49 protein-coding genes (2 of these 49 running past the window's edge) are annotated in these 56889 nt (G+C 65.6%); 12 read left to right on the top strand and 37 right to left on the bottom strand.

Going from position 1 to position 56889, the window contains the following annotated elements; translation table 11 throughout:
- From mlaE to ACSFA8_RS11710, 16 genes are all read right to left on the bottom strand, one after another.
- A protein-coding gene (gene mlaE / locus ACSFA8_RS11635) for a lipid asymmetry maintenance ABC transporter permease subunit MlaE (protein ID WP_286541883.1) crosses the window boundary here: on the bottom strand, positions 1-85 show its start. The gene continues 698 nt to the left of window position 1, outside the view; the window shows 85 of its 783 coding nt (coding positions 1-85); the start codon lies at positions 83-85; its stop codon lies beyond the left edge, outside the window.
- Positions 82-903, bottom strand: a complete 822-nt coding sequence (locus ACSFA8_RS11640) for an ABC transporter ATP-binding protein (RefSeq protein ID WP_435479654.1) — start codon at positions 901-903, stop codon at positions 82-84. Before ACSFA8_RS11640 ends, mlaE begins: the two co-directional genes overlap by 4 nt.
- Positions 904-999: 96 nt before the next feature.
- Positions 1000-2478 (bottom strand): glutamate synthase subunit beta, encoded by a 1479-nt coding sequence (locus ACSFA8_RS11645; protein WP_435479655.1) that lies wholly within the window; start codon positions 2476-2478, stop codon positions 1000-1002.
- A 36-nt stretch (positions 2479-2514) separates the two neighbouring features.
- The gene (locus ACSFA8_RS11650) at positions 2515-7254 is read right to left on the bottom strand and encodes a glutamate synthase-related protein (RefSeq protein WP_435479656.1); all 4740 of its coding nucleotides are present in this window, start codon (positions 7252-7254) and stop codon (positions 2515-2517) included.
- Positions 7255-7434: 180 nt separating this feature from the next.
- On the bottom strand, positions 7435-8130 hold the full coding sequence (locus ACSFA8_RS11655; RefSeq protein WP_435479657.1) for a transposase: 696 nt from the start codon (positions 8128-8130) through the stop codon (positions 7435-7437).
- Positions 8131-8145: 15 nt separating this feature from the next.
- Positions 8146-9018 (bottom strand): class I SAM-dependent methyltransferase, encoded by an 873-nt coding sequence (locus tag ACSFA8_RS11660; protein ID WP_435479658.1) that lies wholly within the window; start codon positions 9016-9018, stop codon positions 8146-8148.
- Positions 9015-9584: a DUF1415 domain-containing protein gene (locus ACSFA8_RS11665; protein WP_435479659.1), complete on the bottom strand. Its 570-nt coding sequence runs from the start codon at positions 9582-9584 to the stop codon at positions 9015-9017. Before ACSFA8_RS11665 ends, ACSFA8_RS11660 begins: the two co-directional genes overlap by 4 nt.
- Positions 9581-10825: an MFS transporter gene (locus ACSFA8_RS11670; RefSeq protein WP_435479660.1), complete on the bottom strand. Its 1245-nt coding sequence runs from the start codon at positions 10823-10825 to the stop codon at positions 9581-9583. The genes ACSFA8_RS11665 and ACSFA8_RS11670 overlap by 4 nt, the downstream gene beginning before the upstream one ends.
- Positions 10822-11955, bottom strand: a complete 1134-nt coding sequence (locus tag ACSFA8_RS11675) for a deoxyguanosinetriphosphate triphosphohydrolase (RefSeq protein WP_435479661.1) — start codon at positions 11953-11955, stop codon at positions 10822-10824. The genes ACSFA8_RS11670 and ACSFA8_RS11675 overlap by 4 nt, the downstream gene beginning before the upstream one ends.
- A gap of 67 nt (positions 11956-12022) precedes the next feature.
- The gene (aroB, locus tag ACSFA8_RS11680) at positions 12023-13123 is read right to left on the bottom strand and encodes a 3-dehydroquinate synthase (protein WP_435479662.1); all 1101 of its coding nucleotides are present in this window, start codon (positions 13121-13123) and stop codon (positions 12023-12025) included.
- A gap of 31 nt (positions 13124-13154) precedes the next feature.
- On the bottom strand, positions 13155-13703 hold the full coding sequence (locus ACSFA8_RS11685; protein ID WP_435479663.1) for a shikimate kinase: 549 nt from the start codon (positions 13701-13703) through the stop codon (positions 13155-13157).
- Between the two features lie 24 nt (positions 13704-13727).
- A complete protein-coding gene (locus tag ACSFA8_RS11690) occupies positions 13728-15878 on the bottom strand; it encodes a type IV pilus secretin PilQ (protein ID WP_435479664.1) in 2151 nt (716 codons plus the stop codon).
- A complete protein-coding gene (locus ACSFA8_RS11695) occupies positions 15875-16414 on the bottom strand; it encodes a pilus assembly protein PilP (RefSeq protein ID WP_435479665.1) in 540 nt (179 codons plus the stop codon). The genes ACSFA8_RS11690 and ACSFA8_RS11695 overlap by 4 nt, the downstream gene beginning before the upstream one ends.
- Positions 16411-17085, bottom strand: coding sequence for a type IV pilus inner membrane component PilO (locus ACSFA8_RS11700; protein ID WP_435479666.1), 675 nt, complete (start codon positions 17083-17085; stop codon positions 16411-16413). Before ACSFA8_RS11700 ends, ACSFA8_RS11695 begins: the two co-directional genes overlap by 4 nt.
- 8 nt (positions 17086-17093) lie before the next feature.
- A complete protein-coding gene (locus tag ACSFA8_RS11705; protein WP_435479667.1) occupies positions 17094-17714 on the bottom strand; it encodes a PilN domain-containing protein in 621 nt (206 codons plus the stop codon).
- Entirely contained in the window at positions 17711-18790 is a 1080-nt protein-coding gene (locus ACSFA8_RS11710) for a pilus assembly protein PilM (protein WP_435479768.1), read from the bottom strand. The genes ACSFA8_RS11705 and ACSFA8_RS11710 overlap by 4 nt, the downstream gene beginning before the upstream one ends.
- Before the next feature lie 240 nt (positions 18791-19030).
- On the opposite strand from ACSFA8_RS11710, the gene ACSFA8_RS11715 reads away from it, so the two are divergent.
- Positions 19031-21436 (top strand): penicillin-binding protein 1A, encoded by a 2406-nt coding sequence (locus tag ACSFA8_RS11715; RefSeq protein WP_435479668.1) that lies wholly within the window; start codon positions 19031-19033, stop codon positions 21434-21436.
- Between the two features lie 13 nt (positions 21437-21449).
- On the opposite strand, the gene cyaY is transcribed toward ACSFA8_RS11715, so the two are convergent.
- The gene (gene cyaY / locus ACSFA8_RS11720; RefSeq protein WP_435479669.1) at positions 21450-21782 is read right to left on the bottom strand and encodes an iron donor protein CyaY; all 333 of its coding nucleotides are present in this window, start codon (positions 21780-21782) and stop codon (positions 21450-21452) included.
- A gap of 12 nt (positions 21783-21794) precedes the next feature.
- Between cyaY and lptM the strand changes: the two genes are divergently transcribed.
- Positions 21795-22016 carry an LPS translocon maturation chaperone LptM gene (gene lptM, locus ACSFA8_RS11725; protein WP_435479670.1) on the top strand — a complete coding sequence of 74 codons (222 nt, stop codon included), beginning with the start codon at positions 21795-21797 and terminating at the stop codon, positions 22014-22016.
- A 5-nt stretch (positions 22017-22021) separates the two neighbouring features.
- Entirely contained in the window at positions 22022-23287 is a 1266-nt protein-coding gene (gene lysA / locus ACSFA8_RS11730; protein WP_435479769.1) for a diaminopimelate decarboxylase, read from the top strand.
- Between the two features lie 6 nt (positions 23288-23293).
- On the opposite strand, the gene ACSFA8_RS11735 is transcribed toward lysA, so the two are convergent.
- The 5 genes from ACSFA8_RS11735 to ACSFA8_RS11755 form a co-directional block, all read right to left on the bottom strand.
- Complete coding sequence (locus ACSFA8_RS11735; protein ID WP_435479671.1) at positions 23294-23935, bottom strand: protein-methionine-sulfoxide reductase heme-binding subunit MsrQ; 642 nt, start codon at positions 23933-23935, stop codon at positions 23294-23296.
- Between the two features lie 13 nt (positions 23936-23948).
- Positions 23949-24941 carry a protein-methionine-sulfoxide reductase catalytic subunit MsrP gene (gene msrP, locus ACSFA8_RS11740; RefSeq protein WP_435479672.1) on the bottom strand — a complete coding sequence of 331 codons (993 nt, stop codon included), beginning with the start codon at positions 24939-24941 and terminating at the stop codon, positions 23949-23951.
- 118 nt (positions 24942-25059) lie between these two features.
- Complete coding sequence (gene ccsB / locus ACSFA8_RS11745) at positions 25060-26376, bottom strand: c-type cytochrome biogenesis protein CcsB (RefSeq protein ID WP_435479673.1); 1317 nt, start codon at positions 26374-26376, stop codon at positions 25060-25062.
- A complete protein-coding gene (locus ACSFA8_RS11750) occupies positions 26373-28526 on the bottom strand; it encodes a cytochrome c biogenesis protein ResB (RefSeq protein WP_435479770.1) in 2154 nt (717 codons plus the stop codon). Before ACSFA8_RS11750 ends, ccsB begins: the two co-directional genes overlap by 4 nt.
- A gap of 118 nt (positions 28527-28644) precedes the next feature.
- On the bottom strand, positions 28645-29319 hold the full coding sequence (locus ACSFA8_RS11755; protein WP_435479674.1) for a c-type cytochrome: 675 nt from the start codon (positions 29317-29319) through the stop codon (positions 28645-28647).
- A gap of 71 nt (positions 29320-29390) precedes the next feature.
- Between ACSFA8_RS11755 and yihA the strand changes: the two genes are divergently transcribed.
- Positions 29391-30110, top strand: a complete 720-nt coding sequence (yihA, locus tag ACSFA8_RS11760; RefSeq protein ID WP_435479675.1) for a ribosome biogenesis GTP-binding protein YihA/YsxC — start codon at positions 29391-29393, stop codon at positions 30108-30110.
- Positions 30111-30183: 73 nt separating this feature from the next.
- Positions 30184-31095, top strand: a complete 912-nt coding sequence (locus tag ACSFA8_RS11765) for an alpha/beta fold hydrolase (RefSeq protein ID WP_435479676.1) — start codon at positions 30184-30186, stop codon at positions 31093-31095.
- A 16-nt stretch (positions 31096-31111) separates the two neighbouring features.
- Here the strand turns inward: ACSFA8_RS11765 and ACSFA8_RS11770 are convergent, their stop codons facing one another.
- Complete coding sequence (locus ACSFA8_RS11770) at positions 31112-31996, bottom strand: LpxL/LpxP family acyltransferase (protein WP_435479677.1); 885 nt, start codon at positions 31994-31996, stop codon at positions 31112-31114.
- Positions 31993-32868, bottom strand: a complete 876-nt coding sequence (locus tag ACSFA8_RS11775) for a lysophospholipid acyltransferase family protein (protein ID WP_435479678.1) — start codon at positions 32866-32868, stop codon at positions 31993-31995. Before ACSFA8_RS11775 ends, ACSFA8_RS11770 begins: the two co-directional genes overlap by 4 nt.
- Positions 32869-33051: 183 nt before the next feature.
- On the opposite strand from ACSFA8_RS11775, the gene metK reads away from it, so the two are divergent.
- Positions 33052-34233, top strand: coding sequence for a methionine adenosyltransferase (metK, locus tag ACSFA8_RS11780; protein WP_435479679.1), 1182 nt, complete (start codon positions 33052-33054; stop codon positions 34231-34233).
- Positions 34234-34457: 224 nt separating this feature from the next.
- Positions 34458-35402, top strand: a complete 945-nt coding sequence (locus tag ACSFA8_RS11785) for a Bug family tripartite tricarboxylate transporter substrate binding protein (RefSeq protein ID WP_435479680.1) — start codon at positions 34458-34460, stop codon at positions 35400-35402.
- 19 nt (positions 35403-35421) lie between these two features.
- On the opposite strand, the gene ACSFA8_RS11790 is transcribed toward ACSFA8_RS11785, so the two are convergent.
- Genes ACSFA8_RS11790 through ACSFA8_RS11805 form a run of 4 tightly spaced genes read right to left on the bottom strand, consistent with a single transcriptional unit; the run spans position 35422 to position 41002 of the window.
- A complete protein-coding gene (locus ACSFA8_RS11790) occupies positions 35422-37539 on the bottom strand; it encodes a TonB-dependent receptor family protein (RefSeq protein WP_435479681.1) in 2118 nt (705 codons plus the stop codon).
- Between the two features lie 44 nt (positions 37540-37583).
- The gene (locus tag ACSFA8_RS11795) at positions 37584-37769 is read right to left on the bottom strand and encodes a hypothetical protein (RefSeq protein WP_435479682.1); all 186 of its coding nucleotides are present in this window, start codon (positions 37767-37769) and stop codon (positions 37584-37586) included.
- A complete protein-coding gene (locus ACSFA8_RS11800) occupies positions 37766-38902 on the bottom strand; it encodes a PepSY-associated TM helix domain-containing protein (protein ID WP_435479683.1) in 1137 nt (378 codons plus the stop codon). The genes ACSFA8_RS11795 and ACSFA8_RS11800 overlap by 4 nt, the downstream gene beginning before the upstream one ends.
- Positions 38903-38905: 3 nt before the next feature.
- Positions 38906-41002, bottom strand: a complete 2097-nt coding sequence (locus ACSFA8_RS11805) for a TonB-dependent siderophore receptor (protein WP_435479684.1) — start codon at positions 41000-41002, stop codon at positions 38906-38908.
- Between the two features lie 170 nt (positions 41003-41172).
- On the opposite strand from ACSFA8_RS11805, the gene ACSFA8_RS11810 reads away from it, so the two are divergent.
- Complete coding sequence (locus ACSFA8_RS11810) at positions 41173-42753, top strand: phospholipase D family protein (protein ID WP_435479685.1); 1581 nt, start codon at positions 41173-41175, stop codon at positions 42751-42753.
- Between the two features lie 109 nt (positions 42754-42862).
- Positions 42863-44782 carry a PhoX family protein gene (locus ACSFA8_RS11815; RefSeq protein WP_435479686.1) on the top strand — a complete coding sequence of 640 codons (1920 nt, stop codon included), beginning with the start codon at positions 42863-42865 and terminating at the stop codon, positions 44780-44782.
- A gap of 108 nt (positions 44783-44890) precedes the next feature.
- Here the strand turns inward: ACSFA8_RS11815 and ACSFA8_RS11820 are convergent, their stop codons facing one another.
- Both ACSFA8_RS11820 and ACSFA8_RS11825 read right to left on the bottom strand, forming a co-directional pair.
- Positions 44891-45277 (bottom strand): hypothetical protein, encoded by a 387-nt coding sequence (locus tag ACSFA8_RS11820; RefSeq protein WP_435479687.1) that lies wholly within the window; start codon positions 45275-45277, stop codon positions 44891-44893.
- Positions 45270-46514, bottom strand: coding sequence for a glycerophosphodiester phosphodiesterase (locus ACSFA8_RS11825; protein ID WP_435479688.1), 1245 nt, complete (start codon positions 46512-46514; stop codon positions 45270-45272). Before ACSFA8_RS11825 ends, ACSFA8_RS11820 begins: the two co-directional genes overlap by 8 nt.
- Before the next feature lie 263 nt (positions 46515-46777).
- Here ACSFA8_RS11825 and groES point away from each other — a divergent pair, with 263 nt between their 5' ends.
- The 3 genes from groES (at position 46778) to msrA (ending at position 49708) form a co-directional block, all read left to right on the top strand.
- On the top strand, positions 46778-47068 hold the full coding sequence (gene groES / locus ACSFA8_RS11830) for a co-chaperone GroES (RefSeq protein ID WP_286541846.1): 291 nt from the start codon (positions 46778-46780) through the stop codon (positions 47066-47068).
- A gap of 53 nt (positions 47069-47121) precedes the next feature.
- Positions 47122-48774, top strand: a complete 1653-nt coding sequence (gene groL, locus ACSFA8_RS11835; RefSeq protein ID WP_286541845.1) for a chaperonin GroEL — start codon at positions 47122-47124, stop codon at positions 48772-48774.
- A gap of 205 nt (positions 48775-48979) precedes the next feature.
- On the top strand, positions 48980-49708 hold the full coding sequence (gene msrA / locus ACSFA8_RS11840) for a peptide-methionine (S)-S-oxide reductase MsrA (protein ID WP_435479689.1): 729 nt from the start codon (positions 48980-48982) through the stop codon (positions 49706-49708).
- Positions 49709-49722: 14 nt separating this feature from the next.
- On the opposite strand, the gene xylB is transcribed toward msrA, so the two are convergent.
- From xylB to ACSFA8_RS11875, 7 genes are all read right to left on the bottom strand, one after another.
- The gene (xylB, locus tag ACSFA8_RS11845; protein WP_435479690.1) at positions 49723-51180 is read right to left on the bottom strand and encodes a xylulokinase; all 1458 of its coding nucleotides are present in this window, start codon (positions 51178-51180) and stop codon (positions 49723-49725) included.
- Between the two features lie 7 nt (positions 51181-51187).
- Positions 51188-52126 carry an AraC family transcriptional regulator gene (locus tag ACSFA8_RS11850; RefSeq protein WP_435479691.1) on the bottom strand — a complete coding sequence of 313 codons (939 nt, stop codon included), beginning with the start codon at positions 52124-52126 and terminating at the stop codon, positions 51188-51190.
- Between the two features lie 20 nt (positions 52127-52146).
- On the bottom strand, positions 52147-52947 hold the full coding sequence (locus ACSFA8_RS11855; RefSeq protein ID WP_435479692.1) for an L-iditol 2-dehydrogenase: 801 nt from the start codon (positions 52945-52947) through the stop codon (positions 52147-52149).
- Positions 52944-54371 (bottom strand): D-arabinitol 4-dehydrogenase, encoded by a 1428-nt coding sequence (dalD, locus tag ACSFA8_RS11860; RefSeq protein WP_435479693.1) that lies wholly within the window; start codon positions 54369-54371, stop codon positions 52944-52946. Before dalD ends, ACSFA8_RS11855 begins: the two co-directional genes overlap by 4 nt.
- A complete protein-coding gene (locus ACSFA8_RS11865) occupies positions 54368-55399 on the bottom strand; it encodes an ABC transporter ATP-binding protein (RefSeq protein ID WP_435479694.1) in 1032 nt (343 codons plus the stop codon). The genes dalD and ACSFA8_RS11865 overlap by 4 nt, the downstream gene beginning before the upstream one ends.
- Before the next feature lie 156 nt (positions 55400-55555).
- Complete coding sequence (locus ACSFA8_RS11870) at positions 55556-56377, bottom strand: carbohydrate ABC transporter permease (protein WP_435479695.1); 822 nt, start codon at positions 56375-56377, stop codon at positions 55556-55558.
- A 16-nt stretch (positions 56378-56393) separates the two neighbouring features.
- Positions 56394-56889, bottom strand: the 3' portion of a protein-coding gene (locus ACSFA8_RS11875; protein ID WP_435479696.1) for a carbohydrate ABC transporter permease. It continues 362 nt past the right edge of the window; the window shows 496 of its 858 coding nt (coding positions 363-858); the start codon falls outside the window, past its right edge; it ends in the stop codon at positions 56394-56396.

The raw sequence follows: 56889 nt of genomic DNA on the forward strand, positions 1-56889 counted from the left end.
GCACGAACAGGCGCGCTGCGCTGCCGATATCGCCCAGCTTGCTGCGCACCGCGAATCCAACGTCGGCCGGACGCCACCAACTCATGCCCGGCCTCCGTCCGAATTGCCGAAATCGTTTTCCACGCTGACGCCCGGATAGTGAAAGTGCACGGGGCCCTCGGGCAGCGCATTGACGAACTGGTGCACCAGCGGGTCGACGCTTTCGCGCACCTCGCCCGGCGTGCCCTGGGCGGCGATGCCGCCGTTGGCCAGGATGATCACGTGGTCGGCGATGCGAAAGGTTTCTTCCAGATCGTGCGACACGATGATGCTGGTGAGGCCGAGCGTGTCATTGAGCCGGCGAATCAGCCGCGCCGCCGTTCCGAGCGAAATCGGGTCGAGGCCGGCGAAGGGCTCGTCGTACATCACCAGGTCGGGGTCGAGCGCAATCGCGCGCGCAAGCGCCACGCGCCGCGCCATGCCGCCCGACACCTCGCTCGGCATCAGGTCGCGGGCGCCGCGCAGGCCCACCGCGTCGAGTTTCATGAGCACGATGTCGCGCACCAGCGCCTCGGGCAACAGGGTGTGTTCGCGCAGCGGAAAGGCCACGTTGTCGAGCACGCTCATATCGGTGAACAAGGCACCGAACTGGAACAGCATGCCCATGCGCCGCCGTGCTGCATAGAGCGCCGGCTGCGCCATCTGGCCGACGTTCTGGCCATCGAACAGCACTTCGCCGCGCTGGGCGCGCAATTGCCCCCCGACCAGGCGCAACACCGTGGTCTTGCCGCCGCCCGAGGCGCCCATGAGCGCCGTGACCTTGCCGCGCGGCACGCTGAAAGAGACGTCGTCGAGAATGGCGCGCGCGCCGTAGCCGAACGTGACGTTCTTGAACTCGACCAGCGTTGGAGGTGCTTTGTCCATCAAATAAAAAAGCCGGGCACCTTCTCAGGCATCCCGGCTCAGGGGTTTCCCCAATAATAAGGGAAGCACGGGACGTGCCCGCGCGCCCCCGCTCCTTCAGCGCGGCAGGTCGCTGTATCCCATGAGGGATTCGTCCACGGCGCGTGCAGCCTGGCGGCCCTCGCGGATGGCCCAAACCACCAGCGACTGGCCGCGACGGATGTCGCCGGCAGCGAACACCTTGGGCACGCTGGTCGCATAGCCGCCGGTGAACTCCACCGTGGCTCTGGCGTTGCCGCGGGCATCCTTCTCGACGCCGAAGGCATCGAGCACGCTCGCCACCGGGCTCACGAAGCCCATGGCGAGCAGCACCAGGTCGGCCTTGAGGATTTGCTCGCTGCCCGCCACTTCGACCATCTTGCCGTCCTTCCATTCGACGCGGACGGTCTTCAGCCCGGTGACCTTCTTGCCGTCGCCGATGAATTCCTTGGTCGAGATCGCGAACTCGCGCTCGCAGCCTTCTTCATGGCTGGAACTGGTGCGCAGCTTGATAGGCCAGTAGGGCCAGGTCATCGGCCGGTTTTCTTCTTCCGGCGGCTGCGGCATGACTTCGAACTGCGTGACGCTGACCGCACCGTGGCGGTTGCTGGTGCCGACGCAGTCGGAGCCGGTGTCGCCACCGCCGATCACGATGACGTGCTTGCCGTCGGCGCGCAGTTGCCCCTTGACCTTGTCGCCCGCGTTGACCTTGTTCTGCAGCGGCAAAAACTCCATCGCGAAGTGGATGCCATCGAGCTCGCGGCCGGGCACCGGCAGGTCGCGCGACTGCTCGGCACCGCCAGTCAGCAACACTGCATCGAACTCCTTGTCGAGCTGCGCGGGGGTGACGGTTTCCTTGGCCCAGTTGGTGACCTTGGAGCCCTTGCCGAGTGGATCCTTCGCAGCACCGACCATCACGCCGAGGCGGAAGGTGACGCCTTCGGCCTTCATCTGCTCGACACGGCGGTCGATGTGCGTCTTTTCCATCTTGAAGTCGGGAATGCCGTAGCGCAGCAGGCCGCCGACGCGGTCGTTCTTTTCGAAAAGCGTCACGTCATGGCCGACCCGCGCCAGTTGCTGCGCCGCCGCCATGCCCGCCGGGCCGGAGCCGACCACTGCGACCTTCTTGCCGGTCTTGTGTTTCGCCACGCGCGGCGCGACCCAGCCTTCGTCCCACGCGCGGTCGATGATCGCGTGCTCGATCGACTTGATGCCGATCGCGTCGTCGTTCACGTTGAGCACGCATGCCGCCTCGCAGGGCGCGGGGCAGATGCGGCCGGTGAACTCCGGGAAGTTGTTGGTCGAATCGAGCACCGCGAAGGCGTTCTGCCAGTCGTCCCGATAAACCAGATCATTGAAATCCGGAATGATGTTGTTGACCGGGCAGCCGCTGTTGCAGAACGGCGTGCCGCAGTCCATGCAGCGCGCGCCCTGGATCCGCGCCTGCTCTGGCGTCAGGCCGACCACGAATTCCTTGTAGTGCTTGACGCGCTCGCCCACGGGCTTGTAGCCCTCCTCGATGCGCTCGTGCTCCATGAAGCCGGTGATTTTTCCCATCGTGCTGTCCTTTGTTTTTCGTTGTACCGCGGCGGATCAGACCTTGGCCGGCGTGCGCACTGCGTGCGGCTCAAGGCCGGCATGCGCGTCGTTGCCGCTGCTGGCGAGCTCGACCTTTCGGTCGTGGATCTCGCCGAGCGCGCGCTTGTATTCGTTCGGGAACACCTTCACGAACTTCGTGCGGGCGGTGGCCCAGTCGTCGAGCAACTCGCGCGCGCGCTTGCTGCCGGTCCAGCGGTGATGCTCTTCGAGCAGCTTCTTGAGCTGCGCCTCGTCAGTCTGGCCGCCATGCCAGTTCTTGCGGTGCATGCTCGCGGTCTGCTCGGCCGAGGTCAACACCTTCTCGAGCGACACCATCGACAGGTTGCAGCGCGAGGCGAAGCGGCCGTCTTCGTCGTAGACGAAGGCGACGCCACCGCTCATGCCGGCCGCAAAGTTGCGACCGGTCTTGCCGAGTACCGCGACGGTGCCGCCGGTCATGTATTCGCAGCCATGGTCGCCGGTGCCCTCGACCACCGCGGTCGCGCCCGACAGCCGCACCGCGAAGCGCTCGCCGGCCACGCCGCAGAAGTACGCCTCACCGGTGGTGGCGCCGTACATCACGGTGTTGCCGACGATGGTGTTGCGCACCGCCTCGCCGCGGAACTCGAGGCTGGGCCGCACCACGATACGACCGCCGGAGAGGCCCTTGCCGGTGTAGTCGTTGGCGTCGCCGATCAGGTACAGCGTGATGCCGCGTGCCAGGAAAGCGCCGAACGATTGCCCGCCGGTGCCTTCGAGCTGGATGCGGATCGAATCGTCCGGCAAGCCCTCGGGGTGCACCCGAGTGAGCGCGCCCGACAGCTTGGCGCCGACCGTGCGGTTCACGTTGCGCGCGATCTCGATGAACTGCACCTTCTCGCCCTTGTCGATCGCCGCGCGCGACTTCTCGATGAGCTTGGTATCGAGGTTGTGCTCAAGGCCGTGATCCTGGTTTTCGACGTGGTAGCGCGGCACGTCGGCCGGCACGTCGGGCAGCGCGAACAGGCGGCTGAAATCGAGGCCGCTCGCCTTCCAGTGCGAGATGCCCTTCTTCATGTCCAGCAGGTCGGCACGACCGATCATGTCGTCGAACTTGCGGATGCCGAGCTGGGCCATGATCTGGCGCACTTCTTCCGCGATGAAGAAGAAGTAGTTGACGACGTGCTCGGGCTTTCCCGAGAACTTCTTGCGCAGCACCGGGTCTTGCGTGGCCACGCCCACCGGGCAGGTGTTGAGGTGGCACTTGCGCATCATGATGCAGCCCTCGACGATCAGCGGCGCCGTGGCGAAGCCGAACTCGTCGGCGCCGAGCAGCGCGCCGATTGCGACGTCGCGGCCGGTCTTCATCTGGCCGTCGGCCTGCACGCGCACGCGACCACGCAGGCGGTTCAGCACCAGCGTCTGCTGGGTTTCGGCCAGGCCGATTTCCCAGGGACCACCGGCATGCTTGATCGATGACCAGGGCGAGGCGCCCGTGCCGCCGTCGTGGCCCGCGATCACGATGTGATCGCTCTTGCACTTGGTGACGCCGGTGGCGACCGTGCCCACGCCCACTTCGCTGACCAGCTTGGTGCTGATGCTGGCGTGCGGCGCGACGTTCTTGAGGTCGTGGATCAGCTGCGCCAGGTCTTCGATTGAGTAGATGTCGTGGTGCGGCGGCGGCGAGATCAGGCCCACGCCCGGCACCGAGTAACGCTGCTTGCCGATGTATTCGGTGACCTTGCCGCCGGGCAGCTGGCCGCCTTCGCCGGGCTTCGCACCCTGCGCCATCTTGATCTGGATCTGGTCGGCCGAGCTCAGGTATTCGGCCGTGACGCCAAAGCGGCCCGATGCCACCTGCTTGATCTTCGAACGCAGCGAATCACCGGCCTTCAGCGGCAGGTCGACCTCGACGTTGGCCTCGCCGATCACGCTCTTGAGCGTGTCGCCGAGCTTGACCGGAATGCCTTTGAGTTCGTTGCGGTAGCGCGCCGGATCCTCGCCGCCCTCGCCGGTGTTGCTCTTGCCGCCGATGCGGTTCATGGCCACGGCCAGCGTCGAGTGCGCTTCGGTCGAAATCGAGCCGAGCGACATGGCACCCGTGGCGAAGCGCTTGACGATTTCGGCCGCAGACTCGACCTCTTCGACGGGGATCGCCTTGGCCTGATCGATCTTGAACTCGAACAGGCCGCGCAGGGTCATGTGGCGGCGGCTCTGGTCGTTGATGATCTGGGCGTATTCCTTGTAGGTGCTCCAGTTGTTGGCACGCGTGCTGTGCTGCAGCTTGGCGATGGCATCGGGCGTCCACATGTGGTCTTCGCCGCGCGTGCGCCACGCGTACTCGCCGCCGGCGTCGAGCATGCTGGTAAGCACCGGATCGTCGCTGAACGCTGCCGCATGCATGCGCAGCGTTTCCTCGGCGATCTCGAACACGCCGATGCCTTCGACGCGGCTCGCGGTGCCCGTGAAATACTTGCCGATCGTGTCGTTGTTGAGGCCGATGGCTTCGAACAGCTGGGCGCCGCAATAGCTCATGTAGGTGCTCACGCCCATCTTGGACATGATCTTCGACAGGCCCTTGCCGATCGCCTTGACGTAGTTGTAGATTGCCTTCTCGGCCGACAGGTCGCCCGGCAGGTCGGCATGCATCGAGGCGAGCGTTTCCATCGCCAGGTACGGATGCACGGCTTCAGCGCCGTAGCCCGCGAGCACGCCGAAGTGATGCACTTCGCGCGCGCTGCCGGTTTCGACCACGAGGCCGGCGGTGGTGCGCAAACCTTCGCGCACCAGATGCTGGTGAATGGCGCTCGAGGCAAGCAAGGCCGGAATCGCCACCTGCGTGGCACTGATGGCACGGTCGCTCACGATCAGGATGTTGCTGCCGCCCTTGATCGCATCGACCGCCTCGGCACACAGCGACGCGAGCTTGGCTTCGATGCCCTCGCGGCCCCAGTCGACCGGGTAGGTGATGTCGAGCGTGGAGCTGCGGAACTTGCCCTGGGTGTGGCGCTCGATGTCACGCAACTTCGCCATGTCGGCGAAGTCGAGGATCGGCTGGCTCACTTCAAGCCGCATCGGCGGGTTGACCTGGTTGATGTCCAGCAGGTTCGGCTTCGGCCCGATGAAGCTGTTGAGCGACATCACGATCGCTTCGCGGATCGGATCGATCGGCGGGTTCGTCACCTGCGCGAACATCTGGCGGAAGTAGTTGTAGAGCGTCTTGTTCTTGCTCGAGAGCACCGCCAGCGGGCTGTCGTTGCCCATAGAGCCGATGCCCTCTTCGCCGGCCTGCGCCATCGGCGACATGAGGAACTTGATGTCTTCCTGCGTGTAGCCGAAAGCCTGCTGGCGGTCGAGCAGCGAGACCGCGCTGGCAGGCACTTCGGCGGCCGGCGCATCGACGCTGTCGAGCTTGATACGCAGGTTTTCGATCCACTGCTTGTAGGGCTTGGTGTTGACGACGTAGGCCTTGAGCTCGTCGTCGTCGATCATGCGGCCCTGCTCCAGGTCGATCAGGAACATCTTGCCGGGCTGCAGGCGCCACTTGCGCACGATCTTGTGCTCCGGCACCGGCAGCACGCCGGACTCCGAAGCCATGATGACCAGGTCGTCGTCGGTCACGCAGTAGCGCGAGGGGCGCAGGCCGTTGCGGTCGAGCGTGGCGCCGATCTGGCGGCCGTCGGTGAAGACGATCGACGCCGGGCCGTCCCACGGCTCCATCATGGCGGCGTGGTACTCGTAGAACGCGCGGCGGCGCTCGTCCATGGTGTCGTGCTGTTCCCACGGCTCGGGAATCATCATCATCACGGCCTGGCTGATCGGGTAGCCGGCCATGGTCATGAGTTCGAGGCAGTTGTCGAAGGTGGCGGTGTCGGATTGGCCGGCAAAGCTGATCGGATACAGCTTCTTGAGGTCGGCCGCGAGCACCGGCGAAGACATGACGCCTTCGCGCGCCTTCATCCAGTTGTAGTTGCCGCGCACCGTGTTGATTTCGCCGTTGTGCGCGACATAACGGTACGGGTGGGCCAGCGGCCACTTGGGGAAGGTGTTGGTCGAGAAGCGCTGGTGCACCAGGCCGATGGCCGAGACGCAACGCTCGTCGGAAAGGTCGAGGTAGTACACGCCCACCTGGTCGGCCAGCAGCAGCCCCTTGTAGACCACGGTGCGACTCGACATGCTCGGAACGTAATATTCCTTGCTGTGCTTGAGTTCCAGGTTCTGGATATTGGCGCTGGCGGTCTTGCGGATGACGTACAGCTTGCGCTCCAGCGCGTCCTGCACGATCACGTCGTTGCCGCGGCCGATGAATACCTGGCGCAGGATCGGCTCCGTCTTTTTCACCGCTGGCGACATCGGCATGTCGCGGTTGACCGGCACATCGCGCCAGCCCAGCAGCACCTGGCCTTCGGCCTTGATCGCCCGCTCCATCTCCTGCTCGCAGGCCATGCGCGATGCATGCTCTTTCGGCAGGAAGATCATGCCAACGCCATATTCACCGTAGGGCGGGAGGGCGACGCCCTGCCTGCCCATCTCCTCGCGGTACAGCGCGTCCGGAATCTGGATCAGGATGCCGGCGCCGTCGCCCATCAGTTTGTCAGCGCCCACTGCGCCCCGATGGTCGATGTTTTCAAGAATCTTGAGCGCCTGCGTCACGATGTCGTGCCGCTTTTCGCCCTTGATATGAGCCACGAAGCCCAAGCCGCAAGCGTCATGCTCGTTCGCGGACGAATACAGCCCGTGTTGTTCCAGGTGTTGGATCTCGGCATCCGTCGTCATAGGGCGCACTCCTTCATTTTTTTCGCAGGGAAACGGAGGATATTGCGTTGCACAAACAATGCCAAGAACTTTAATAGGGGTCAGATTCCAATTAAATCCCCAATCCACTGTTCAAGTATTAATTAGGGACATATTAAAATACTGACCGCTCACGCCTGACCAACGACCCTCGGGGTTCGTTCATGGTGAAGATTCTTTGGGTCGACGCCCGGCCCGGGCCTTGGCGACGCGGCGCGGCGTGGCCGCTTGCAATTTCTCGACAAAGCCGGCGTCGCCGGCGGCCCAGCCTTGAAGCGTGGCTTCCGTCAGCAGGGTCTGATCACGCAACGGAATGCCGGCGCGCACCAGATCCACGTAAGCCGCCTCGCGGGCAAACGGTGTGTTGCCCAGCGCCCAGTAAAGCGGATGCGGTGTGACAAGCCGGTCGGTGTTCAGGCCGATGTAGTGGTTGTGGCTCGACCACGGAAAGTCGCGTGGTTCCGCAACCAGGCCGGCGCGGACCGGATTGAGGTCGATGTAGGCCATGCACGCGAGCAGGTAGCGATCGGTCTGGATCAGCGTGGAGCGATAGCGCCCCTCCCACAGCGTGCCGGTGCGCTGGTGCCGGTCGTTGAACCAGCGCACATAGCTGCGCCCGACGGCCTGCATCAATTTCGGCAAGCCGTCCTGGGTGCCGGGCGTGGCCAGCAGATGGAAGTGGTTGCCCATGAGCACATAGGCATGCAGCGCCACGCCGAAGCGCGGCGCGTGTTCGGCCAGCAGGGCCAGCATGCGCTCGCGGTCGGTGGCGTCGAGAAAGATCGGCTGCCGGTTGTTGCCGCGCTGGATCACATGGTGCGGCTGATCCGCAAGCGTAAGGCGGGGCAGACGCGCCATGGCAAGTGCTCCGGCTCAGGCCGGCAGGCGGAAACGCGTCTCCAGCAGCGCGTCCAGCCCGAATTGCGACAGCAACTCGCGCAGCCGTTGCGCGGCGCCGGCTTTGCGCTGCCCGGTGTGGCGCGCGATGATCAACTCGTTCTTCATGCTGTGCTCCCAGCCGACAAGTTCGGTCACCGTGACCTGGTAGCCATGCGCTTCCAGCAGCAGGCAGCGCAGCACGTTGGTGAGCTGGCTGCCGATTTCGCGCGTGTGCAGCGGATGGCGCCACAGCTCGGCCAGCGGCGTGCGCGCCAGCGCCAACGCCTTCGTTTCCCGCAGGCAGGCCGCGACCTCGGCCTGGCAACATGGCACCAGCACCATGAAACGCGCCTGCTTGGCCAGGCCGAACGCGATCGCGTCGTCGGTCGCCGTGTCGCAGGCGTGCAACGCCGTAACCACGTCGATCTGCGCCGGTAATTCGGGCGAGTCGGCCGACTCGGCCACCGTCAGGTTCAAGAACGCCATGCGATCGAAGCCGAGCCGCGTCGCCAGCGCCTTCGATTGCACAACCAATTCGCTGCGCGTTTCGATGCCATAGACCCGGCCCCCGCCCAGCGCCTTGAAAAACAGGTCATAGATGATGAAGCCGAGGTACGACTTGCCGGCGCCATGATCGGCCAGCGTGGCCTGCGCGCCCTCTCCCGGCAACTCGCGCAGCAGCTTTTCGATGAACTGGAACAGGTGATAGACCTGCTTGAGCTTGCGCCGCGAGTCCTGGTTGAGCCGGCCCTCGCGCGTGAGGATGTGCAACGCCTTGAGCAACTCGACCGACTGGCCCGGGCGTACCGCCTCGGCCAGTTCGGCTTCGGCTCGGGCGGCCCGGGCGGGTTTCGCGAGCGTCTTCATGGCGTGGCCGCTCCGGGGCCGACATCGAGCGCGGCCCAGCCTGCGTGGCCCAGCGCCTGCAATGTATCGATATTGCGTTCGAAGATGGCTTCGGCTTCGGGGAACGCGTCGACTGCGCGGCTTACGCTGTCTTCGCGCAGCAGATGCAGCGTGGGATACGGTGCGCGATTTGTCGCATTGCCAATGTCGTCGAGCTCGGTGCCGCCGAACTGGAACCGCGGATGAAAACTGGCAAGCTGCAGCACGCCATCGAAGCCGGCGCGTGCCAGCTTGCGCTCGGCGCGCGCTGCAAAGTCGTTGAAATCGAGAAAGTCAGGCAAGGTGTTAGGTGCGATCAAAAGCGTAGTGTCGCGCACCGACGCATCGCATGCGACCAGGGCTTCGGCCTCGGCCACCAGCGCATCGATCAGTTGATGCTCATCCTCTGCCAGATAGACCGCCCAGTGGATCTGCCCCTTCACATGCACCGCCTTGGCGAACGGGCACAGGTTGAGCCCGATCACGGCGCGCGCCAGCCAGCGCTCGGTGTCGGCAAGCGCCTGCGCGGCAGTCACGGAGGGGGTCATGCCAAGGCACTCCGCGATGCCACTGGCAGGCGTGATGCCAGCGCGATACCGACCAGCGAACACGCCAGCGCGACGACCCAAGTCCACTGCCAGCCGCCAGCGCGATGCGCGATCCAGGCGACCAGCGGGGGCGCGATGAACTGCCCGAGCGCGGAGGCCTGCTGCATCATGCCAACGGTGGTCGACACGGTCGAAGGCCCCGGCGCCAGTCGAACCGACAGCATGAACAGCGTGGCGGGCACCATGCCGCCTGCCAGCGAAAACACACAGACTGCGACATAGCGCAAAGCCGCCGGCAACATCATTGCATCGGAGCCCTGCCCCCATTGGGCGAAAGCAGCCAGGCTGCCGAGCGCCATCGCAGAGAAGCCCCACCGCAACAGGCGGGCAGGCGCCGCACCTTGCTGCAGCCAGCGGCCGCCCGCGACGTTACCGACGATGTTCATGGCGGCGGCCACCGCCGTGAGCACCGCGCTCCAGTTGGAAGGCACGCCGGCCCCTGCATAGATCGCGGGCAGAAAACCGATCACCGCCATCCATTGCGCCGAATAGACCGCGAAGGCGAGCGAGACAATCCATGGTCCGGCCGCGCCGAGCGTGGTGCGCAAGCGGCCGGGCCAACCCGTGGTGGCCGTGGCGACCGCACGGAGGCGATCGGGCGGCACCACCACGGCCACCCATAGCGTGGCGGCAGCCGACAGCAGTGCCAACGCCCACCACCACCCCGGCCAGCCCGCCCAGGCGATCAAGGTCGGGCCGCACAGCAGTGCCAGTGCGACGCCGAGCGGCATGTAGGCACCCCAAAGGCCCATCGCGGCCTTCTCTGCGCCGGGTGGCGTCATCGCACGGATCAACCCTGGCGCCGGCATCACGGTCAGCAGGAAACCCATGCCCTCGAGTGCGCGCAGGGCCAGCAACCAGACCACCACCTGCGGCGCACCGATGTGTCCGACAAGACCGCCGAGCAGGCTGGCCAGCGTGACGATCGAAAGCCCGATCAGCATGCTGCGGCGCAGCCCGATGGTGTCGGCCGCGAGCCCGACCGCGAGGCCGAGCGTCATGCCGGCCAGTTGCACCAGCGACAGCATGAAGCCGGCCTCGACCAGGGTCAGGCCGAGGCTCGCCTGCAAGGCCGGCACGGCGGGTGGCAGCTTGCCGAGATGCAGGGCCACGGCGACACCGGCCGCAATGACGGCCAGCGCCGCGACCGGCACTCTCGATCGTTCGGCCGCTGCGTTCATAACACCCAGCGCCGCCCGGTGAGGCGCTCGTGCTCGCGCATCGCAAAACGATCCGTCATGCCGGCGATATAGTCGGCCACCGCGCGCTCCCGGTCGCTGCGATCGGCAAAAGAATCCGCCATTTCGTCGGGCGTGTCGCAGTAAGCCAAGAACAGTTCTTTCACAACCTCCTGCGCTCGTGTGGTGGTTTGCATGACCTGGGGGTGCCGGTACAGGTTGCGAAACAGGAACTGCTTCAGGGCCGTCGACTCGCCTCGCATGGCCGTGCTGAACAGCACGAGCGGGCCGGCCCGTCGCGCCACATCGGCATCGACGGGTGCGGCGGCATCGAGGGCGGCGCGCGTGGCGTCGATCACGTCGTACACCTGCGCGCTCAGCATGCGGCGGATGGCCTCGTACAGCACGCGGCGGCCCTGCAGTTGCGGGTGGTCGGCCATGGTCTCGGCGCGGTAGCGCTCGAACAGGTCGACCTCGGCTAGATCCTCGATGCGGATCAGCCCCGAGCGCACGCCGTCATCGATGTCGTGGGCGTTGTAGGCGATCTCGTCGGCCAGGTTGCAAAGCTGCGCTTCCAGCGAGGGTTGGATGCGATCGAGAAAACGGCGCGCAACACCATCGGGCTCGGCCGCTTCGAGCCGTTCGGCGTTGACACGCGAGCAGTGTTTCAGGATGCCCTCGCGCGTCTCGAAGCTCAGATTGAGGCCGTCGTACTGCGGATACCGGTGCTCGAGTTCGTCGACCATGCGCAGGCTTTGCAGGTTGTGCTCGAAGCCACCATGCCCGGCCATGCAGGCATCGAGCGCGTCCTGCCCCGCATGCCCGAACGGCGTGTGGCCGAGGTCGTGCGCCAGCGCGATCGCCTCCACGAGGTCCTCGTTGAGCTGCAGCGCGCGGGCGATCGAACGGCCCAATTGCGCGACCTCGAGCGAGTGCGTGAGACGCGTGCGAAAGAGGTCGCCTTCGTGGTTGAGGAAGACCTGTGTCTTGTAAACCAGCCGGCGAAACGCGGTCGAATGGACGATCCGATCGCGGTCGCGCTGGAACGCGTTGCGCGTCGGTGCAGGTGGCTCAGGATGGCGGCGGCCGCGCGAACGGGCGGGATCACAGGCGTAACAGGGAAGTGCTGTCATCTTGAGCCCGAAAGGCCGGAATCGCCCGGCCTGCGGGCACCGGCCGGTCTAATTTCGATGGCCCCCCTCAAACGGCGCAGCATTCCACCAGCACCTCGCGCACCAGTGCTTCGGGCGCAGGGCGCATCACGGCAGAACCGGGCCGCTCCAGCAGCACGAAACGGATCTCGCCGCCTTCGGATTTCTTGTCGATGCGCATGAGTTCGAGATAGCGCTCGGCCCCCAATGCGGGGCCCACCACCGGGAGGCCGGCGCGCTCGACCAGCGCGGTGAATCGCGTAACGAAAGCTTCGTCGACGCCGCCAAGGCGCTGCGACAGCCGGGCCGCCATCACCATGCCGCAGCCGACCGCCTCGCCGTGAAGCCATTCGCCGTAGCCCAGGCCCGACTCGATCGCATGGCCGAAGGTATGGCCGAAGTTGAGGATGGCGCGCAGGCCGGACTCGCGTTCGTCCTGGCCGACGACCTCTGCTTTGATCTCGCAACTGCGCTTCACCGCATGGGCTAGCGCCTCGGGATCGCGCGCGACCAGCGCATCGACATTCGCTTCGATCCAGTCGAAAAACGCCATGTCGTAGATCGGTCCGTACTTGATGATCTCGCCCAGGCCGGCGCTGAGTTCGCGCGCCGGCAACGTGGCCAGCGTGCCCAGGTCGCACAACACCAGTTGCGGCTGGTAGAAGGCGCCGATCATGTTCTTGCCGAGCGGGTGGTTGATGGCCGTCTTGCCGCCGACCGATGAGTCGACCTGCGCCAGCAAGGTGGTCGGCACCTGCACGAAAGGCACGCCGCGCATGTAGCTGGCGGCTGCAAAACCGGTCATGTCACCGACCACCCCGCCGCCGAGCGCGAACAGCACTGTTTTGCGGTCGCAGCCATGGCTGAGCAGCGCGTCGAAGATCAGGTTGAGCGTGGGCCAGTCCTTGTGGGCTTCGCCGTCGGGCAGCTCCAGCAGGTGCACGGAGCGGAAGCGCTTGCGCAGCACGGTGCACAGCCGCCGCGCATAGAGCGGCGAAACCGTGGTGTTGCTGACGACCATGGCGCTGGTCGCGGCGGGCAAGGCGTCGTAGCTGCCCGGATCGTCCATCAACCCGTTTCCGATCAGGATCTGATAGCTGCGATCGCCGAGTTCGATCTCGACACGTTCCAGGGTGGCGTTCAGGGGCATTCCCCGAGTTTAGGCGCAGCGCGCAACCCGGTCAGTCGTGCGGAAGCTCGGGCGGCGGCTCGGGCACGACAATCCCGGCCAGTTCAAGCTGCATCACGATGATGTTGACGAGCATGGCGACCGATGGCCGGCCCGTCTCCACCACGTCATGCGCGGTTTCGCGGTAAAGCGGATCGCGCGCGCTGTGCAGTTCGCGCAAGCGGCCCAGCGGGTCGGCCACCTGCAGCAGCGGGCGCTTGACGTCGTGGCGCAGGCGCCGGAACAGATCTTCCGGCGTGGAGCGCAGGTAGATGACATGGAAATGACCGCGCAGTTGTGTGCGGTTGCATTCGCGAAGCACCGAGCCACCGCCGGTTGCCACCACGCCCGAGGGGTTCGCCGACAAGTCGGCAATTACCTCCTGTTCGACATCCCGGAAACGAGTCTCGCCCTCGCGCTCGAAGTAGTCGCGAATCGAGCAGCCGACGCGCTGCTCGATGACCTGGTCACTGTCGATGAAAGGAAGTTGCAGGCGCTGCCCGAGGCGCCGGCCCACTGCAGATTTTCCGGCGCCGGGCAAGCCGACGAGCGCGACCGCCATGCGGTTCAGCAAACACCGCGCGCGTCAGCGCGCAGCGTTGCGGTCAGTGATCATTTTCGGGGTAATGAAGACGAGCATTTCGGTTTTTGTGGCAGTGCGATTGCGCGTGCGGAACAGTGCACCGACAACAGGCACTTCACCCAGTACCGGCACGCGCGATTCGTCAGTGGATTCGGTGAGTTCGAAGATACCACCGATGACCACCGTGCCGCCGTTCTCCACCAACACCTCGGTTTGCACGTGCTTGGTATTGATCGCAAAGCCGGCTGTCGTCGCCTGGCCGACCGTATCCTTGTTGACGTCGAGCGTCAGGATGATGTTGCCCTCGGGTGTAATCTGCGGCGTCACTTCGAGTTTCAGGTTGGCCTTGCGGAAGGCAATCGACGTCGCGCCGCTGGAAGTGGCCACCTGGTACGGCAGTTCAGTGCCCTGCTCGATCAACGCCTTGGTCTGGTCGGCCGTCACCACACGCGGGCTCGACACCACCTTGCCCTTGCCATCGGCTTCGAGCGCGGAGATTTCAAGGTTCAGCATGCGCGAGAAGCTGGAGTTGAACAGCGAGATCGCAAACGTGCCCGGCGCGTTACCGCTGCCGCTAGGGCTGGTTGCCGGCAAGTTGATGAAGTTCTGGTTCGTGAAGGTGGTGAGTGCGCTTCCCGCAGTGGTGGCAGTGGCTGCGGTCACGACCGGCATAACACCCAGGTTGCCGAACACCCGGTTGCCGTTGGCCGAGCCGACGCTCGCACCCGCAGCGCCGCCGCCGAGCTTCACGCCCAGCGATTTTCCGAAGGTGTCCGACGCCTCGACGATGCGCGCCTCGATCAGCACCTGGCGCACCGGCACGTCCAGCTTCACGATCAATTCTGCAACCTGCGCCAGGCGGGATGGAATGTCGGACACGAACAGCTGGTTGGTGCGCGACTCCGCGATCACGCTGCCGCGGGCACTGAGGATCCGCGTTGTACTTGAACCACCACCGCCACCGCCTGCGGAAGCGCCGCTACCGGTCAGGCCGCCGGCGATCACCAGTGCCTTGGTGTAGTTCAGCTGGAACGACTGGGTGCGCAGCGGCTCCAGATTCTCGATCGCGGCCTTGGCCTCGAACTCGAGCTTTTCCTTGGCATTGATCTCGTCCTTGGGCGCGATCCACAGCACGCTGCCGTTCTTGCGCATGCCGAGGTTCTTGGCCTGCATGATGATGTCCAGTGCCTGATCCCAGGGCACGTCCTTCAAGCGGAGCGTGAGCGCCCCGGTGACGGAGTCGGAAGTCACGATGTTGAAGTTGGTGAAGTCGGCGATCACCTGCAGCAGCGAGCGGATCTCGATGTTCTGGAAGTTGAGCGAGAGCTTTTCGCCGTTGTAGCCGACGCCTTGCGTGAGCTTGGTCGGATCGATCTTGCGTGGGCGCACCTCGACCACGAACTGGTTCTCGCTCTGGTAGGCGCTGTGCTCCCATTCGCCCTTCGGCTCGATGATCATGCGCACGCGGTCACCCGATTGCTGCGTGGTGATGAGCTGCACGGGCGTGCCGAAATCGGCCACATCGAGGCGCCGGCGCAGGCCCTCGGGCAAGGTCGACTTGGTGAATTCGACCACCAGGTTCTTGCCTTGCTGGCGGATGTCGACACCGACCTGGTTGTTCGGCAGGTCGACGATCACGCGACCGGTGTGGTCGGAACCCAGACGGAAATCGACGTCGCGCAATGGCAGCATGTCGCGATTGCGGTTCTCGGCGAACGCACCCTGCGCAGAGGCCACGAGCGCCGGGCCGGCAACCGGCTCCAGCGAGACCAGCAGCGATTTGCCCTGGATCTCGGTCTTGTACGCAGTCGCCTGCTTGAGGTTCAAGACCAGACGCGTGCGCTCACCAGCCTGCACCACGTTGACCGAACGCAGATTCCCCTGGTTCACATCGATGGCGGAGCGGCCGATGGCATTGGTGACACCGGGGAAGTCCAGCGCGATGCGCGCCGGCGTCTGGATGGCGAAGCCGGTCGGCGGCGCCGTCAGGGGCTGCGTCAGGTCGATGCGGATCACCTCGGAGCCCGACTGCATCGAAGTGGTGACGGCTTCGATGGCGTTCTGCGCATGCACTGCAGCGGCAGCGCCAAGGGCCAGCAGCATCGCGCCGGCGGCGCGCAGCCATGTGGCGATAGGGGTTTGTTCTTGCTTCATTTCGACCTCTCTTGCAACTGCAGCGTCGCCACGCGTTCGATCCATTCACCGGCGGCGTCCTGCACGATTTCACGCAAGCCGAGTTCGGTTTCACTGATGCGGGTGATGAGCCCGTAATTGAGTCCCAGATGATCGCCGACCCGCACTTGGTAGAGCAGCTTGTCGACGCTGATCAGCGCCACCGGCTTGCTGTTGCGGTTCAGGCTGCCGACCATGGCCATCGAGTCGAGCGGGAAAGCTTCCAGAGCTTCCTTGCGGCGCGCCAGTTCGGGCGCTATCAACCCCGACGTACTGGGCTGATTCGAATCGCGGCGAAGCGCCTGGGTCAGCTTCTGGATATTGAAAGGCTCCATCGACGCAACCTCGGTGTAGGCCTGCGGCGTGAACTTCTTGGGCTCGGAGATGGGTGCAACGGTGGGCCGCACCTGCGCGCGCTGGTCAGACATCCAACGTTGCAGTTCTTCCCGATCCGAGCCGCCACATCCACTCAGACCGACCACAGCGGCAGTCAGCCCGACCAAATGGATAAATTTCATTTCTTGGCTCCGGGTGCGGCAGCCTTCTTCTGGGCCGCCTGCTCATCCTGGTCGAGGTAGCGGAAGGTACGCGCCGTCGCATCCATCGTCAGCCCGCCATCCTTCTGCGGAACCACGGAGAGATTGTTCAGGGTCACGATGCGCGACAGATTGGCAATGTCGGCTGCGAACGCACCCATGTCGTGATACCGGCCGGTCACGCGCACGGCGATCGGCAACTCGGCGTAGTAGTCCTTCACGACCACTTGCCCCGGGCGAAACAACTCGAATTGAAGACTGCGGCCGAGTCCGGCCTGGTTGATGTCGGACAACAAAGCGTCCATTTCGGCTTTGCTGGGCAGCTGCTTTTCCAGCAAGGTCACGTATTGCTGCACTTGCTCACGCTGCTTCTTGAGCAAGTCAAGATTGGCGGCCTGGGCCACCTTCTTCTGGTAGTCGGCCCGCAGCACTACTTCTTTCGCCCGCTCGGCTTCGAGCGCGTCGTTCGAATTGGTGAGCCAGACGAACCAGAGCGCGACCAGCACCAGGATCGTCACCAGAACGCACAGTGCATAGCGCGGTACCGCCGGCCAGACAGAGGGGTCGTTCGGATTGAGACCGCGAAACTGATCGCCGAACTGGCGCATTGACGCGGCAAGGTCGATGTTCGGGGCGGAGCGTCGTGTGGCCATGGCTGCTCCTATCCTTTTGCCGCAGGGGCGGCGACGGGGATCGCGCCGGGCGGTGGTTTCTGTGCATCCGTGGGTCGCTTGACCCCGATCCGCATCGTGAAGTTGGCGACCCTGCGTTGATCGCGCGGACTCAGCGCCACGGTTCCCGCAGTGATCTCCACCAGTTCAGGCTTGACGAGCCACGGGCTGTTGTTGCCGAGATTGCGCAGCAGTTCCGAGACACGCTCATTCGACTGCGCGACCCCCTGCAGGGTGACCGCCTGGTTTTCCTGCTTCATGTTGGAGAGATAAACCCCGTCTGGCAGCTGCCTGACCAGTTCGTTCAGCAGGTGCACCGGCAGATTGCGGTCGCCCTGGAGGTCTTCGACGGCCTGTTGACGCGCTCGCAGGGCGGCAATCTCGGATTGAAGGGTTGAAATCTCTTTGATCTCGGCTTCAAGCTTGGTGATTTCGGATTGCAGGTAGGTATTTTTACCCTGTTGACCAGAAATCTGGGCTTCGTACCAGACATAGGCAGCACCCGCGATGAGCCCCCCTGCCAAGGCAGCGGCGCCGAGCGACGCGTAAAAAGTCTCGCGGCGACGCTTGCGCGCCGCCTCGCGGTGCGGAAGCAGATTGATGAGAATCACTGCACAAACCTCCGCATTGCCAGGCCGCAGGAGGTCAGATAGGACGGCGCCTCGCGCCGCACCTTCTTCTCCCGGATGCCGGTGCCAAACTCCATTCCGTCGAACGGATTCACCAGGGAACAGGCGAACGACGTCTGACGTGTTACAGCGCTGGTCAGGCCGGGCAATGCCGCGGAACCGCCCGCCAGCAGGACATAGTCGACGCGGTTGTGCGGCGTACTCGTAAAGAAGAACTGCAAGGCGCGGGCGATTTCCTGCGCGATGCTCGCCACGAATGGCTTGAGCACACCAGCACCGTAGTCATCAGGCAGGTCGCCGCTGCGCTTCTTCGTCTCGGCTTCTTCGGCAGAAAAACCGTACTGGCGCACGATCAGTTGTGTCAGTTGCGCCCCGCCGAAAGCCTGATCGCGGTCGTACAGGACTTCCTGGTTGCGCAGCACCTGCATGCTGGTCGTGTACGCCCCAACTTCGAACAAGGCAACCACGGCATCGCGGCCCTGGCCCGGCAGCTGCTCGATCAGGCGCGCCGTCGCGAGGCGCGAGGCGTAGGACTCCACATCCAGAATCATCGCCTTGAGGCCGGCCGCTTCGGCCAACCCCTGGCGATCCTGAACCTTCTCCTTGCGCGACGCCGCAATCAGGACCTCCACATCGCCGGCCGAATTTGCGTTCTGGCCCATGACACAGAAGTCGAGACTCACTTCGTCAAGCGAGAACGGAATGTATTGATTGGCTTCGGACTCGACCTGGATTTCGAGTTCCTGCTCGCTCATGCCACCCGGCAGGACGATCTTTTTGGTGATTACCGCCGATGGCGGTAGCGCCAGAGCGACATTCTTGGTGCGGGTACCGCTCTTGCGCACCACGCGGCGCACCGCTTCGGCCACTTCGTCGAACTTCTCGACGTTGCCGTCGGTGATCCAACCGCGCTCCAAAGGCTCGATCGCGCAGCGCTCGAGCACGAATTTGCCGGAGGCATCACGGCCAAGTTCAACCAGCTTGACGCTGGACGAACTGACGTCCAACCCGAGCAAAGGCGCAGGCTGACGACGAAACAACGATCCCAGAGCAGTCAAGTTCGATCCCATCCGTTTGTAACGATTGGAAATATTTGCGAGTGGTTGCATGCTATCAGCAAGCATCCCGGCCGACCAAGTGGCGAACCCCATGGAAGCCACAAACCGTTGTCAAAAGTTGACGCTGATGTACGGTTTTGCAACATAGGTCACGGGGTGGTTCGTTTGGCTGCAGGGTGCAGATAAGCGCGCCTTGAAGGAGCGGGCTTTTTATAATGGCAGTTGACTCCGCTATCTCACATGCCCGAAAAAACAAATGCCTCCGGGCCTGCCAGGACTGCCTCTGCCACCCTTCAGCGACCCTTCTGGCTCAGATGGTTGCTCCGAATTCTTTTCTGGGCAACCGGCATTGCCGTCGCAGGCGCGCTGTCGCTGGCGTTCGTGATCGCGGTCGCGCTGGCGGTCGCCTACCCCAACCTGCCGGACATCTCGGAGCTCGCCGACTACCGCCCCAAACTGCCGCTGCGGGTATTTTCCACTGAAGGCATCCTGATCGGCGAGTTCGGCGAAGAGCGGCGCAACCTCACGCCGATCGACACCATCCCGAAGGTCGTGAAGGATGCGGTTCTGGCCGCCGAGGACGCGCGCTTCTACAGCCATGGCGGCGTCGACTACAAAGGTGTGATCCGCGCCGGGCTGGCCAACGTCAACAAGGTGAAGAGCCAGGGGGCATCGACCATCACGATGCAGGTCGCGCGCAATGTGTATCTCAGCTCCGAGAAAACGCTGACCCGCAAGATCTACGAGATTCTGCTGACCTTCAAGCTGGAGCATCTGCTGAGCAAGGATCAGATTTTCGAGATCTACCTGAACCAGATTTATCTGGGCAACCGTGCCTATGGCTTTGCCGCGGCGTCGGAAGCCTATTTCGGCAAGCCGCTGAAAGACATCACGATCGCGCAGGCGGCGATGCTGGCCGGCCTGCCCAAGGCGCCGGGCGCCAACAACCCGGTCAACAACCCCGGCCGTGCGCGTGGGCGCCAGCTCTATGTGATCGACCGCATGCAGGAAGCTGGTTTCATCACGGCCGAGCAGGCCGCCGAAGCCCGCAAGGAAGAACCGCACCTGCGCGACGCGCAGGATCCGAATCGGCTGCACGCCGAGTACGTGGCCGAAACGGTGCGCCAGCTCATGTATGCGCAGTACGGCGACACGACCTACACGCGTGGGCTCAAGGTCTACACCACGCTGGTGGCGGCGGATCAGGCGGCGGCGTACAAGGCGCTGCGCAAGGGCATCATGGATTTCGAGCGACGCCAGATTTACCGGGGCCCCGAGAAGTTCGTCACCCTGCCAAACGACGCCCAGGAGCTCGACGAGGCGGTCGATGACGCGCTGGCCGAACACCCCGACAACGGCGACGTGATGTCGGCCGTGGTGCTCAAGGCCACGCCGAAAGAGCTCACGGCGATTCGCGGCAACGGCGAAATCCTGTCCATCACCGGCGACGGCCTGAAGCCGGCGCAGTCGGGGCTCTCGGACAAAGCGCCGCCCAACATCAGGATTCGCCGTGGTGCCGTGATCCGCGTGGCGAAGACGCCCAAGAACGCCTGGGAAATCACCCAGTTGCCGGAAGTGGAAGGCGCGTTCGTGGCACTGGATCCGCGCGACGGCGCCATCAAGGCGCTGGTCGGCGGCTTCGACTTCGACAAGAACAAGTTCAACCACGTCACGCAAGCCTGGCGCCAGCCGGGCTCGAGTTTCAAGCCCTTCATCTACTCGGCCGCGCTCGAAAAAGGCTTCTCGCCGGCGACCGTCATCAACGATGCGCCGTTGTTCTTCGACGGCAGCACCACCGGCGGAACGCCCTGGGAACCGAAGAACTACGACGGCACTTTCGAAGGCCCGATGTCGATGCGCCGCGCACTGATGCGATCGAAGAACATGGTGTCGATCCGCATCCTGCAGTCGATCGGAACCCACTACGCGCAAGACTGGATCACGAACTTCGGTTTCGAGCGCGAGAAACATCCGGCCTATCTGCCGATGGCACTGGGCGCGGGGTCGGTCACTCCGATGCAGATGGCCACGGCGTACTCGGTGTTTGCCAACGGCGGCTACCGCGTCAATCCTTACCTCGTCACGCGCGTCACCGACCACAAGGACAAGGTGCTGGTCGACAAACAGCCGCCCCTGCTGAACGAAACCATGCGCGCGATCCCGCAGCGCAACGCCTTCATCATGGACAGCCTGCTGCAATCGGTGGCCAGCGGCGGCACCGCCGCCAAGGCGCAAGCCATGCTCAAGCGCACCGACATCTACGGCAAGACCGGCACCACCAACGACTCGCTCGACGCCTGGTTCGCCGGCTTCCAGCCGACCATGGCGGCCATTGCCTGGATGGGCTACGACACGCCGCGCAAACTTGGCGACCGGGAAACCGGCGGCGGCCTGAGCCTGCCGATCTGGATCACGTTCATGGAAACGGCGCTCAAGGGCGTGCCTGTGGCCGAGTTGCCGGCGCCGGGCGGCGTCGTGAACGTGGGCGGCGAGTGGTACTTCGATGACTATGCGCCGGGTCGAAGCGTGGCGAGCCTGGGCGTTGACGCCGCGCCTGCGCCCGCAGAGGCGTTGGCTGGCGTGCCGGTGAGTCCGCCCGCGCCGCCGGAAGAGCGCAACAAGATCCTCGACCTTTTCAGGAACTGATCGCCCCGGTCGATCAGCCTGCGGCGAACTGCAGGGGCTGGCCACCCTGCACCGTTGCCTCGCGCGACAGGTTGGCGAACAACTCTTCTCCCGTCTTGGTGTCGACCCAGACGTTGCCGTCATGGCGGTAGTGGTAGCCGCCTGACCGTGCCGCCAGCCAGATCTCGTGCAGAGGGGGCTGCAGGTTGACGATCAACTGGCTCTTGTTCGGAAACGTGATGGTGATCATCCCGCCCACGCGCTGGTTGTCGATGTCGGCATCGGTCGCGTCGTTGAGGCGGTCGCAGCCCTGCTCGATGGCAGCCAGCGCAGCTTCCGCACGATCCAGATACTCGGGGTCGGTCATTACAATTTCACCATGTTGAAAGTTCATCAAATTCTAGTGAGCACGCTTGGCCTCGTCGTGTTCGGGGTCGGTCTTTCCGGCTGCGGCCAGCGCGGCCCGCTCTACCTGCCCACCGAGCCCGCGGCCGCCAACCGCGCCACGCTGCCCGATCTGATCCGCCCGGGCTCACCTGCACCGACCGAAACCGCGCCTGCGCCTGCAGCCGCCAGCCGCGCACCGGAGCGCGCCAAGTGAGCGCTGTGCGTCCCCTCCCCGGCCATCCCCACATCGCGCGTCACGACGGCGTGTTGAAGGTGGAGGGCGTGTCGCTGGACGCGCTGGCGCGCGAGCATGGCACCCCGCTGTTCGTCTACTCGAAGCAGTGGATGCTCGACGCGCTGGCGGCCTATCAGCGTGGTTTCGCCGGCCGGAATGCCCTGGTTTGCTATGCGATGAAGGCGAATTCCTCCCTCGGCGTGCTGCGTGTGTTTGCCGAGGCCGGCTGCGGCTTCGACATTGTTTCGGGCGGCGAACTGGCGCGCGTGCTGGCGATCGGCGCCGAGCCGGCAAAGATCATTTTTTCAGGCGTCGGCAAGACCCGCGCCGAGATGCGCCAGGCGCTGGCTGCCGGCATCGGCTGCTTCAATGTCGAGAGCGAAGCCGAACTCGAAGTGCTGAACGAGGTGGCGCTCGCCGCGGGCCAACGCGCCCGCATCAGCATTCGCATCAACCCCAACGTCGACCCGAAGACGCACCCGTACATCTCGACCGGGCTCAAGGGCAACAAGTTCGGCGTGGCGCACGACCGGGCGGTGGCTGCCTACCGGCATGCGGCGCGCCTGCCCGGCCTGGAGGTGGTGGGCATCGACTGCCATATCGGCTCGCAGATCACCGACGCCGGGCCGTATCTCGATGCGATGGAGAAGATCCTGGATCTGGTGGAAGCGATCGAGGCCGCCGGCATCCGGCTGCATCACATCGACTTCGGCGGTGGGCTTGGCATCGACTACAACGGCGACACACCGCCGGCCGCCGATGCGTTGTGGAAGCAGTTGCTGGCGCGCATCGACGCGCGCGGCTTCGGCGACCGTCAACTCATGATCGAACCGGGCCGATCGATGGTCGGCAACGCCGGCGTCTGCGTGACCGAGGTGCTCTACATCAAGCCCGGCGAGGACAAGAACTTCTGCATCGTCGACGCCGCCATGAACGACCTGCCGCGCCCCGCGATGTACCAGGCGTTCCAGGCGATCGTGCCGGTGAACGAGCGTGCCGGCGCAGCCTCGACGTACGACGTGGTCGGCCCGGTCTGCGAAAGCGGCGACTGGATCGGGCGCGACCGCGCGCTCACGGTTCAATCGGGCGACCTGCTGGCAGTGCTGTCCGCCGGTGCCTACTGCATGAGCATGGCCAGCAACTACAACACCCGGGGCCGCGCCGCTGAGGTGCTGGTCAGCGGCGGCAGCGCAAAGCTGATCCGCAGGCGCGAAACGATTGACGACCAACTGGCCAGCGAGCGCTTCTGAGCACTGCTATTTGGACAGCTGCCCGCGCCCGACCGGCGGACGCTGCAGCCTGTTCTTGCCGGCAAACTTCCAGACGCGCCAGCCCAGCAGCACGGCGATGATCGCGGCGTAGACGAACACCTCCGCGAAGTTGTTCTTGCCCGCGCGCATCCAGAAGAAGTGCAGCAGCCCGAGCCCGGCGATCACATAGACCAGCTTGTGCAGCAGTTGCCAGCGCCTGGCGCCCATCGCCTTGATCGCGCGGTTGAACGAGGTCGCCGCCAGCGGCGTCAACAATACGAAGGCCGCAAAGCCGACCAGGATGAACGGCCGCTTCGCAATGTCCTTAGCGATTTCGGGCACGTCGAAGCCCATGTCGAACCAGCTGTAGCTCAGCAGGTGCAGCACCACATAGAAGTAGGCGAACAGCCCCAGCATGCGCCGAAAGCGCGCCAGACCGTTGAGTTTGGTCATCACGCGCAGCGGCGTCACGGCCAGCACGATGCAGATGAAGCGCAGCGTCCAGTCGCCATTCGAGCGGATCAGGTATTCCGCCGGATTGGCACCGAGGCCGTCGGTGAAAGCGCCGTAGACCATCCAGGCAAACGGCAGCAAACAGAGCAAGAACACCAGCGGCTTGGCCGCGCGGTGCAACAGCAGCTTGTTCATGGGCTGCCCGGGTTCAGTAGTTCTTCTTCAAGTCCATGCCCGCATAGAGCTGGCCGACCTGGGCTTCGTAGCCGTTGAACATCTCGGTCTTGCGGCGCTTGGCGAACAGCCCGCCGCCGTCCCCGATGCGGCGCTCGGTCGCCTGGCTCCAGCGCGGGTGGTCGACGTTCGGATTCACGTTCGAATAGAAGCCGTACTCGTTGGCGGCTGCCTTGTTCCAGGCCGTGCTCGGCTCCTTCTCGACGAAGCGGATCTTGACAATCGACTTGCCGCTCTTGAAGCCGTACTTCCATGGCACCACGATGCGCACCGGTGCGCCGCTCTGGTTGGGCAGCACCTCGCCGTACATGCCGAAGGTAAGCAGGGTCAGCGGATGCATTGCCTCGTCCATGCGCAGGCCTTCGACATACGGCCAGTCGAGCACACGCGAGCCGACGAACGGCATCGTCTTCGGGTCGGCCAGCGTCACGAACTCGACGAATTTGGCATTGCCCTGCGGCTCGACCTTCTTGATCAGCTCGGCCAGCGAATAGCCGACCCACGGAATCACCATCGACCAGCCTTCGACGCAGCGCAGCCGATAGATGCGGTCTTCCTGAGCGCTGAGCTTGATCAGGTCTTCGATGCCGTACTTGCCGGGCTTCTTGACCAGGCCTTCGACCTCGACCGTCCACGGCCGGGTCTTGAGCGTGCCGGCGTTCTTGGCCGGGTCGGCCTTGTCGGTGCCGAACTCGTAGAAGTTGTTGTAGGTGGTGGCGTCCTTGTACTCGGTCACCTTTTCCATGCTCTGCGCGCCCGCCACCGCTGACTTGGCGCCCGGCAACTTGGCCAGCCCGCCGCCCGTCTGGGCGATCGCGTCGCGGGCGGCCCAGGAGGCAAGCGCCGTACCGGCCGCGCCGCCGGCCAACAGTTTGAGCATGTCGCGCCGGCCTTCGTAGGCACTGCGCGGAGTGATCTCGCTGGGCACCGGATGGTTAAAGCCATCGTTGCGGGAATGAATCAGCATGGGACGCCTTTCGCTGGAATCGTTGGTCTTGCAGGGTAGTTCGTTCACCACCCTGCTTTGGTTACGCGCCAGGTGCGCGCATGGTTTCAATTCGTCGCGAAAGTCCGGGGGACGGCGCCTACAAGGTGCCGTAGCTGTGCAGGCCGCTCAGGAACATGTTGACACCCAGGAAGGCGAAGGTCGTCACGGCCAGCCCGCCCAGCGCCCACCAGGCCGCGACGGTGCCGCGCAGCCCCTTGACCAGCCGCATGTGCAGCCAGGCCGCGTAGTTGAGCCAGACGATCAGTGCCCAGGTTTCCTTCGGATCCCAGCTCCAATAGCCACCCCAGGCATCGGCGGCCCAGAGTGCGCCGAGCACGGTGGCGATGGTGAAGAAGGCAAAGCCGACCGTGATCGACTTGTACATCACGTCGTCGAGCACCTCGGGCGCAGGCAGCCGTGCTGCAATGCGCTTGCGTCCCAGCAGGATCGCCGCGGCAATCACGGCCGAAACAGCGGCATAAACCAGCCAGTAGCTGCCGCCCGCCTCCTGCACGCGCTGGCGGAACGCCACCGGCACGAAGCACAACGCAATGCCGAGCAACCAGATCGGCGTGAGTTTGTACCAGCGGGTTTCCTGCGCCTGCTGCTTGATCAGGTAGGCGAACGCAACCATCGCCGCCAGCGCGAAGGTGCCGTAGCCGATGAAGTTCGCCGGCACGTGCAGCTTCATCCACCAGCTTTGCAGGGCCGGCACCAGCGGCTGGATCTCGTGCGCCTCGCGCACCAGCGTGTACCAGAGCAGGAAGCCGACCGCGGCGCTGACCACCAGCATCACGAAGGCGCCCAGCGAGCGCGTCTTGTAGCGCGACTCGAAGTACAGGTAGAACGCCGTCGTGATCCAGCAAAACAGCACGAACACTTCGTACAGGTTGCTGACCGGGATGTGGCCGATATCCGGGCCGAGCTGGTGGCTTTCGTACCAGCGCACCATGCTCCCGATCAGCGCCATCGTCACCGCGGCCCAGGCCACGCGCGAACCGATCAACTCCATCGCATCGCCCTGCTTGCCGCCGAACAGGCCGAACCAGTAGAACACCGTGCTCATGAAGAACAGCACGCTCATCCAGAGGATGGCCGACTGGCTCGACAGGAAATACTTGAGCTGGAACACCGTGTCGGCCCGCGAGAGGTCGCCCTGGTAGGAAAAGATGGCCAGCAGGGAGGCAGCGCCCACGACGATTGCCAGCACCTGCAGCGGCCGCCAGAACCAGCCGAGCGAGATGCCGGCCAGCACGGCAGCGGCGAGGATCGGCTTTTCATACGAATCCATCGAGCCCGCATAACGCGAGAAGGCGAAGGCGCCGCCGGCCAGCACCAGCGCCGCGAACACCCAGTCGAAGGTGTTGCGGCGCGAGCGCCAGCTGTCGTTGAGCGTGAGGGTGGTGGTGGTCATGACGCCGGATCCTTGTGGGTGGCGAGCAGCTTGTCTTTGAGGTGCTCGAATTCGCGGTCGCTGTCCATGGTCTTGCGGTTGACCGAAAACGCCATGGTGGCCGATGTGTCACTGGCTTGGCCATCGGCCTCGCCGGCCGGCGTAAGCCAGACCCAGAGCCGGCGCTCGCGCACATACAGCATCGCAAAAATGCCGACGATCAGCAACAGGCAGCCCAGGTAGACCACGTTCTTGCCGGGTGCGCGCGCCACCTGGAACACGCTGGCCTGCACCTGCTTGAAGTCGGTCAGCATCAGCGCCATCGGTGCCGGGTAGAAGGCCGCGTCGCTTATGGCGAGCACTGCCTGGGTCAGGAAGGTCTGCGACTTCTCGTCCGGCGGCAGTACCGCCAGCCCGGCTTTTTCGCGGCTCAGGTTGAGCGATTCGAACAGCACGTCGTTGAGGATGCGCACCAGCACCGTACCCGCGCGCTCGCGCTCGGCCTCCGGCACGTTGGCTTCCATGAACTCGGCGATCGCCTGCCAGCCGCCGCTGCGCGTGCTGTCGGGCTTGACACGCTCGGCGCCGGCAAACAATGCGAGTGCACGGGTGGCCGAGGTGCGCAGTTGCTCGGCCAGTTCGGGGCGCTTCGGGTCACTCGCGCGCGCGACGTAGCGGTCGACCGCCTTCGCGCGCATGTCGGCGTCGCCCAGCGCGGCGCGCATGTTGACGAAGCCGTCCATCGCGCCGTTGTCGTCGGCCGGCACGCGCAGGTAGCGAAACGCCTCTTCGGGCTTGTCGCGCACGCCGAGCAGGAACACCGCGGTGCCATCGCCGGTGTCGACCGGCACCATGTAATTCTGATATTCGCGGGCCTGGCCTGCAGCATCACGCAGCTTGTAGCCGATGCTCGGGCCGATGTTGCGCAGCACCTTGGGCTTGTTGACCTTGTTGGCGGCACCGAGGCGCGATTGCAGTTCGTGGCCGAGATCGACCTTGCGCACGTCGGCACCGCTGCCGCCCTGGGGGCCGCCGAAGTTCTCGACGTTGATGAGCCGCAGCGCGGTGTATTCGAGCGTGAGCTTTTCCTGGCCGTTGCTGAGCTCGGAGCTGCTGCCGATGGTGCCCTCGACCTCGAACGGCTTGGCCGCGGCGGCCATCGGCACCGACTTGAGCTTCACCGTGGAGCCGCCGTCGTCGAAGCTCGACTGGTAGATCTCGATGCCCTTCCAGCTGGCCGGATGGTTGACCTCGATGCGTGCGGGCTTCTGCTCGCCGGTGACGCGATCGTGCAGCACCACCTCGCTGGCAAACAGCTTGGGCATGCCGGTCGAGTAGTAGTCGACGATGAATTTCTTGAGCTCGATCGAGAACGGCAGCTCCTGCAGCAGCACGCCGTTGGACTGGTTCAGGATCGCGGTGCTCGCCTGGCCGCCTTCGGGCACCAGGATGTTGCCGCGAAAGGTCGGATTGTTCGGCGAGAGGCGGTGCTGCGGCGCCACATCGGAAATCATGCCGCCGCCTGTGAACACGCTCTTGCCGTTGAACCAGGTTTGTGCGCGCACGATCAAGTCGCCGTCGAGCAGGCCACCGATGCACACCAGCACGATCGCGCTGTGCGCCGCGATGTAGCCGAGCTTGTGCGCACCGCCGGCGCGCGCCGCCACCATCCACCCGCCCTCCTTGCCCGGCAGATCACGGCGCTGCAGCTTGACCTTCCAGCCACCGCCCGCAAGCAACTGGCCGATGCGGTTGGCCGCCGTCCCGGGGGTCTCGCCCAGTACCGCTTCCGCGCGCTGCCCGAAGGCCTTCAGGCTCTGGGCGCGGATGTCTTCCTTGTAGACCTTGAAGTCGGCCAGGATGCGCGGCGTGTTGCGTGCGACGCAAAGCGAGGTGCTGATCACCAGGAACAGCAGGATCAGCAGAAACCACCAGGCGCTGTAGACCGCGTCGAGCAGCGCCGCGCGGAAAACCTGCGCCCAGAACGGGCCGAACTGGTTGACGTAGTTGCCGAAGGGCTCGTGCTGTTTGAGCACGGTGCCGATGATCGAGGCGATGCAGATGACGGTGAGCAGCGCAATCGCGAAGCGCATCGACGAAAACAGCTCCACCGCTGCACGAACTGCCTGGGGCCCGCGACGAACGCGCAAACCGTGGGTGGAGACGGACACAGACATGGATCGATAAAAGCGCTGGGGCCAAAGGACAAGGGCGGGCTGTCCGGATGAACAGGCCCGCCCTCGTTGGGTTGATTACTCGGCGTTTGGTTCTCGGCCTGCTTGCGGCGGATCAGCGCAAACCGGCGATGTAGTCGGCCACGGCCTTGATTTCGCGGTCGTTCAGTTTGGCGGCCACGCCGGTCATTTGCGGGGCGTTCAGGCGGCCGCCATCGCGAAACGCGGTGAGCTGCGTCACGGTGTAGTCGGCATGCTGGCCACCCAGGCGCGGATACTGGGCCGGGATGCCGGCACCGTTCGGGCTGTGGCAACCGGCGCAGGCGGGAACCTGCCGGTCGGCAATGCCGCCGCGGTAGATCTTCTCGCCCATCGCGATGGTGTCCTTGTCTTTAGAGAAGCCGGTTTTGGCCTTCTTCGCGCCGACGAACCAGGCGATGTCACGCATGTCCTGGTCGCTCAGGTGCGCCGCCATCGGGGTCATGACCGCGTTCTTGCGCTTGCCCGCCTTGAACTCCTGCAATTGCTTGAGGATGTATTCCGGATGCTGTTGCGCCAGCTTGGGGTTGGCCGGAATCGACGAGTTGCCGTCGGCGTTGTGGCAGGAGGCACAACTCTGGATGGTCGGCGTGCTCGCGTTGAAGAGCGTGTCACCCTTGGCCAGGTCGGGCTTGGCCGGCTTGGCAGGCGCCGCAGCCACCGGTGCGGCAGCAGGCGCATCGGCCGCGAGGCTCGCGCTGGCGGCGACGCCCATGAGGGCTGCAAGCAGGATTTGGGCAAACAACTTCATATCGGGGGGCTTCGATTTATGGCGCAAAACCCCGCGATTCTACAATGGCGCCCCGTACCGAAAGCTCACCGATGACCTCCCCGCCGCGCAAGCCGGCCGCCTATCCGCCCCATCCAGGAGCCGCCACCGACCCCGAAACCGCCGAGCGTGCGCGTGTCGCGATGGGCTGGCTGCACACCGCCCATTTCTTGACCAGCGCGCCCCAACTCGAGCACTTGCCGCCGCTCGAACTGCCCGAGATTGCCTTCGTCGGCCGCTCCAATGCGGGCAAGTCGACCGCCATCAACACGCTCACGCAGCAGACCCGGCTCGCGTTCGCGTCCAAGACGCCGGGCCGCACGCAGCACATCAACCTGTTCGGCGTCGGCAAGCAGAAAGTCGACGACGCAGTGCTGGCCGACCTGCCCGGCTACGGCTACGCGGCCGTGCCCAAGGAAGCCAAGTTGCGCTGGCAACGCGTGATGGGCAACTACCTCATGACGCGCGAAACGCTGCGCGGCGTGGTGCTGATGTGCGACCCGCGCCACGGGCTGACCGAACTCGACGAGATCCTGCTCGACGTGATCCGGCCACGTGTCGTCGAGGGCCTGAAGTTCCTCGTGCTGCTGACCAAGTCCGACAAACTGACCCGCTCCGAAGGCGCCAAGGCGCTGTCGATTGCGCGACTGCAGGCCGGTGGCGGCGAGGTGAAACTGTTCTCGGCACTGAAAAAGCAAGGCGTGGACGAAGCAGCCGAACTGCTCTGGCGCTGGGCGCACCCGGTGGAAGCGCCCGCCCAGGAAGCACCATAAAAGAAGGCTGCAAAGCCCGCTCCGCCTGCGCAATTCGCTCTCAAAAAGATAGCAAAACCAAGGAGACAAACCGATGATCCAGACCTTTCAGCGCAGCCTGCCGAACGGCATCACCCTGAGTTGCCGCGCGACCGGTGAGGCCGGCCGCCCGCTGATGATGTTTCTGCACGGCTTTCCGGAAGCCGCCTTCATCTGGGACGAACTGCTCGAATACTTCGCGCAGCCCGAGCACGGCGGCTACCGGTGCGTGGCGCCCAACCTGCGCGGCTTCGAGCAATCGAGCGCGCCGACCGAAGTGGCCGCGTACAAGGCGCAGCTGCTGATCCAGGACGTCCAGCAGTTGGCGGCGACCGAAAGCACCGATGGCAAGATGGCCACGCTGGTTGCCCACGACTGGGGCGGCGCCTTCGCCTGGGGCTATGCCAACGCCTTCCCCGAGCAGGTCGGCAAGCTCGTGATCATCAACTCGCCGCACCCCGGCACCTTCACGCGCGAACTGCGCGACAACCCGGCGCAGCAGAAAGCCAGCGCCTACATGAACTTCCTGGCCCAGCCCAAGGCCGAAGAACTGCTCTCGGCCGACGACTACAAGCGCATGTGGCCCTTCTTCACGCTGATGAAGGCCGGCCCCGAAGGTTTCGGCTGGCTCACCGACGAGGTGAAGCAGCAATACCGCGACGTGTGGAACGCCGGGCTCACCGGCGCCTGCAATCTCTACCGCGTGACGCCGATGAAACCCGCCCTGCCGGGCCAATCCGGCCCCGAGATTCCGACGCTGCCGCGCGAGCGGCTGGTGGTGAACGTGCCGACGTTCGTGTTCTGGGCGCTCGACGACGCCGCGTTGCTTCCGGGCCTGCTCGAAGGCCTGGAAGATTACGTGCCGAAGCTGGAGGTCAAGAAGGTGCCGAACGCGACCCACTGGATCGTGCACGAGCAGCCGCAGCTGGTCGCGCGCGAAATCGAAGCGTTCATGTTGCGCAACTGATCGAGGCCCGCCGACTTCAATAGAGCGGCGGGTCGCCTTCGGGCCGTGTCTTGAAGCGGCGGTGCACCCAGTAATACTGCGAAGGCATGGTTCGGATGTAGCCCTCCAGTTGCTGGTTCATGTGTGCCGTGTCGGCCACGGCGTCGTCGGTCGGGAAGCCCTGCCAGGCTGGCAGCACCTCGATTTCGTAGCCGTTCTTGACCACCCGCGAAAGGATCGGCACCACCTTCGCGCGGCCGAGCCGCGAAAAGCGCGAAAGCGAGGGCACCGTTGCCACCGGCACGCCGAAAAACGGCACGAACACCGACTGGTCGCGCCCGAAGTCCATGTCGGGCAACAGGTACAGCAGCCCCCCCTTGCGCAGCCCCGCGACAATCGGCTTGATGCCGTCCACCCGGTTCAGCGTGATCACGTTGCCAAAGCGCGCCCGGCCCACGCGAATCCATTCGTCGACCATGGGGTCGCGCTGCGTGGTGTAGATCGTGGTCGACGGTCGCGACGTGTGCATCGTGAGGCCGGTGGCGGCGGCATCGAGGCCGTAGAAGTGCGGCGCGAACAGGATCATCGGCGCCTTGCCGTGCGCGATCTCTTCGATCTCGGCCGGGGCGCCGATCACCTTGATGCGACGCGCCACGACGTCGGGCGGGGCATGCCAGAGCCAGCCGCGATCCAGCCAGGACTGCGCCACGAGCACGAAGGTTTCGCGCGCAATGCGGCGCCGCTCCGCGGCCGACTTGTCGGGGAAGCAAAGCGCCAGGTTGGTATCGACCACACGCCGGCGTGGCAGCGCCACGGTGTGCAGCAGCCGGCCGAGGATCGCTCCGACGCCGCGCACGAGCGGCAGCGGCACGTACGACAGCGCGCGCATGAATCCGATGCCCAGTTGCGCCGAAATGCTCATGCCGCCACCTCCTGCGGCTCGGCGCGCGGCTGCTTGTAGCGCGCGTAGTCCCACACGTATTGCCCCGGCAGACCGCGAATCAGCCGCTCGATGCCGGCGTTCAGCGCCGTCGCAGCAGCCTCGGGTGTGGCCGCCGGATCGCTGAACGCCGTGCCATCGAAGGGTTCGAAACGGATCGCATAGCCGGCGCCGCGTGGCAGCCGTTCGCACACGCCGAGAAACACGCGCGCGCCGGTCTGCTGCGCAAGGCGGGCTGGCAGGGTCATCGTGTACGCAGGCCGGCCGAAGAACGGCGCCCATACACCCTGCCCGGCCGGCGGCACCTGATCGGGCAGGATGCCGGTGTAGCCGCCGGCGCGCAGCGCGCGCATCAGGCCGCGCACGCCCTTGACGGTGGTGGGCAAGGTTTGCAGGCCGGGCCGGTCGCGCGAGCCATCCATCAGCGCCGCCATCCACTTCTTGCGCGGCGGTCGGAAGAGCGCCGTGATGGGTCCATGGCTGGCCAGGAAGCGTTCGCCGACGGCCTGGCCATACAGCTCCCAACTGCCGACGTGCGGCACCATGAGGATCACGCCCTTGCGTTCATCAAGCGCGGCTTCGAACGCCGGCAGGCCATCCCAGCGAACCACCCGGGGCAACACGCTCTCGCCTTTTGGCCGGGACCAGAGCCAGGGCAATTCGGCCGCCATCGCGCCCGCCGCACCGATCGCCGGGCGGTACTGCGCGGGCGTGAAACCGGCGGCTTCGGCATTGGCCTTGAAGCGGCGCCGGTAGTCCGGCGCGCACCACCAGACCAGCCAGCCGAAGGCCGCGCCGAACGCATGCATGAGAGGCAGCGGCACGCGGGCGAACAATCGGAACAGAGAGGTCATCAAGGCAGTGGGGATCGAAACTGACGCGCGCGCAGCGTACCGCGCGGCTCGAATAGAATGCAAATTGTCGCCGAGTTATGGAACTACTTGCAGGGCGACGTTAAACAGTACTGCTAAAGCGTTCGCCAGAGCTCCCTCAGGAATCGGCAACGCGCCTTTTCACCTTCAAGGAGTTTCAATCCCATGGCGAACGACTTTCTCTTCACTTCCGAATCCGTCTCCGAAGGCCACCCCGACAAGGTTGCCGACCAGATCTCCGACGCGATCCTCGATGCGATCTTCGAGCAGGATCCGCGCAGTCGCGTGGCCGCCGAAACGCTGACCAACACCGGCCTCGTGGTGCTCGCCGGCGAAATCACCACCAACGCGCACGTCGACTACATCCAGGTCGCGCGCGACACCATCAAGCGCATCGGCTACGACAACACCGACTACGGCATCGACTACAAGGGTTGCGCCGTGATGGTCTGCTACGACAAGCAGTCCAACGACATCGCCCAGGGCGTCGACCATGCATCGGACGACCACCTGAACACCGGCGCCGGCGACCAGGGCCTGATGTTCGGCTACGCCTGCGACGAGACGCCCGAACTAATGCCCGCGCCGATCTACTACGCGCACCGGCTGGTGGAGCGCCAGGCGCAACTGCGCAAGGACGGCCGGCTGCCCTTCCTGCGGCCCGACGCCAAGAGCCAGGTCACGATGCGCTACGTCGACGGCAAGCCGCACAGCATCGATACCGTGGTGCTCTCGACCCAGCACCATCCCGACCAGAGCGAGACGCAGACCAAGATGAAGGCCTCGTTCACCGAAGCCATCATCGAGGAAATCATCAAGCCGGTGCTGCCCAAGGAATGGCTGAAGGACACCAAGTACCTGATCAACCCGACCGGCCGCTTCGTCATCGGCGGCCCGCAAGGCGACTGCGGCCTGACTGGCCGCAAGATCATCGTCGACACGTATGGCGGCGCCTGCCCGCACGGCGGCGGTGCGTTCTCGGGCAAGGATCCGACCAAGGTCGACCGCTCGGCCGCGTACGCGGCGCGCTACGTCGCCAAGAATATCGTGGCCGCCGGCCTGGCCCGCCAGTGCCAGATCCAGGTGGCGTACGCGATCGGCGTGGCGCACCCAATGAACGTCACGGTCTACACCGAAGGCACCGGCGTGATCCCCGACGACCAGATCGCCGCGCTGATCAACGAACACTTCGACCTGCGGCCCAAGGGCATCATCCAGATGCTCGACCTGCTGCGGCCGATCTACCAGAAGACCGCCGCCTACGGCCACTTCGGCCGCGAAGAGCCCGAGTTCACCTGGGAAAGCACGAAGAACGCGCCGGCTCTGCGGGCTGCGGCCGGCCTCTGAGCCCTGCGGCGGGGCCATGGCGCCGCCAGCTCCGTAGGTCGATGTTTCGCAATCAGGGTATTCCCTTGTTGTAGTCGCACGAGCGACCGGTCAGGATTCGCCACCTGTCACGGAAACAAAAAGATACATTTGTGAATCATCTTGACCTGCTTTTCACTGCCCGTGGCGCGAGCGAGGCCTCGGAACCCGGCTGCCTCCCGACCCGCCGAACCTGGATGCACTGGATGGCAACGGGCGCGCTCGGTGCCGCCATGCCCGCCGCATGGGCGCAAGCCTCCCCGCCCGTCCTTGGGAATCTACGGATCGTCATTCCTGCCAACGAAGGCGGCGGCTGGGATCAGACCGGCCGCGCGCTCGGCGCCGCAATGCTTGCTTCCGGCGCCGTGGCACAGGTCAGTTACGAGAACGTCGGCGGCAAGGGCGGCACCATCGGCCTGGCCCAGTATGTCCAGAAATACAACGCTGCCCCCGATACCCTGCTGATGAGCGGGATGGTCATGGTGGGCGCGGTCGCGTTGCAAAAAAGCGCGGTTGACATGCGGGCGGTGCAACCGGTGGCGCGATTGACCAGCGACTACGAGGTGGTCGCGGTGCGGACGGACTCCGCGATCCAGACGCCCAAAGACCTGATCAACCGCTTGCGCACGGAGCCCGGCAGCACGCCCGTTGCCGGGGGCTCGGCGGGCGGCGTCGACCATGTGTACGCCGGGATGCTGGCCCGCGTTGCCGGAAAAGCCGCCGATCTCACCTACCAGCCCTATGCGGGCGGCGCGCAGGTCGTGGAGGCGCTGCTGTCGGGCAAGGCGGCCGTCGGCATTTCGGGCTTCAGCGAGTTCAGCGAAAGCATTGCCAGTGGCAAGCTGCGCGCGATCGGCGTGTCGGCGAAGCGGCCTTTCCTTGGGATACCGTCGATCCGCGAGCAAGGCGTCGACGCCGACCTCTCCAACTGGCGCGGCGTTTTCACCGGCAAGGGCGTGCCGCAGGCCGCCGCGGACGTGCTGCTCGAAGCGGTACGCCGGGGCGTTGCGCACGACGCCTGGCACAAGGCGATCAAACGCGCCAACTGGGACGCCTCCTGGATGGAAGGCAAGAACTTCGCCGGCTTTCTGGATCTCGACATCTCGATGGCCGGCGTGATGATCTATCTGCTCAAGCTCAAGCAGGCCTGAGTGCCCGGGAGCGCCAACCTCAGAAACGATACGCGGCGCCCGCGCCCACCGTCCAGGTACGGCCCGGCGCGGGTTCGAAGTAGCGCGCATTGCCCTCGTTGACGATCACCGAGCCGATGGTGCGGCGGTCGAACAGGTTGTCGATGCGCGCGAACGCGTTGACCTCCCAGCGCGCCCAGCGCTTCACATAGCCCGCGTACAGCGCTGCGACCGCGTAGCCCGCGGCGCTGGCGCTGTTGGCATCGTTGGCCAGGATGCGCGACAGCGCGCGCAGTTCCGCCCCCGCGCGCCAGCCGTCGGGCGGCACATGGCCGAACGATGCGAACAGCGATTGCCGCGCAATGCCCGGAATGCGGTTGCCCGCAGCGACTGCGTTGCCCGCGCCACAGGGTGACGGCGAGCAGAAGGGGTCGCGGTAGCGCGCGTCGAGGCGGGTGTAGGCAATCTGCGTGCGCCAATGGCTTGCCGTCTCGTGCAGCCAGCTCAGCTCGAAACCCTCGCGCCGCGTGCGGCCTGCGTTCTGAAACGTGGCCCGGCCGCCCACGTTGGTGTCGGTGACGATCTCGTCGGCGGTACGGGTCTGGAACAGTGCGGCAGTGAGCAGCCCACCCGCCAGTCGCGCCTTGGCACCGACCTCGACGCTCTCGTTGACCGAGGGCTTCAGCGCGAAATTGAGGCCGGCCAGTCCGCCCGAGCGGTAGGACAACTCGTTCAGCGTCGGCGTCTCGAAGCCGCGGCCCGCGGTGACATACAGATTCAGATCCGGCGTCGCCGCATAGCGCAGCGCCGCCACCGGCAGCGCCTTGCGGTAGCGCGCGGCGCCACTGTCGTCCCCGTTGCGGCCGAACACATAGCGATCCTGCGAATCGAAGCGCACGCTGCTCTGGCGCAGGCCGGCCTCGAGCGTCCAGCGCTCGGCCAGGCGCCAGGTGGCCTGCATATAAGGATCGACGTTCGACACCTCGTTGTGCTCGTTGCGCCGCAAGCGACCCTGCACACCGAGCCATGGCGCGGCGGCACTGCCAAGGTAGTTTTCGTAGCCGCGGCGCCGCTCCTGCAACGTGTCGTACGCGAGCCCGGTGACGAGCTCGAACGGACGGCCGGCCAGTTGCATTCGCGCTGTCCAGCGCGCGTCGAAGCCGGTGTAGCTGCGCGCGAGGTCGATCACGCCACCGGCCTGCAGCGGACTGGCGGCCTGCGCCGCTGGCGGAATCGCCTGGAACTGCGTGGTCTTTCGCTCGCCGCCGTAGACCATCAACCGCAAGTCGTTGTCCGCATTCAGGCGACGTTCGTACAGAAGGCCGAGTTGCGACTGATCTACCGTCTTGCGCGTGTCGAACTGATTCGCCAGCGCAGCACCACGCCGCTCGGCCCCCACCTGTTGGGCCGTCAGGCCCAGCGGATCCTGCGCGCGCAGTTGGACGCTGTTGACGACCAGCGTGAGTCGGCTGTCGTCGTCCAGCCGAATGCCGAGCTTGCCGTTGGCAATGCGGCGATGCGCCTCGCTGTGATCCCGGTAGCCGTCGGTGTGGAACTGGCTGGTGCTCAGCAGGTAGTCGATGGACCCGCTCGCGCCGGAGGCCTTCGCGCTTTGCCGCACGGTGCCGTCGCTGCCGCTCGCGAACGAGTAGCCGAGCTTCGGCGCGCCCTCGCCGCTTTCGGTGAACGCCTGCAGCACGCCGCCTGACGAATTGCCATAGAGCGCCGAGAACGGCCCTCGCAGGATCTCGACACGGCTCACCGAGCCGATATCGATGTTGGAGGTCTGGCCCTGGCCGTCGGGCAGCGTTGCCGGGATGCCGTCGACGTACAGCCGCACGCCGCGCACCCCGAAGGTCGATCGCGCACCGAAGCCGCGTACCGAGAGCTGCAGATCCTGCGCGTAGTTCTGGCGGTTCTGCACCTGCAGCCCCGGCACGCCGCCCAGGCTTTCGGACAGGTTTACCTGCAGGCGGCCCTCGCGCATGTCTTCGCCCTCGACGCGGTCAACCGACCCGGCAACCTCGAACGGCCGCACTTCGCCGCGTGGCGTGGTGACCGTGATTTCTCGCAGCGTCGGCACCGCCGCGTCCTCGGCCCATGCCGTCCACGGCGCGCCGAGCAGCAGCCAGAGGGCGGCAACGAAGGAACTCTTCATCGCAACGATTCTGCGGCCAGTGGGCCTAGTGGCCCCGAAAATCTTCAGCGCCTGCGCCGGGCCCAACCGTACCAGCAACCGACCGCAACCGGCAGGCCAAGCGTGAGCCACGCCAGCACATCGCCGAAACCGCCATCGCTGAACAGGGCCGACACCAGCCCCACCAGCGTGAGCAGGCCCAGCAGGATCGGCCAGCCCCAGAGGCGAGCGAACGCGTGGCGCGGCCTCATGCGGCCGCGACCGCCGCCGTCGACGGCGCTGTCGACGCCGCCTTGCCCTTCTTGAGCCAGAGGTACAGCCCGCTGCCCAGCACGATGATGGTGGCGATGTCGAGCAGCGCCCAGAGGATCTGCATCGGCATGCCGCCGTAGTCGCCGAAGTGCAGCGGCTGCGACACCAGTAATGCCGTGAGATACCACGGCAACTTCGGCGCCGCCGTGAGCGCGTTGGTCTTGGCATCGACCAGCACCGGCTGCAGCAGCCGCGCGGTGAAGGGCTCGTTGCCGCGCAGGAACACAGTGTTGTGGTGCGGGCTCGAGAACGCCGTGCCAGGGAAGGCGATGAACGACACCTTCATATCCGGCGCGCGCGCCATCGCCACATCGAGCGAGCGCTGCACCGAGCCGCGCTCGGCCTGGGGCACCGTCGGCTGGCCCTGGTAGGGCGCCAGCAGCGCGCTGAGCTGGTCGTACTGCCAGTACTTGATCACCAGGTCGGCCCAGGTGTTGATCATGCCGGTGGCGCCGACCACCAGCGCCCACACCAGCGTCACGATGCCCAGCAGGTTGTGCAGATCCAGCCACTTCAGGCGCGGCCGCTTCTCGCGCCGAACCGTGCCGAACTCGAGCTTGCGCATGAACGGCGCGTACAGCACCACGCCGGAGACGATCGCCACCAGCAGCAGCAGGCCCATGAAACCGAGGAACAGCTTGCCCGGGAGCCCCGCGAACAGGTCGACGTGCAGCTTGAACATCACGTACATGAAGCCTTCGTCGAACTTCGGCTGCGCCAGCACGGCGCCGGTGCGCGCATCGACCGCGACCGACTTGAAATCGTCCGTCGGCGCCGGCGTCGGCGTGAGCGTGACGAACCACAGGCCGTCGTCGTCCTCGGGTTGCGACACGAACTGCACCACGCGATCGGGATGACGCGCCTGCGCGACCTCGAGCACGCGATCGAGGCTCACGCGCGGCGTGCCGGCCGGCATCTTCGGCGCCTCGACCTCGGTGCCAAGCAGGTGGCCGATCTCGTGGTGAAAGATCAGCGGCAGCCCCGTGATGCAAAGCAGCAGCATGAACACGGTGCACACCAGGCTGCTCCATTTGTGCACCCAGGCCCAGGCCTTGATCTTCTTGCTGTTCATGTTCTAGAAGCGGTAGGTCGCGCTGGCCACCACGTTGCGGCGTGCGCCATACCAGCAGTCGCCGCGCGACAGGCAGGTGCTGAAGTACACCTTGTCGGTCAGGTTGTTGATGTTGAGGGCGTAGCGCCATTGCGGCGTCTCGTAGGCGAACACGGCATCGAGCAGCGCCACGCTCGGTATCCGCGGGCCGGTGCCGGCCTGCAGGTCGCGGAAGGCACCCATCCAGCGCACACCGGCGCCGGCCGAGAAGCCGGGCATGCCCGCGATCGCAAAGCGGTACTTGGCCCACAGGCTGGCCTGGTGTTTCGGCAGGCCCTCGATCTGTGCATCGGCATCGATGTAGTTGTAGTGCGCCACTATGTCGAACTCGCGCGTGACCGAGCCCTTGGCTTCCAGCTCCAGCCCCCTGGTGCGCGTGGCGCCGAGCTGGCTGAACACCTGCGGCTGCAGTTCGACGATCTGGTTCTTCTCGCGCAGGTCGTAGAGCGCGGCGCTGAAGGCCAGGCCCCGCTCCTTCGGCTCGTACTTGACACCGACCTCCCACTGCTCGCCACGCAGCGGCTTGAAGATGCGGCCCTCACGCGGCGACTGCGGCGTGAACGACTCGGCGTAGCTCAGGTACGGCGACCAGCCCGACGGCATCGCATACATCAGGCCGAAGCGCTTGGTGGTGGCCTTGCTGTCCTCGTCGTCGCTGCCCTCGGCACTGCTGGTCGCGCGGTCGTGGCGCAGGCCGGCCACCAAGATCCAGTTGCCGAGCTTCATCTGGTCTTGCAGGTACAGGCCATTCTGCTTCTGCCGCGTACGCGGATAGGCCTCGCGCACGGGGTCCTGCAGATTGCCGTACACCGGCGCGTAGGCATCGATCTCGCTGTAGGTGTAGCCACCCCAGACGTTCTCCTTCTGGCGCGCAAAGTCCGCGCCGACCAGCAGCGTGTGGCGCACGGCACCGGTTTCGAAATGGCCCTCGACATGGTTGTCGAGCGTGGTGGTGCGGTTGCGCGTTAGCGAACTGTCGTTGTAGCGGCCCAGCAGGCGCTTGAAGATCGGGTCGGCCGCCCAGCCGCCCGGCACCGAAAACGCGTCGCCGTAGTGGTAGCGGTTGTCGTTTTCGTTGTGCGCCACGCGGAAGTTCTGGCGCACCGTCCAGCTGTCGTTGAACTTGTGCTCGAACAGCCAGCCGAAGGTCTTGCGCTCGCTGTCGTAGTAGTCGCCCGGCTCGCCGATGAAGCGGCTCGCCGGCAGCCGGCCATTGGGGTTCGGGTAGATCGTTCCCTCCCACGGCAGAAACTGCGAGGTGGTGCCGCTCTTGTCTTTTTGCCATAGGCCCTGCAGGGTAAGGGAGGTCGACGCGTTGGGCCGCCAGGTGAGCGATGGCGCCAACAGGCTGCGATCGTCGGGCACGTAGTCGACCTGCGTATCGGACTTGCGCGTCAGCGCGATCAGGCGATACGACCAGGTGCCGTCGACGGCCAATGCGCCGGTCAGGTCGGCCTGGATCTGTTTGCGGCCGAAGCTGCCGAACTGCACGCCGACCTCGCGCTGCGTTTCGAGCAACGGCCGCTTGCTGACCATGTTGACCACGCCGGCTGCCGTGCCGGCGCCGAACAGCATGCCCGACGGCCCGCGCAGCACTTCGAGTCGTTCCAGTGTGTAGGGCTCGGTGCGCGTGGTGCTGGTGTAGTAGCCGTAGGCCTGGCGCAGGCCGTCCAGATAGACGTCGGGGTAGGCGCCGCGCACGCGAACCGAGTCGGTGCGGGCATCGAGACCGTAGGCGTCGGATCGCACCCCGGCGGCGTAACCCAGCGCGTCCTGCAGGTTGGTGGCGCCCTGATCAACCATCTGGTCGCGCGTGATCACGGTCACCGACTGCGGCGTTTCGGCCAGCGGCGTGTCGGTCTTGGTCGCCGTGATGGCGTTTTTGGCGCGGTAGCCGATCACGGGCGAAGTCGCGGTTTCCGCTTCGACACTGGCATTGACCCGGATTTCCGGCAGCGCCGCCTCGGGGGTCGCCTGCGCCAGCACCTGCTGGTGCACGCAGATGGCAAGGCAACCTGCCAGCCACGAAGCGACCCTGTGCCGCGTCGAAAACATCATCATCCGGATCCTATTCTTGATGCAATTGAGAACGATTCGTATTCTATTCATGAACGGAATGTGAACGCAATGGCGAAGACAGAAGAAAAGGGAATCGCACTGCCGCCAAAGACGCCACGTCGCCGCTACGATCGGGCGCCTCGCCAAACCCCGCCGGTCTTTTCCTCGCTCCCATGGCGAAACGCCTTCCCGCCCTGCTGTTGTTGCGCTGCGCCACGCTGGCGCTCGCGGGCCTGCTGACGGCCTGTGCCGGCCTGCCGCCGCGCACGCCCGAACCACCGGTGCACTTCATCGCGGCGTCGAACCAGACCGAGCTGGGCCGGGCGGCGCAGAACCTGGACACGACGGCGCACGACGGGCTTTCGGGCCTGCGCCCGCTGATCCAGGCCAACTTCGCGCTCGACGCCCGGCTCGAGCTGATGCGGCGCGCGGGGAGTTCGCTTGACGTGCAGACCTACCAGCTAGGCAACGACAAGACCGGCCGGCTGATCCTGCGCGAGCTGCGGGATGCCGCCCGACGCGGCGTGCGCGTGCGGCTGCTGCTCGACGATTTCCACACGACCGGCCTCGACCCGCTGCTGCAGGGCCTCTCGGTCGAAAAGAACGTCGAAGTGCGCCTCTTCAACCCGTTCGTGAACGGCCGCAATCGTTCTGCCACGCGCTGGATCGACTTCTTCGCGAACTTCAGCCGCCTCAACCATCGCATGCACAACAAGCTGTTCGTGGCCGATGGCGCCATCGCGATCGCGGGCGGCCGCAACCTCGCGGATGAGTATTTCCTGCGCAGCGACAGCGCCAACTTCATCGATTTCGAAGTGCTGATGGCCGGGCCGGTGGTGGCCGAGAGCGCCGCGATCTTCGACACCTACTGGAACAGCGAGGTGGTGTACCCGCTCGGCCGCGTCGCCGCGAGCAACGTGGCGCCCGAACAACTTGCCGCGAATTTCGAGGAGGCCACCTCGCCGCGCTTCGCGCCGCCACCCGATCCGCTGCCGGACACCGACCTCCTGGGCGACCCGGCGCTCGGCGTGCAGCTGACCAGTGGCAACTTCGAATGGATGCGCGCCAGGGCCGAGGCATCGGCCGACATTCCCGACAAGGCACTCGGCGGCAACCGCGCCACGGTGACGCTGGCCGAACGATCTCACGCCATGTTCGCGCTGGCCAAGACACGGGTCCAGGTCGTGTCGCCATATTTCATTCCGGGCGACGACGGCATGGCGCGCATTCGCACGGCGCGCGAGCGAAACGTGCAGATCAGCGTGGTCACCAATTCGCTGGCCGACAGCGACGAGCCGCTGGTCAACATCAACTACAACCGCTACCGGATCGACCTGCTGAAACTCGGCGTGGAGCTGTACGAGGTCAGCACCGAGCAGCTCAAGCGCAACCGGAAACTCCGCGATCTGCTGAAGAAGGCCCGTGGCCGGCTGCATGCCAAGCTGGCCCTGATCGACCGGGAATGGGTGCTGCTCGGCTCGATGAACCTCGACCCGCGCTCGGCCCGGCTGAACACCGAGTTCGGCGTCAGCGTGCGCAGCCACGAACTGACTCAGGCGCTGCTGTACGCCTACCTGCTCGACGACCTCGAAGGCGTCTATCGCGTGGTGCTCAAGCCCGACGGCAAGACCGTGCAGTGGATCGGCACCGGCGACGAGACCAACGAAGTGCTGGACGACGAGCCCGATTCGAGCCTGCTGACGCGGCTGCAGCTGCTGCTGTTTTCGTGGTTCGTGCCGACCGACCAGCTCTGAGCAGCATGCCGTCTCGTCACCGGCACACCCGTCACGACTTTGTCATAGCGTTTTCACGAGACCTTCAGAACATCGTGTTTGTCCTGCAACAAGACGAAGCGAGAAGGCCATGGCCAAAGACTATTCCACGATGGAGGACTCCAACCGGAGCGCCAATCCAAGCATTTATGAGGTTTCCGATCCGGCGCGCCGCATCTTCGTGCGAAGCGGCCTCGCGGCCACGGTGGCGGGCCTGCTGGGCCCACTGGCGGCCGGCTGCGCCAGCACCGCCGGCAGCAACATGGCCGCGCTCGGCCGCAGCATAGGCTTCAAGAGCATTCCCATGGCGGCCGTCGACAACGTGGTCGTGCCCGAAGGCTACAGCGCCCAGGTGCTGTACCGCTGGGGCGACCCGGTGGGCATTGCCGGCCAGATGCCGGCCTTCAGGCCGGACGGCTCCAACACCGCGGCCGAGCAGGCGCTGCAGGCCGGCATGCACCATGACGGCATGGCCTTCTTCCCGGTCGACGGCTCCTCGCAGCGCGGCATTCTGGTGATGAACCATGAATATGTGGACGACGGTCTGCTGCACGTCGACGGCATGAAGACCTGGACGGCCGAAAAAGTGCGCAAGGCGATCAACGCGCACGGTGTCTCGGTGATCGAGATTCAACGCGAGGGCAATGCCTGGAAACAGGTGCTGCCCTCGAAGTTCGCGCGCCGCGTCACTGCCGCCACGCCTATGACCATCACCGGCCCGGCGGCCGGCCACGCAATGCTCAAGACCGCCGCCGACCCCACCGGCATGCGCGCGCTGGGCACCTTCAACAACTGCGCCCACGGCCAGACGCCATGGGGCACCTACCTCACCTGCGAAGAGAACTTTGCCGACTACTTCGAAGGCGTGGAACAACCCGATGCGCATCAGCGCCGCTGGGGCATCCGCAAGGGCAATGGTGCCAAGTACCGCTGGCACGAGCATGAAGAACGCTTCGACGTTGCCAGGCATCCCAACGAATCCAACCGCTTCGGCTGGGTGGTCGAGATCGACCCGCAGGATCCGACGGCCACGCCCGTCAAACGCAGCGCACTGGGCCGCGCCGCGCATGAAGGCGCGGCCACCGCACTCACGGCCGACGGCCGCGCGGTGGTCTACATGGGCGAGGACTCGCGCTTCGAATACATCTACAAGTTCGTCAGCCGCGACCGCGTCAAGCCGGGCGGCTTTGCCGCCAACCGCGAGCTGCTGGACCACGGCACGCTGTACGTCGGGCGCTTCGATGTTGAAGGCACCGGCGAATGGCTGCCGCTCACGCAGGGCAAGGGCCCGCTGACCACGGACAAGGGCTTCGCCAGCCAGGGCGACGTGTTGATCAAGGCACGTCAGGCCAGCGACGCCCTGGGCGCAACCAAGATGGATCGGCCCGAATGGACCACCGTCGACCCGATCACCAAAGAGGTGTATTGCACGCTCACCAACAACAGCAACCGCGGTGCCTCGGGCCAGCCCGGCGTCGATCCGGCCAACCCCCGCGTCAACAACACCATGGGCCAGATCATCCGCTGGAAGGAAGCCGGCGACCTGGACGCCACCAGGTTCGCCTGGAACCACCTGGTGCTGGCCGGCGACCCCAAGCAAGGCCGCTGGGAGGCGCAAGGCAACATCAAGGGCGACACCTTCGGCAGCCCCGACGGCCTGACGGTCGATGCGCGCGGCGTGCTGTGGATCCAGACCGACGCGTCCACGTCCACCCTGGGCAAGGGCGACTACAGCAACCTGCCCAATAACCAGATGCTGGCGTGCGACCCCACCAAGGGCGAGATCCGCCGCTTTCTGGTGGGCCCGGCGGGTTGCGAGATTACCGGCCTGACGACGACGCCCGACCTCAGGACCATGTTCATCAACGTGCAGCACCCGGGCGAGCCGGCCAACGAGCGCAGCGACCCCGACAAGCCGTTGGCCGTGTCGAAGTGGCCCGACGGCGGCGGCCGGCCGCGCTCGGCCACGGTGGTCATCACCAAGAACGACGGTGGCGTGGTCGGCACCTGACGCGTGCAGGTGCGGGGCACCTGCGGCGTCGTGCCGACCGACGTGGCGTGCCCCGGCTGAAGACTGAGCTGCACCGTTCGGGACGGGCAAGCCCCGAGCGGCAAATGCTCAAGCGGCTTTCAACAGAAGCCAGGCAATTGCCGCGATGCCGACAGCGGACATCATGAGCGCAAGAGTGTGATCCGACGTTCGTGAGTCAGGACTGGGCGAGGCCTGATCCGTCCGAGAAACTTTGGCCGTGGATGGATCGGCAAACGGACTGAAGATCGCGCCACCCGGATTTGCCGTTGCATCATCCGTCCCCGCCATCGATGCGCCGCTGCCCTGCGGCAGGGACGACGCGATCGGAGCGTTCTCAGTGACAGCTCTGGGCGATCCGGGCAGTCCGCCTTCAGCACGTGCCATCGGCGAGACTGCGGCAGCGACCAGCATCGCCGCCGCAGCCAAGCCGATGCAACGGCGATGCCCGGCGCGTGCGGGCGCACCATCAATCATTGTTGCGTTCACACTTGCGCGAATTGACCAGGCAGGCGGCGTAGTCCGGGTCGTGCTTGAGCAGGAACATGGCCCGCGCTGCGACGGCGGTGTCGGCAAAGTCGCTGAACAGGCCATCCACGCCCGCCTCGTAGAACGCGAGGTACTCGTTGACCGGATTGCCCTGGAAACTGCCCGTCAGGCGTTTCTGCTCGCTTCGGAACGTATAGGGGTGCACCAGCAGCCCCAGCTTGTGCGCATTCGCAATCACATCAGTTGGCGCCAGCAACACCCGGTCGCGCTCGTCGACCACACCGTCGCCCGTCACGTCGACGCACGCGCCGCCCTGCACCGATTTGCAGGCACTCGAGATGAGGTACGGCTTCCAGGGGCCGATGCCGTCGGCATATCGCTTCACCTCTTGCAGGCCGCGCGGCGTCACCAGGTCGCTGTACAGCCCGTCGCGGTTGGACACCACCCAGTCGTAGGGCTTGTCGTACGGTTTGGTGAGGTCCAGGGAACCGTCGGCCTTCACGTCGTTGGCATCGATCAGCTGGATCAAACGCACGCTGGTCTTGCTCCGCAAATAGCGAAGGTTGGCCGTCTCGAAGGACTGGATGAACACCGGGGCGTTGCGGTGATTCCATCCGGCGGCGCTGAGCACGTTCAACAGCCGGTCTTCCAGCGGCAGGCCAATGCTCTGGTGGTAGGTCGGGTGCTTGGTTTCCGGATAGATGCCGATGCGCCGCCCTTCCTCCCGGGATTTGCGCTTGGCCAACTCGATCACCTCCGCGAGCGTCGGAATCTGGAACTTGCCGTTGAAGGCCTGATCGCGTTCGGGGAAGGATTGGACTGCGCGCAACTGCTTGATCTCGGCCAGCGTGAAGTCGCTGGCAAAGAAGCCGTCTGTCGGAACGCCGTCCAGCATGACGGTTCGCCGGCGGCTCGCGAACTGCGGCAGTTCCTTGACGTTGGTGGTGTCGATCAAGTTGGGTTCGTGCCGTGCGATCAGGTAGCCGTCCTTGGTTGCCACCAGGTCGGGCTCGATGTAGTCGGCACCCAGCGAGATGCCGAGCGCATAGGTTTCCAGGGTGTGCTCGGGCAGATAGCCGTTGGCGCCTCCCCGGTGGCCGATCACCAGGGGCGCGTTGTCAGCGCGGCGCCGCGCCTTTTCTTCGTGGGCGGAGGCGGTCGTCGCAACTGCGAACAACATGCCGATGCCCAGCAGGGCCGTACAGATTTTCTTCAGCCGGTTCATGAGAAATCTCCTCGTTGATGGTGCCGGCGGACGTTAGGCGCCGTGCATGACAACTGAGTGAACTCCCGGAAGAAGCCGGTCCAACTGAATTTCCGTACGCCTTCAGAACGGTCGAGAGAAGGGGTCGGGCCTTGAAACGGCGGGAATTGCCCTTATCATTAGCACTCGCTGAAGATGAGTGCTAACAACACCCTTCCAGTCGATCGGGCGTCGGCCTTGAGCCGGTGCCCACCATAAAACCCCGTTTCTTATCAGGAGATGCAATGAAACTTCGTCCTTTGGCCGATCGCGTGATCGTCAAGCGCATTGACAGCGAAACCAAGACCGCCTCCGGCATCGTCATCCCCGACGCCGCCGCCGAAAAGCCCGATCAGGGTGAAGTGCTGGCCGTCGGCCCGGGCAAGCGCAACGACAAGGGCGAGCTTGCCGCAATGAGCGTCAAGGTCGGTGACCGCGTCCTGTTCGGCAAGTACTCGGGCCAGACCGTCAAGGTCGATGGCGACGAGTTGCTGGTGATGAAGGAAGACGACCTGTTCGCAGTCGTCGAGAAGTAAGCCTTCTCTCCTTTCCCTGTCTCTTTCATTCAATCCATTCGGAGTAAATCATCATGGCAGCAAAAGACGTAGTCTTCGGCGGTGAAGCCCGCGCGCGCATGGTCGAGGGTGTCAACATCCTGGCCAACGCAGTCAAAGTGACCCTGGGCCCCAAGGGCCGCAACGTGGTGCTGGAACGTTCGTTCGGCGCCCCCACGGTGACCAAGGACGGCGTGTCCGTCGCCAAGGAAATCGAACTCAAGGACAAGCTCCAGAACATGGGCGCCCAGCTCGTGAAGGAAGTTGCCTCCAAGACTTCGGACAACGCCGGCGACGGCACCACCACCGCGACCGTGCTGGCACAAGCCATCGTTCGCGAAGGTTTCAAGCTGGTCGCGGCCGGCATGAACCCGATGGACCTGAAGCGCGGCATCGACAAGGCTGTCACGGCCCTGGTCGCCGAGCTGAAGAAGGCTTCGAAGCCCACCACCACGTCGAAGGAAATCGCTCAAGTCGGCTCGATCTCGGCCAACAGCGACGAAACCATCGGCAAGCTCATCGCTGACGCGATGGACAAGGTCGGCAAGGAAGGCGTGATCACCGTCGAAGACGGCAAGAGCCTGGACAGCGAACTCGACGTCGTCGAAGGCATGCAGTTCGACCGCGGCTACCTGTCGCCCTACTTCATCAACAATCCCGAAAAGCAATCCGCGATTCTGGAAAACCCGTTCGTTCTGCTCTACGACAAGAAGATCAGCAACATCCGTGACCTGCTCCCCGCACTGGAACAAGTCGCCAAGTCGGGCCGTCCGCTGCTGATCATTGCCGAAGAAGTCGAAGGCGAAGCCCTCGCTACGCTGGTCGTGAACACGATCCGCGGCATCCTGAAGGTTGTGGCCGTCAAGGCACCGGGCTTCGGCGACCGCCGCAAGGCCATGCTGGAAGACATCGCCATCCTGACGGGCGGCAAGGTCATCGCCGAAGAAGTCGGCCTGACGCTCGAAAAGGTGACCCTGGCCGACCTCGGCCAGGCTGCCCGCATCGAAGTCGGCAAGGAAAACACCATCATCATCGACGGTGCTGGTGCTGCCGGCGACATCGAAGCCCGCGTCAAGCAAGTGCGCGTCCAGATCGAAGAAGCGACCAGCGACTACGACCGTGAAAAGCTGCAAGAGCGCGTGGCCAAGCTGGCCGGCGGCGTTGCCGTGATCAAGGTCGGCGCTGCCACCGAAGTCGAAATGAAGGAAAAGAAGGCCCGCGTCGAAGACGCCCTGCACGCCACCCGCGCTGCAGTGGAAGAAGGCGTCGTGGCTGGCGGCGGCGTGGCGCTGCTGCGTGCCAAGCAAGCTGTGGGCGACTCGGTCAAGGGCGACAACGCCGACCAGGACGCCGGCATCAAGCTGGTGCTCAAGGCGGTCGAAGCGCCCCTGCGCGAAATCGTCAACAACGCCGGCGGCGAAGCCTCGGTGGTGGTGAACGCTGTGTTGGCCGGCAAGGGCAACTACGGCTTCAATGCCCAGAACGACACCTACGGCGACATGCTCGAACTGGGCATCCTGGATCCGACCAAGGTGACCCGCACCGCGCTGCAGAACGCAGCATCGGTTTCTTCGCTGCTGCTGACGACCGAAGCCATGGTCGCCGACGCACCGAAGGACGAAGCCGGCGCTGGCGGCGGCATGCCCGACATGGGTGGCATGGGCGGCATGGGCGGCATGGGGATGTAAGTTTGGCTCGCCCCCAGGCTGCGCGGCACTTCGTGTCCGCTACGCCTACCCCCTACCGGGGGCGGTGCCTGCCGACCGGCGAAGCCGGATCGGTGGCACCCCACGAAGGGGGCGAATCAGCCCATTGAAAAGGCCCTGCAGCGCGAGTTGCGGGGCTTTTTTCATGGGCGCGTGCTTCTTGGGACGGTTGGCGCACACTGCGGCCATGAACAAAGTCGCTCCTTCTCTCGCTGGCCGCCGGGCCTTGCTGGCGGCGTTGGCCCTGATGGCTGGCGGTGTGGTTTGGTTCGGCGGGCGTGCCGTCGCGGCCGAAGCCGCTGTCGTGCTGCCAGCGCCATCGACCGACCCCGCCCCGCCTCCCGGCAACGCGAACGAAACCGCCGTCATTGCCGGCGGCTGCTTCTGGGGGGTGCAGGGCGTGTTCCAGCACGTCAAGGGCGTGAGCGGCGCGGTGTCGGGCTATGCGGGCGGCGCGGAAAACACCGCCCACTATGAGGACATCGGCTCGGGCCGCACCGGCCATGCGGAGGCGGTGCGCATCAGCTATGACCCGCGCCAGATCAGCTATGCGCGTATCCTGCAGATCTTCTTTTCGGTGGCGCACGACCCGACGCAGTTGAACCGGCAGGGGCCCGATACCGGCACCCAGTACCGCTCGACCATCTTTGCGCAGAACCTCGAGCAGGCGCGCATCGCGCAGGCCTATATCGCACAACTCACGCAGGCCAAGACCTTCGGCAGCAAGCCGATCGTCACGACCATCGAACTGCAGAAGCGCTTCTTCACGGCCGAGGCCTATCACCAGGACTACCTGACGCGCAACCCGCGCAATCCGTACATCGTCCAGCACGACCTGCCGAAGATCGCGGAGCTCCAGCGCCTTTTCGCAGACCGCTACCGCGCGACGCCAGTGCTCGTGGGGGCGGGAGCCTGAACGCCGTGCGCTGCTCAGGGCGCGAACTGCGGCTTCAGCGCTGAGTAGAGCCCGCGAAAGCGCAGATGCCGGGCGCGGTGCGCGCCGGCCTGCGCTGCCTCGGGCACGAAGCGCTGCTTGAGCCGTGGCGGGCGGCAAACGCTTTCCACGGTGCCGCCAACGGCCAGCCAGGCCAGCCGCGCCGCGCCCAGCGCCCCACCGGCTTCGCCGCCCTCGCCCAGTGCGAGCGGCACTTCCAGGATGTCGGCCAGTAGTTGGGCCCACCAGCTGCTGCGCGCGCCGCCACCGACCAGCGCCAGATCGCCGCCGGGCCGCTCCAGCGTGTCGAGCCCGTCACGCAGCCCGAAGCTCACGCCCTCGACCACCGCATAGGCCATGTCGGCCGGCCCATGCGCGGGGGTCATGCCGAACAACACGCCTTGCGCCTGCGCGTTGTTGTGCGGCGAGCGTTCGCCGGACAGGTAGGGCAGAAACAGCGGCGCGCGGGCGCGGGCCTCGGGCGACAGCGTCGCGGCCTCCGCGAGCAACCCCGCCTCATCGGCGAAGCCGAAGGCGCGCACGGCCCAGCTCACGGCGCTCGCAGCGGAAAGCATCACCGACATCTGGTGCCAGCGACCCGGCAGCGCATGGCAAAACGCATGCACCGCCTGCGCCGGATTGGGCGCGAACGCGGCGCCCGACACGAAGATCACCCCCGAGGTGCCGAGCGACACGAAACCCTGCCCCGGTGCGACCAGGCCCATGCCGACGGCGCTGGCCGCGTTGTCGCCCGCGCCGCCCGCGATGCGCACCCCGGGGCCCAGGCCCCAACGCGCGGCCAGCGCGGGCTTGAGCGTTGCGGACACCTCGCTGCCTTCGACCAGCCGCGGCATGTGGGCGCGGGTGAGGCCGGTGGCGGCGAGCAGTTCATCGGACCAGTCGCGTCGGCCGACGTCCAGCCACAGGGTGCCCGACGCATCGGACATCTCGCTCACGGCCTCGCCGCCCATCATCAGCCGCAACCAGTCTTTCGGCAGCAGCACACGGCGCGTGCGGGCGAATAGGTCAGGCTCGTGTTCGCGCACCCACAGCAGCTTGGGCGCGGTGAAACCCGGCATCGCGAGGTTGCCCGTGATCTCGCCGAGGCGCGGCACGGCTGCCGTGAGCTGCGCGCACTGTGCGGCGCTGCGGCCGTCGTTCCAGAGGATCGCGGGGCGCACCACTTCTTCCTTGTCGTCGAGCAGCACGGCGCCGTGCATCTGGCCCGACAGGCCGATGGCCCGCACCGCCGCAAGCGCTGCGGCGTGCTGCGTGCCCAGCTGCTGCATGACCGACTCCAGCGCACCCCACCACTGCGCCGGCGCCTGCTCCGACCACAGCGGCTGTGGCCGGCTCACCGTGAGCGCTGCGCGCGCCACGCCGACGATGCGGTGGTCGTCCGCGAGCAGCAGTGCCTTCAGCTCGGACGTGCCGAGGTCGAGTCCCAGGTACATGGCGGGGTCAGTGCGCGCCGCCGAAGCGGCTGTCGGACTGGCGCCGGAACTCGCTGGGCGTCATGCCCTTGATTTCGAGAAAGCGCCGATTGAAGTTGGCGACGTTGTTGAAGCCGACCTGGTAGCAGATGTCGGTGACGTAGTGGTCGGTCTGCATCAGCAGGTGGCAGGCATTGTTGATGCGCACGCGGTTCACGAAGTCGGTGAAGCTGTTGCCGGTCGAGCGCCGGAAGAAGCGGCTGAAACGGCTCTCGCTCATGCCGAGTTCGGCCGCCACGTCGGCCATGACGATCGGCTCGGCCACGTTGTCGGTGATGCGGTTGACGATGGCATTGATCTGGTCGACTTCGGCATTGCCCTCGGCGCCCTTCATCTGCACGCTCGAGAGCAAGCGATAGTCGGTGCACTCCGACAGGTCGGCCAGAAAGTCGCAAAACGCCGCCAACCGGCGCAGTCCGCGCGCAGCCTTAACGGCCACCCAGTGCTGTTCGGCGCGCTCCGACAGCCCGAAAAACTCGATGCCGTGGCGCGCGCGCTCCAGCAGTTGATGCACTTCCGCGAGTTCGGGGATCTGCTGGACGGCCTGCTCGATCGGATCGTGCCGGAACTGGATCACGAGGTCGCGCGTGGCCACGCCTTCGACGGGTGCGTCGAGCGAAATCCAGTTGTGCGGCAAGCGCGGCCCGCACAGCACCAGATGCCCGGGCTGGAACGGCCCGATCCAGTCGCCCACGAAGGCCTTGCCCGAGGTGCCGGTGATCAGGTGCAGCTCGTACTCGTCGTGGCAATGCCAGCGCGCGAGCGGGCTCGGATAGCCGTGCGCCAGACAGCGCACCCAGCCGACTTCTTCGGGCTTCTCGTAGCCCAGCGCCGGCGAGCGCGCGAAGTCGTGCTCCAGCTCAGGCTGGCGGTGGCGCGGGGTTTGGCGGGCGCGGACGGTGGACATCGAAACCTCGGCGTACAGGTTCAGCTCATCACACTACCACCGTCGACGTTGAGTGTCTGCGCGGTGATGTAGCGGGCATCGTCGCTGGCCAGGAACACCACGGCCCCCGCCATCTCGGCCGGACTGCCCATGCGGCCGAGCGGCACTTCGAGGCCGACCCGGCGCTTCTTCTCGCCGATCGGAAGGTTCTCGTACCTGGCGAACAGCGCGTCGACACCGGCCCACATCGGCGTATCGACCACGCCCGGTGCGATGCCGTTGACCCGGATGCCGTGCGGCGCCATCGCGAGCGCGGCACTCTGCGTGTAGCTGATCACGGCCGCCTTGGTCGCGCAGTAGTGCGACACGAGCGCCTCGCCTCGGCGGCCGGCCTGTGATGCCAGGTTCACGACCGATGCGCCCTGCGTGCCGGCCTCGACCATGTGGCGCAACACCGCCTGCATCACGAAGAACATGCCCTTGACGTTGACCGCGAACAGCAGGTCGAACGAGGCTTCGTTGCTTTCGAGCAGCGGCGCCATGTCGAACACGGCCGCGTTGTTGACCAGCGTGTGGATGGCGCCGAACCGCGCGTGCGCAGCGGCGAGCATGCGGGCGATGGCCGCCATGTCGGTGACGTCGGCGCCGATATACGCCAGCGCGTCGGGGTGGTGCTGCATCAGCGCGCGCACGGTTTCGGGGGCTTGCGGCCCACGGTCGACCACGCTGCAGCGGGCGCCTTCGGCGATGCAGGCTTCGGCGATAGCGAGGCCGATGCCGCCGCCGGCGCCGGTCACCAGCACATGGCGGCCCGAGAGGCGGCCGCTCTTCTTGTCCGTCATTTCAGATTCCTCGTTGATACGAAAGTCGCGACGCGTGCGCTGGCACGGCGCACTGCGTCGACCAGCCGCGCATCACCCGCCAGGGGGCCCCAGAGCGGGATATCGGCGCAAAACGCTGCAACAGGGTCGGCCGCATCGCACATGGCATGCGCGACCGCCCGATCCATGGCCTGATCCTGGTAGGCGTAAGAGAGTTCGCCCTGGTGCCAGCGCTGCAGAAAGGCCAGAAACAGTGCAGGCAGCATCGCCACGCTGTCGATGCTTTCATTGCGCGCGAGCCGTTCGCGCACAGTGGGCGCGATAAAGCCGGGAATTTTCGAGAAGCCGTCCATGGCCACGCGCTGGTTGGTGTCGCGGATGGCGGGGTTGCCGAAGCGGTCGAGCACCACGTCGCGGTAGGCGGGCAAGTCAACCGGGCTCGGCGCACCCGGCGCGCCCAGCACGGGGATCACGTCGTCGGTCACGTAGTCGAAGGCCATCTTCCGGATCGCCGGTGTGTGCGTGCCTTCGTGGATGAACTGCAGCCCGATCAGGGTGCCGGCCCAGGCGATGCAACTGTGCGTGGCATTGAGCAGGCGGATCTTGGCTTCTTCGTAGGGCTGCACCGACCCGACCAACTGCACGCCGACGCGCTCCCATTCGGGCCGTCCGGCGATGAAGTCGTCCTCGATCACCCACTGGATGAAGCTTTCGCCGGTGACCGGCGCGGCGTCATCCCACCCCGTGGCCGCGCGCACGCGCTCGCGCAGCTCGGGCGGCGGGCGCGGAGTGATGCGGTCGACCATCGCGTTGGGGCAGGTGGTGTTTGCCTGCACCCAGGCATGCAAAGCCGTGTCGCCGCTGCGCTCGATGAACTCGAGCAGCCCGCCGCGAAAGCGCTCGCCGTTGTGGCGCAGGTTGTCGCAGTTGAGCAGGGTGACCGGGCCGGCATCGGCCGCCCGGCGCGCCCGCAGGATGGCGCAGACGGCGCCATAGATGGTCTGGCCCGGCTTGCCTTGGCGGGCACTTTCGATGTCGGCCGCGAGCTCGGCGAACGACAGGTCGAGCTTGTCCTTGGCGTCGAGGTAGTAGCCCGCCTCGGTCACCGTGAACGACACGATGCGCGTGGCAGCATCGGCGCCGCGCGCGATCACGGCCGCGAGCGTCGCCTCGTACGGCAGCACCTCGCGGATCGACGCGATGCGCTGGTAGCTGTAGACGCCCTCGGGCGTCACCGTCTCGAGCGTGTAGGCGCCGCCCTGCGCCTGCAGCGCGGCGAGCACGTCGGCCATGTCGGGCCGCAGGTTGGCACCGCAAATCGACCAGCGCGCGTCGCCCGCATCGATCAGTTGCTGCAGATAGACCGCCTGGTGCGCACGGTGGAAGGAGCCAAGCCCCAGGTGGAGCACCACGGAGCCGGCATCCGGCACTGCTGCGAGTGTCATGCGGCGACCGCCTGCCCTTCGCGGGTGAACAGGTGCAGCACCGACGGATCGAGCTCCACCCCGACGTCGTCGCCGACGCGCAGCGGCGTGCGCTCGTTCTGGCGCGCGATCAGCGGCACGCCGCCGACATCGACGTGGATCAGCGTGTCGGCGCCGAGCGCCTCGACCAGGTCGACCCGGCCCGGCACGCCGGCGCCGTGGCCGGGGTGCACATGCAGGCCTTCGGGGCGCACCCCGAGAAAGCCGTCGCTCGGCAGCCTGCCGCCGGTCTGGGACGAGAAGCTCGGAATGGCAGCCGCCGGCACCATGTTCATCGAAGGCATGCCAATGAACTGCGCGACGAACTGGTTGACCGGGCGGTCGTACAGATCCATGGGCGAACCGACCTGCTCGATCAGGCCGTCTTTCAGCACCACCACGCGGTCGGCCAGCGTCATGGCCTCGACCTGGTCGTGCGTCACGTAGATGCTGGTCGCGCCGAGCGCCACGTGCAGCTTGTGGATCTCGACGCGCGTGTTGCCGCGCAGCGCCGCGTCGAGGTTGGACAGCGGCTCGTCGAACAGAAACACCTTGGGCGCCCGCACGATGGCGCGACCGATGGCGACGCGTTGCCGCTGGCCGCCCGACAGCTCCTTGGGCGTGCGGTCGAGGTATTGCGTGAGGTTGAGTTGCCGGGCCGCGTAGTCCACCTTCTTGCGGATCTCGTCCTTGGGCACGTTGGCGAGCTTGAGCGCGAACGACATGTTGTCGGCCACGCTCATGTGCGGATACAGCGCATAGCTCTGGAACACCATCGCGAGATCCCGTTTGCCCGAGGCCACGTTGGTGATGTCCCGGCCGTCGAGCATCAGCTTGCCGCCGGAAGTCGGCTCGAGGCCCGCGATCAGCCGCAGCAACGTCGACTTGCCGCAGCCCGACGGCCCGACGAAGACGATGAACTCGCCCTTGTCGATCTCGAGGTTGACGCCCTTGATGATGTGCGCATCGCCGAAGCTCTTCGTGATGTTCTGGAGTTCGAGGTAAGCCATAGAAATGTCTCCTTGATTCTTGTCAGTGGTTCGCCGGGAGAAGCGCAAGGGCTTCATTCCAGGGCTGCCGCAGAGCCGGCTTTGCCGGGCTGTAGGCAGCGCCCCCGGTCGGGGGTTGGCGGAGCGACACGCAGTGCGCGCAGACTGGGGGCGATTTCATTTCACAGCGCCGAAGGTCAGGCCTTGCACCAGCTGCTTCTGGCTGAACCAGCCGAACACCACGATCGGCGCGATGGCCATCAGCGAGGCGGCCGACAACTTGGCCCAGAACAGGCCTTCAGGGCTCGAGTACTGCGAGATCAGCGTGGCCAGCGTGCCCGCCTTGGCCGAAACCAGGTTGAGCGCCCAGAAAGCTTCGTTCCAGCTCAGCACCAGGCACAGCAGGCCGCAGGATGCGACACCGCCGACCGACAGCGGCATCACGACGTGGCGGAACTCCGTCCACAGGCTGGCGCCGTCCATGCGCGCCGCTTCGAGGATCTCGTTCGGAATGTCCTTGTAGCTCGTGTAGAGCATCCAGACCATGATCGGCAGGTTCGACAGCGTGAACACGATGGTCAGCGCGGTGAGCGAGTCCAGCATGCCGGCGGTTTGCGCCAGCACGTAGATCGGCACCAGCGCGCCGACCGCCGGCATCATCTTGGTCGACAGCATCCACATCAGGATGTCGCGCGTTCGCCTGGTGCGAAAGAACGCCATCGAGTACGCCGCGGGCGCCGCGATCAACAGGCCGAGGATGGTCGAGCCCACGCTCGTGATCAGCGAGTTGCGCGCGTACAGCAGGTAGTCGCTGCGGCGCTGCACCTCGGCGAAGTTCTCCATCGTCGGCTCGAAGACGAAGAGCGGCGGCACATGGATCGCCTGCAGTTCGGTCTTGAACGCAGTGAGGAACAGCCAGCCCAGCGGAAAGAACAGCAGCAGCGCCGCGGCCCAGGCGCCGAAGGTGCGCAGGACGGTGAACAACGAGTTGGGTTGCATGGTGAGTCCTTGCCGGTCAGTCGAGGTTCTTGCCGATGATGCGGACGAGAAAGGCCGCGACGATGTTGGCCAGGATCACCGCGAACAGCGCGCCGGCCGAGGCCACGCCCACGTCGAAGTTCATCAGCGACTGCTTGAAGATCATGTAGGTGAGGTTGGTGCTCGCATTGCCCGGCCCACCGTTGGTCGTGATCGCGATCTCGGCGAACACGCTGAGCAGAAAGATCATTTCGATCATGATCACCACGGCCATCGGACGGCCGAGGTGCGGAAGGGTCAGGTAGTAAAAGCGCTGCGGCGCCGTGGCACCGTCCATGCGCGCCGCTTCCATCTGCTCGCGGTCGAGCGACTGCAGCGACGTGATGAAAATCAGGCAGGCGAAGGGCAGCCATTGCCAGGCCACCATGATGATCACGGAGAACAGCGGCAGGTCGGTCAGCCAGTCGACCGGCTGGGCGCCGAAGAAGCGCCACAGGTCGGCCAGCACGCCGTAGATCGGGTTCATCATCATG

Origin of the sequence: Variovorax nitratireducens, from assembly GCF_051216545.1 — a bacterium.
In the GTDB taxonomy this organism is placed as follows: domain Bacteria; phylum Pseudomonadota; class Gammaproteobacteria; order Burkholderiales; family Burkholderiaceae_C; genus Variovorax.

Excerpts from the sequence above, each read along its gene's own strand:
- ACSFA8_RS11645 (WP_435479655.1), bottom strand. The coding sequence starts at position 2,478 with ATGGGAAAAATCACCGGCTTCATGGAGCACGAGCGCATCGAGGAGGGC.
- ACSFA8_RS11870 (WP_435479695.1), bottom strand. The coding sequence starts at position 56,377 with ATGCAACCCAACTCGTTGTTCACCGTCCTGCGCACCTTCGGCGCCTGG.
- ACSFA8_RS11735 (WP_435479671.1), bottom strand. The coding sequence starts at position 23,935 with ATGAACAAGCTGCTGTTGCACCGCGCGGCCAAGCCGCTGGTGTTCTTG.
- ACSFA8_RS11765 (WP_435479676.1), top strand. The coding sequence starts at position 30,184 with ATGATCCAGACCTTTCAGCGCAGCCTGCCGAACGGCATCACCCTGAGT.
- ACSFA8_RS11820 (WP_435479687.1), bottom strand. The coding sequence starts at position 45,277 with ATGATTGATGGTGCGCCCGCACGCGCCGGGCATCGCCGTTGCATCGGC.
- ACSFA8_RS11805 (WP_435479684.1), bottom strand. The coding sequence starts at position 41,002 with ATGATGATGTTTTCGACGCGGCACAGGGTCGCTTCGTGGCTGGCAGGT.
- xylB (WP_435479690.1), bottom strand. The coding sequence starts at position 51,180 with ATGTACCTGGGACTCGACCTCGGCACGTCCGAGCTGAAGGCACTGCTG.
- ACSFA8_RS11865 (WP_435479694.1), bottom strand. The coding sequence starts at position 55,399 with ATGGCTTACCTCGAACTCCAGAACATCACGAAGAGCTTCGGCGATGCG.
- groL (WP_286541845.1), top strand. The coding sequence starts at position 47,122 with ATGGCAGCAAAAGACGTAGTCTTCGGCGGTGAAGCCCGCGCGCGCATG.
- ACSFA8_RS11815 (WP_435479686.1), top strand. The coding sequence starts at position 42,863 with ATGGCCAAAGACTATTCCACGATGGAGGACTCCAACCGGAGCGCCAAT.
- ACSFA8_RS11655 (WP_435479657.1), bottom strand. The coding sequence starts at position 8,130 with ATGGCGCGTCTGCCCCGCCTTACGCTTGCGGATCAGCCGCACCATGTG.
- ACSFA8_RS11775 (WP_435479678.1), bottom strand. The coding sequence starts at position 32,868 with ATGACCTCTCTGTTCCGATTGTTCGCCCGCGTGCCGCTGCCTCTCATG.
- metK (WP_435479679.1), top strand. The coding sequence starts at position 33,052 with ATGGCGAACGACTTTCTCTTCACTTCCGAATCCGTCTCCGAAGGCCAC.
- ccsB (WP_435479673.1), bottom strand. The coding sequence starts at position 26,376 with ATGACCACCACCACCCTCACGCTCAACGACAGCTGGCGCTCGCGCCGC.
- ACSFA8_RS11770 (WP_435479677.1), bottom strand. The coding sequence starts at position 31,996 with ATGAGCATTTCGGCGCAACTGGGCATCGGATTCATGCGCGCGCTGTCG.
- ACSFA8_RS11640 (WP_435479654.1), bottom strand. The coding sequence starts at position 903 with ATGGACAAAGCACCTCCAACGCTGGTCGAGTTCAAGAACGTCACGTTC.
- msrP (WP_435479672.1), bottom strand. The coding sequence starts at position 24,941 with ATGCTGATTCATTCCCGCAACGATGGCTTTAACCATCCGGTGCCCAGC.
- msrA (WP_435479689.1), top strand. The coding sequence starts at position 48,980 with ATGAACAAAGTCGCTCCTTCTCTCGCTGGCCGCCGGGCCTTGCTGGCG.
- ACSFA8_RS11700 (WP_435479666.1), bottom strand. The coding sequence starts at position 17,085 with ATGGCCACACGACGCTCCGCCCCGAACATCGACCTTGCCGCGTCAATG.
- aroB (WP_435479662.1), bottom strand. The coding sequence starts at position 13,123 with ATGCCCCTGAACGCCACCCTGGAACGTGTCGAGATCGAACTCGGCGAT.
- ACSFA8_RS11795 (WP_435479682.1), bottom strand. The coding sequence starts at position 37,769 with ATGAGGCCGCGCCACGCGTTCGCTCGCCTCTGGGGCTGGCCGATCCTG.
- dalD (WP_435479693.1), bottom strand. The coding sequence starts at position 54,371 with ATGACACTCGCAGCAGTGCCGGATGCCGGCTCCGTGGTGCTCCACCTG.
- ACSFA8_RS11660 (WP_435479658.1), bottom strand. The coding sequence starts at position 9,018 with ATGAAGACGCTCGCGAAACCCGCCCGGGCCGCCCGAGCCGAAGCCGAA.
- ACSFA8_RS11650 (WP_435479656.1), bottom strand. The coding sequence starts at position 7,254 with ATGACGACGGATGCCGAGATCCAACACCTGGAACAACACGGGCTGTAT.
- ACSFA8_RS11825 (WP_435479688.1), bottom strand. The coding sequence starts at position 46,514 with ATGAACCGGCTGAAGAAAATCTGTACGGCCCTGCTGGGCATCGGCATG.
- ACSFA8_RS11670 (WP_435479660.1), bottom strand. The coding sequence starts at position 10,825 with ATGAACGCAGCGGCCGAACGATCGAGAGTGCCGGTCGCGGCGCTGGCC.
- ACSFA8_RS11785 (WP_435479680.1), top strand. The coding sequence starts at position 34,458 with ATGGCAACGGGCGCGCTCGGTGCCGCCATGCCCGCCGCATGGGCGCAA.
- ACSFA8_RS11685 (WP_435479663.1), bottom strand. The coding sequence starts at position 13,703 with ATGGCGGTCGCGCTCGTCGGCTTGCCCGGCGCCGGAAAATCTGCAGTG.
- lptM (WP_435479670.1), top strand. The coding sequence starts at position 21,795 with ATGTTGAAAGTTCATCAAATTCTAGTGAGCACGCTTGGCCTCGTCGTG.
- ACSFA8_RS11695 (WP_435479665.1), bottom strand. The coding sequence starts at position 16,414 with ATGAAATTTATCCATTTGGTCGGGCTGACTGCCGCTGTGGTCGGTCTG.
- ACSFA8_RS11810 (WP_435479685.1), top strand. The coding sequence starts at position 41,173 with ATGGCGAAACGCCTTCCCGCCCTGCTGTTGTTGCGCTGCGCCACGCTG.
- ACSFA8_RS11675 (WP_435479661.1), bottom strand. The coding sequence starts at position 11,955 with ATGACAGCACTTCCCTGTTACGCCTGTGATCCCGCCCGTTCGCGCGGC.
- ACSFA8_RS11690 (WP_435479664.1), bottom strand. The coding sequence starts at position 15,878 with ATGAAGCAAGAACAAACCCCTATCGCCACATGGCTGCGCGCCGCCGGC.
- ACSFA8_RS11755 (WP_435479674.1), bottom strand. The coding sequence starts at position 29,319 with ATGAAGTTGTTTGCCCAAATCCTGCTTGCAGCCCTCATGGGCGTCGCC.
- yihA (WP_435479675.1), top strand. The coding sequence starts at position 29,391 with ATGACCTCCCCGCCGCGCAAGCCGGCCGCCTATCCGCCCCATCCAGGA.
- ACSFA8_RS11665 (WP_435479659.1), bottom strand. The coding sequence starts at position 9,584 with ATGACCCCCTCCGTGACTGCCGCGCAGGCGCTTGCCGACACCGAGCGC.
- cyaY (WP_435479669.1), bottom strand. The coding sequence starts at position 21,782 with ATGACCGACCCCGAGTATCTGGATCGTGCGGAAGCTGCGCTGGCTGCC.
- ACSFA8_RS11800 (WP_435479683.1), bottom strand. The coding sequence starts at position 38,902 with ATGAACAGCAAGAAGATCAAGGCCTGGGCCTGGGTGCACAAATGGAGC.
- groES (WP_286541846.1), top strand. The coding sequence starts at position 46,778 with ATGAAACTTCGTCCTTTGGCCGATCGCGTGATCGTCAAGCGCATTGAC.
- ACSFA8_RS11850 (WP_435479691.1), bottom strand. The coding sequence starts at position 52,126 with ATGTCCACCGTCCGCGCCCGCCAAACCCCGCGCCACCGCCAGCCTGAG.
- ACSFA8_RS11790 (WP_435479681.1), bottom strand. The coding sequence starts at position 37,539 with ATGAAGAGTTCCTTCGTTGCCGCCCTCTGGCTGCTGCTCGGCGCGCCG.
- ACSFA8_RS11855 (WP_435479692.1), bottom strand. The coding sequence starts at position 52,947 with ATGACGGACAAGAAGAGCGGCCGCCTCTCGGGCCGCCATGTGCTGGTG.
- ACSFA8_RS11715 (WP_435479668.1), top strand. The coding sequence starts at position 19,031 with ATGCCCGAAAAAACAAATGCCTCCGGGCCTGCCAGGACTGCCTCTGCC.